The organism is Klebsiella sp. KE9456, assembly GCF_043832615.1.
Taxonomy (GTDB): domain Bacteria; phylum Pseudomonadota; class Gammaproteobacteria; order Enterobacterales; family Enterobacteriaceae; genus Klebsiella; species Klebsiella indica.
This window is the reverse complement of record NZ_JBDYQK010000005.1, coordinates 1-57671: the sequence shown is the minus strand read 5'-3', so window position 1 is coordinate 57671 and position 57671 is coordinate 1. Positions and strand designations below refer to the sequence as shown.

47 protein-coding genes (1 of these 47 running past the window's edge) are annotated in these 57671 nt (G+C 54.1%); 19 read left to right on the top strand and 28 right to left on the bottom strand.

Going from position 1 to position 57671, the window contains the following annotated elements; translation table 11 throughout:
- Both dinG and ybiB read left to right on the top strand, forming a co-directional pair.
- A protein-coding gene (dinG, locus tag ABK821_RS06590; protein ID WP_142501621.1) for an ATP-dependent DNA helicase DinG crosses the window boundary here: on the top strand, positions 1-1858 show its 3' portion. 287 nt of this gene lie to the left of the window's left edge; only the last 1858 of its 2145 coding nucleotides appear in the window; its start codon lies beyond the left edge, outside the window; it ends in the stop codon at positions 1856-1858.
- Positions 1859-1900: 42 nt separating this feature from the next.
- Complete coding sequence (gene ybiB, locus ABK821_RS06585) at positions 1901-2869, top strand: DNA-binding protein YbiB (protein WP_138360579.1); 969 nt, start codon at positions 1901-1903, stop codon at positions 2867-2869.
- A gap of 123 nt (positions 2870-2992) precedes the next feature.
- On the opposite strand, the gene ybiJ is transcribed toward ybiB, so the two are convergent.
- The 5 genes from ybiJ to ABK821_RS06560 form a co-directional block, all read right to left on the bottom strand.
- The gene (ybiJ, locus tag ABK821_RS06580; RefSeq protein ID WP_138360578.1) at positions 2993-3253 is read right to left on the bottom strand and encodes a DUF1471 family protein YbiJ; all 261 of its coding nucleotides are present in this window, start codon (positions 3251-3253) and stop codon (positions 2993-2995) included.
- 285 nt (positions 3254-3538) lie between these two features.
- Entirely contained in the window at positions 3539-3805 is a 267-nt protein-coding gene (locus ABK821_RS06575) for a DksA/TraR family C4-type zinc finger protein (RefSeq protein ID WP_343177871.1), read from the bottom strand.
- A gap of 186 nt (positions 3806-3991) precedes the next feature.
- Complete coding sequence (gene ybiX, locus ABK821_RS06570; protein ID WP_395033890.1) at positions 3992-4669, bottom strand: PKHD-type hydroxylase YbiX; 678 nt, start codon at positions 4667-4669, stop codon at positions 3992-3994.
- 45 nt (positions 4670-4714) lie between these two features.
- Positions 4715-6997 carry a catecholate siderophore receptor Fiu gene (locus ABK821_RS06565; protein ID WP_142501619.1) on the bottom strand — a complete coding sequence of 761 codons (2283 nt, stop codon included), beginning with the start codon at positions 6995-6997 and terminating at the stop codon, positions 4715-4717.
- Between the two features lie 310 nt (positions 6998-7307).
- On the bottom strand, positions 7308-7922 hold the full coding sequence (locus tag ABK821_RS06560) for a flavin reductase family protein (RefSeq protein ID WP_395033889.1): 615 nt from the start codon (positions 7920-7922) through the stop codon (positions 7308-7310).
- Between the two features lie 95 nt (positions 7923-8017).
- On the opposite strand from ABK821_RS06560, the gene rlmF reads away from it, so the two are divergent.
- Positions 8018-8932: a 23S rRNA (adenine(1618)-N(6))-methyltransferase RlmF gene (rlmF, locus tag ABK821_RS06555; RefSeq protein ID WP_395033888.1), complete on the top strand. Its 915-nt coding sequence runs from the start codon at positions 8018-8020 to the stop codon at positions 8930-8932.
- On the opposite strand, the gene ybiO is transcribed toward rlmF, so the two are convergent.
- The 6 genes from ybiO to rhtA all read right to left on the bottom strand — a co-directional run bounded on the left by ybiO (position 8927) and on the right by rhtA (position 15511).
- Positions 8927-11149 carry a mechanosensitive channel protein gene (ybiO, locus tag ABK821_RS06550; protein ID WP_395033887.1) on the bottom strand — a complete coding sequence of 741 codons (2223 nt, stop codon included), beginning with the start codon at positions 11147-11149 and terminating at the stop codon, positions 8927-8929. The two genes, rlmF and ybiO, sit on opposite strands and share 6 nt — an antisense overlap.
- Before the next feature lie 106 nt (positions 11150-11255).
- Positions 11256-11978 (bottom strand): glutamine ABC transporter ATP-binding protein GlnQ, encoded by a 723-nt coding sequence (glnQ, locus tag ABK821_RS06545; protein ID WP_138360571.1) that lies wholly within the window; start codon positions 11976-11978, stop codon positions 11256-11258.
- Positions 11975-12634 (bottom strand): glutamine ABC transporter permease GlnP, encoded by a 660-nt coding sequence (gene glnP, locus ABK821_RS06540; protein WP_138360570.1) that lies wholly within the window; start codon positions 12632-12634, stop codon positions 11975-11977. The genes glnQ and glnP overlap by 4 nt, the downstream gene beginning before the upstream one ends.
- Positions 12635-12765: 131 nt before the next feature.
- A complete protein-coding gene (glnH, locus tag ABK821_RS06535) occupies positions 12766-13512 on the bottom strand; it encodes a glutamine ABC transporter substrate-binding protein GlnH (RefSeq protein ID WP_138360569.1) in 747 nt (248 codons plus the stop codon).
- Between the two features lie 372 nt (positions 13513-13884).
- On the bottom strand, positions 13885-14388 hold the full coding sequence (dps, locus tag ABK821_RS06530) for a DNA starvation/stationary phase protection protein Dps (RefSeq protein ID WP_138360568.1): 504 nt from the start codon (positions 14386-14388) through the stop codon (positions 13885-13887).
- A gap of 217 nt (positions 14389-14605) precedes the next feature.
- A complete protein-coding gene (gene rhtA, locus ABK821_RS06525) occupies positions 14606-15511 on the bottom strand; it encodes a threonine/homoserine exporter RhtA (protein ID WP_138360567.1) in 906 nt (301 codons plus the stop codon).
- A 353-nt stretch (positions 15512-15864) separates the two neighbouring features.
- On the opposite strand from rhtA, the gene ompX reads away from it, so the two are divergent.
- Entirely contained in the window at positions 15865-16377 is a 513-nt protein-coding gene (ompX, locus tag ABK821_RS06520; RefSeq protein WP_138360566.1) for an outer membrane protein OmpX, read from the top strand.
- Between the two features lie 73 nt (positions 16378-16450).
- Here ompX and ABK821_RS06515 read toward each other — a convergent pair whose 3' ends face one another.
- Together ABK821_RS06515 and mntS are read right to left on the bottom strand one after the other, a co-directional pair.
- Entirely contained in the window at positions 16451-18028 is a 1578-nt protein-coding gene (locus tag ABK821_RS06515) for a phosphoethanolamine transferase (RefSeq protein ID WP_142501615.1), read from the bottom strand.
- A 266-nt stretch (positions 18029-18294) separates the two neighbouring features.
- Positions 18295-18420, bottom strand: coding sequence for a manganase accumulation protein MntS (gene mntS, locus ABK821_RS06510; RefSeq protein WP_138360564.1), 126 nt, complete (start codon positions 18418-18420; stop codon positions 18295-18297).
- A gap of 183 nt (positions 18421-18603) precedes the next feature.
- On the opposite strand from mntS, the gene mntR reads away from it, so the two are divergent.
- From mntR to ABK821_RS06480, 6 genes are all read left to right on the top strand, one after another.
- A complete protein-coding gene (gene mntR, locus ABK821_RS06505; RefSeq protein WP_138360563.1) occupies positions 18604-19077 on the top strand; it encodes a manganese-binding transcriptional regulator MntR in 474 nt (157 codons plus the stop codon).
- Positions 19074-20180 (top strand): SLC13 family permease, encoded by a 1107-nt coding sequence (locus ABK821_RS06500; protein WP_138360562.1) that lies wholly within the window; start codon positions 19074-19076, stop codon positions 20178-20180. Before mntR ends, ABK821_RS06500 begins: the two co-directional genes overlap by 4 nt.
- Before the next feature lie 107 nt (positions 20181-20287).
- Complete coding sequence (locus tag ABK821_RS06495) at positions 20288-21328, top strand: aldo/keto reductase (RefSeq protein ID WP_138360561.1); 1041 nt, start codon at positions 20288-20290, stop codon at positions 21326-21328.
- A 153-nt stretch (positions 21329-21481) separates the two neighbouring features.
- The gene (locus ABK821_RS06490) at positions 21482-22858 is read left to right on the top strand and encodes a glycoside hydrolase family 1 protein (protein ID WP_138360560.1); all 1377 of its coding nucleotides are present in this window, start codon (positions 21482-21484) and stop codon (positions 22856-22858) included.
- A 227-nt stretch (positions 22859-23085) separates the two neighbouring features.
- Positions 23086-24408: a PTS transporter subunit EIIC gene (locus tag ABK821_RS06485; RefSeq protein WP_308560870.1), complete on the top strand. Its 1323-nt coding sequence runs from the start codon at positions 23086-23088 to the stop codon at positions 24406-24408.
- Between the two features lie 9 nt (positions 24409-24417).
- Positions 24418-25134, top strand: coding sequence for a GntR family transcriptional regulator (locus tag ABK821_RS06480; protein ID WP_138360558.1), 717 nt, complete (start codon positions 24418-24420; stop codon positions 25132-25134).
- 42 nt (positions 25135-25176) lie between these two features.
- Here ABK821_RS06480 and ldtB read toward each other — a convergent pair whose 3' ends face one another.
- Both ldtB and ABK821_RS06470 read right to left on the bottom strand, forming a co-directional pair.
- Entirely contained in the window at positions 25177-26091 is a 915-nt protein-coding gene (ldtB, locus tag ABK821_RS06475; protein ID WP_138360557.1) for a L,D-transpeptidase, read from the bottom strand.
- 201 nt (positions 26092-26292) lie between these two features.
- Positions 26293-27075 carry a tyrosine-protein phosphatase gene (locus ABK821_RS06470; protein WP_138360556.1) on the bottom strand — a complete coding sequence of 261 codons (783 nt, stop codon included), beginning with the start codon at positions 27073-27075 and terminating at the stop codon, positions 26293-26295.
- Positions 27076-27257: 182 nt separating this feature from the next.
- Here ABK821_RS06470 and ABK821_RS06465 point away from each other — a divergent pair, with 182 nt between their 5' ends.
- Complete coding sequence (locus ABK821_RS06465; protein ID WP_395033883.1) at positions 27258-28850, top strand: ABC-F family ATPase; 1593 nt, start codon at positions 27258-27260, stop codon at positions 28848-28850.
- An 86-nt stretch (positions 28851-28936) separates the two neighbouring features.
- Here the strand turns inward: ABK821_RS06465 and ABK821_RS06460 are convergent, their stop codons facing one another.
- Together ABK821_RS06460 and ABK821_RS06455 are read right to left on the bottom strand one after the other, a co-directional pair.
- Positions 28937-31300, bottom strand: coding sequence for a TIM-barrel domain-containing protein (locus ABK821_RS06460; protein WP_395033882.1), 2364 nt, complete (start codon positions 31298-31300; stop codon positions 28937-28939).
- Positions 31301-31316: 16 nt separating this feature from the next.
- Positions 31317-32618: an MFS transporter gene (locus ABK821_RS06455; protein ID WP_138360553.1), complete on the bottom strand. Its 1302-nt coding sequence runs from the start codon at positions 32616-32618 to the stop codon at positions 31317-31319.
- Between the two features lie 298 nt (positions 32619-32916).
- Here ABK821_RS06455 and ABK821_RS06450 point away from each other — a divergent pair, with 298 nt between their 5' ends.
- The gene (locus ABK821_RS06450; protein WP_138360552.1) at positions 32917-33990 is read left to right on the top strand and encodes a LacI family DNA-binding transcriptional regulator; all 1074 of its coding nucleotides are present in this window, start codon (positions 32917-32919) and stop codon (positions 33988-33990) included.
- Between the two features lie 230 nt (positions 33991-34220).
- Here ABK821_RS06450 and ABK821_RS06445 read toward each other — a convergent pair whose 3' ends face one another.
- The 9 genes from ABK821_RS06445 to moeA form a co-directional block, all read right to left on the bottom strand.
- A complete protein-coding gene (locus tag ABK821_RS06445) occupies positions 34221-35936 on the bottom strand; it encodes a pectate lyase (protein ID WP_395033881.1) in 1716 nt (571 codons plus the stop codon).
- Between the two features lie 9 nt (positions 35937-35945).
- On the bottom strand, positions 35946-37031 hold the full coding sequence (locus ABK821_RS06440; protein ID WP_395033880.1) for a pectinesterase family protein: 1086 nt from the start codon (positions 37029-37031) through the stop codon (positions 35946-35948).
- 10 nt (positions 37032-37041) lie between these two features.
- Positions 37042-38622: a rhamnogalacturonan acetylesterase gene (locus ABK821_RS06435; RefSeq protein WP_395033879.1), complete on the bottom strand. Its 1581-nt coding sequence runs from the start codon at positions 38620-38622 to the stop codon at positions 37042-37044.
- A 25-nt stretch (positions 38623-38647) separates the two neighbouring features.
- Positions 38648-39097 (bottom strand): oligogalacturonate-specific porin KdgM family protein, encoded by a 450-nt coding sequence (locus ABK821_RS06430; protein WP_395033877.1) that lies wholly within the window; start codon positions 39095-39097, stop codon positions 38648-38650.
- A gap of 703 nt (positions 39098-39800) precedes the next feature.
- Positions 39801-40616 (bottom strand): Cof-type HAD-IIB family hydrolase, encoded by an 816-nt coding sequence (locus tag ABK821_RS06425; protein WP_138360547.1) that lies wholly within the window; start codon positions 40614-40616, stop codon positions 39801-39803.
- A gap of 406 nt (positions 40617-41022) precedes the next feature.
- The gene (locus ABK821_RS06420) at positions 41023-43455 is read right to left on the bottom strand and encodes a formate C-acetyltransferase/glycerol dehydratase family glycyl radical enzyme (protein ID WP_395033876.1); all 2433 of its coding nucleotides are present in this window, start codon (positions 43453-43455) and stop codon (positions 41023-41025) included.
- Between the two features lie 4 nt (positions 43456-43459).
- Positions 43460-44359 carry a glycyl-radical enzyme activating protein gene (locus ABK821_RS06415; RefSeq protein WP_395033875.1) on the bottom strand — a complete coding sequence of 300 codons (900 nt, stop codon included), beginning with the start codon at positions 44357-44359 and terminating at the stop codon, positions 43460-43462.
- A gap of 152 nt (positions 44360-44511) precedes the next feature.
- Positions 44512-45267, bottom strand: coding sequence for a molybdopterin-synthase adenylyltransferase MoeB (moeB, locus tag ABK821_RS06410; protein WP_395033874.1), 756 nt, complete (start codon positions 45265-45267; stop codon positions 44512-44514).
- Positions 45267-46502 (bottom strand): molybdopterin molybdotransferase MoeA, encoded by a 1236-nt coding sequence (gene moeA / locus ABK821_RS06405; RefSeq protein WP_395033873.1) that lies wholly within the window; start codon positions 46500-46502, stop codon positions 45267-45269. The genes moeB and moeA overlap by 1 nt, the downstream gene beginning before the upstream one ends.
- A gap of 300 nt (positions 46503-46802) precedes the next feature.
- Here moeA and iaaA point away from each other — a divergent pair, with 300 nt between their 5' ends.
- From iaaA to gsiD, 5 genes are all read left to right on the top strand, one after another.
- Complete coding sequence (iaaA, locus tag ABK821_RS06400; protein ID WP_142501601.1) at positions 46803-47744, top strand: beta-aspartyl-peptidase; 942 nt, start codon at positions 46803-46805, stop codon at positions 47742-47744.
- A 12-nt stretch (positions 47745-47756) separates the two neighbouring features.
- On the top strand, positions 47757-49607 hold the full coding sequence (gene gsiA / locus ABK821_RS06395) for a glutathione ABC transporter ATP-binding protein GsiA (protein WP_395033872.1): 1851 nt from the start codon (positions 47757-47759) through the stop codon (positions 49605-49607).
- A gap of 37 nt (positions 49608-49644) precedes the next feature.
- Positions 49645-51183 carry a glutathione ABC transporter substrate-binding protein GsiB gene (gene gsiB / locus ABK821_RS06390; RefSeq protein WP_395033871.1) on the top strand — a complete coding sequence of 513 codons (1539 nt, stop codon included), beginning with the start codon at positions 49645-49647 and terminating at the stop codon, positions 51181-51183.
- A gap of 239 nt (positions 51184-51422) precedes the next feature.
- Entirely contained in the window at positions 51423-52343 is a 921-nt protein-coding gene (gene gsiC, locus ABK821_RS06385; RefSeq protein WP_142501598.1) for a glutathione ABC transporter permease GsiC, read from the top strand.
- 1 nt (position 52344) lies between these two features.
- Positions 52345-53256 carry a glutathione ABC transporter permease GsiD gene (gsiD, locus tag ABK821_RS06380; protein ID WP_138360538.1) on the top strand — a complete coding sequence of 304 codons (912 nt, stop codon included), beginning with the start codon at positions 52345-52347 and terminating at the stop codon, positions 53254-53256.
- A 180-nt stretch (positions 53257-53436) separates the two neighbouring features.
- Here the strand turns inward: gsiD and rimO are convergent, their stop codons facing one another.
- Positions 53437-54762, bottom strand: a complete 1326-nt coding sequence (rimO, locus tag ABK821_RS06375) for a 30S ribosomal protein S12 methylthiotransferase RimO (RefSeq protein WP_138360537.1) — start codon at positions 54760-54762, stop codon at positions 53437-53439.
- Between the two features lie 361 nt (positions 54763-55123).
- On the opposite strand from rimO, the gene bssR reads away from it, so the two are divergent.
- Positions 55124-55507, top strand: coding sequence for a biofilm formation regulator BssR (bssR, locus tag ABK821_RS06370; protein WP_138360736.1), 384 nt, complete (start codon positions 55124-55126; stop codon positions 55505-55507).
- Between the two features lie 104 nt (positions 55508-55611).
- Positions 55612-56724 carry a PQQ-dependent sugar dehydrogenase gene (locus ABK821_RS06365; protein ID WP_395033870.1) on the top strand — a complete coding sequence of 371 codons (1113 nt, stop codon included), beginning with the start codon at positions 55612-55614 and terminating at the stop codon, positions 56722-56724.
- A 1-nt stretch (position 56725) separates the two neighbouring features.
- Here the strand turns inward: ABK821_RS06365 and ABK821_RS06360 are convergent, their stop codons facing one another.
- The gene (locus tag ABK821_RS06360) at positions 56726-57352 is read right to left on the bottom strand and encodes a glutathione S-transferase family protein (protein ID WP_138360535.1); all 627 of its coding nucleotides are present in this window, start codon (positions 57350-57352) and stop codon (positions 56726-56728) included.
- Positions 57353-57671: the final 319 nt, after the last annotated feature.

The following is a 57671-nucleotide window of genomic DNA, read 5'->3' as shown; positions in this document are numbered from 1 at the left end:
TCTGCCGCTGCTGCGCAAAATTATCCCCGACCTGCGCTTTACCGCCGCTTTTGGCCGCGGCCGCTATGTCTGCCCGCGTAATCTGGCCGCGCTGGCCAGCAGTGAGCCGACGCAGCAGGATCTGCTCGCCTTTCTGGATGACGAACTGACCCCCAATAACCAGGCGGAACAGCAGCTGTGCGCGACCCTGAAAACCGATCTCGATAGCTATAAATGGGACGGCCTGCGCGATCATAGCGATAAAAATATTGATGATTCTTTATGGAGCCGTCTGAGCACCGATAAAGCCAGTTGCCTGAACCGTAACTGCTACTATTACCGGGAATGCCCGTTCTTCGTCGCCCGGCGGGAAATTCAGGAGGCGGAAGTGGTGGTGGCGAACCACGCGCTGGTGATGGCGGCGATGGAGAGTGAAGCGGTGCTGCCGGAGCCGAAGCATTTACTGCTGGTGCTTGATGAAGGCCATCATTTGCCGGACGTCGCCCGCGACGCGCTGGAGATGAGCGCGGAAATTACCGCGCCGTGGTATCGCCTGCAACTGGATCTGTTTACTAAGCTGGTCGCCACCTGCATGGAACAGTTTCGCCCTAAAACCACGCCGCCGCTGGCGAATCCAGAACGTCTGAACGCACATTGCGAAGAGTTGTTTGAGCATATCTCCTCCCTGAATAATATTCTTAATCTGTATATGCCTGCCGGGCAGGCGGCAGAACACCGCTTCCCGATGGGGGAACTGCCTCAGGAAGTGATGGAGATTTGCCAGCGGTTGGCCAAATTGACAGAAATGCTGCGTGGCCTGGCGGAACTGTTCCTCAACGATCTTGCGGATAAAACCGGCAGCCATGACGTGGTGCGCCTGCACCGGGTTCTGTTACAGATGAATCGCGCGTTGGGGATGCTGGAAAGCCAAAGCAAACTGTGGCGGCTGGCATCGCTGGCACACTCTTCCGGCGCGCCGGTGACCAAATGGGCCACCCGCGATCTGCGAGACGGGCAGATACATCTGTGGTTCCACTGCGTGGGGATCCGCGTCAGCGATCAGCTGGAAAAGCTGCTCTGGCGCAGCGTGCCGCATATCGTCGTGACTTCAGCCACGCTACGTTCGCTGAATAGCTTTTCTCGTCTGCAGGAGATGAGCGGGCTCAAAGAGCAGGCCGGGGACCGTTTTGTGGCGCTGGATTCGCCTTTTAACCACGTCGAACAGGGCAAAATCGTCATCCCTAAAATGCATTACGAGCCGCTTATTGAGCATGAAGAGCAGCATATTGCGGAGATGGCGGCTTATTTTCGGCAGCAGGTCGAGAGCAGAAAGCATCTCGGTATGCTGGTGCTATTTGCCAGCGGGAGAGCGATGCAACGATTTCTCGAACAGGTGACTGACCTGCGCCTGCTGCTGCTGGTTCAGGGCGATAAGCCGCGCTACCGGCTGGTCGAACTGCACCGTAAGCGTGTTGCTGCGGGGGAGCGCAGCATACTGGTTGGCCTGCAATCCTTTGCCGAAGGTCTGGATTTAAAAGGCGAGCTGTTAAGTCAGGTGCATATCCATAAAATCGCTTTTCCGCCGATAGACAGCCCGGTGGTGATAACCGAAGGCGAATGGCTTAAAAGCCTCAACCGCTATCCGTTCGACGTCCAGAGTCTCCCCAGCGCATCGTTCAATCTTATTCAGCAGGTTGGTCGCCTGATCCGTAGCCATAGCTGCTGGGGTGAAGTGGTGATTTATGACAAACGTCTGCTGAGCAAAAACTACGGTAAGCGTTTATTGAATGCATTACCTGTATTTCCGATAGAGCAGCCTGACGTCCCTGAAGTTATAGTAAAAACTAAAGCAAAACAGACGCGTCGCAAACGACGTTAACCATGCAATGTCGACGATGTGAGACGTTCAGAGGAACCTGCAATGGACTACAGCAAAATCATTAAAGAAGTCGGCCGCGGAAAAAACCATGCCCGCGACCTGGATGCGGAAACGGCCCGTGCGCTCTACTCGCGGATGCTGAACGGCGAGGTACCTGATCTTGAACTGGGCGGCATTCTTATTGCCCTGCGCATCAAGGGCGAAGGCGAAGCGGAGATGAAGGGTTTCTATGAAGCGATGCAGGCTCATACCATTAAACTGACGCCACCGGTCTCAAGGCCAATGCCGGTTGTGATCCCCAGCTACAACGGCGCGCGCAAACAGGCAAACCTGACGCCTCTGCTTGCGGTTATGCTGCACAAGCTTGGTTTTCCGGTCATTGTTCATGGTGTGAGTCACGATCCAACCCGGGTGCTGACGGAAACTATTTTCGAGCTGATGGGGATGCCAGCGACGCGTCATGCGGGTCAGGCTCAGGCGCGGTTAGATAGCCATCAGCCGGTTTATATGCCGATAAGCGCATTTTGCCCGCCGCTGGAAAAACAACTGGCGATGCGCTGGCGGATGGGGGTGCGCAACAGCGCGCACACGCTGGCCAAGCTGGCAACGCCGTTTGCGGAAGATGCGGCATTGCGTTTGTCGAGCGTTTCGCATCCGGAATACGTCGGGCGGGTGGCGCAATTTTTTGCGGAAATCGGCGGGCGGGCATTGCTGTTGCACGGTACTGAAGGCGAAGTTTACGCCAATCCGCAGCGCTGTCCACAGATTAGCCTGATTTCAGCCGCCGCGACGCGGGTTGTCAATGAGCGCCAGGATAGTGCCACAGCGCAGGCTGTTTTGCTGCCGGAATCAAAAGATCCTGAAGTGACCGCGCGCTGGATTGAGCGTTGCCTTGCGGGTAGCGAGCCGCTACCGCAGTCGCTGAAAATTCAGCTGGCCTGTTGTCTGTTAGCAACCGGAGAAGCGGTGTCGCTGGAACAGGGGCTGGAGAAGGTAGCAGAGATCGTATAGCCGTATTTAGCCGATAAAAAAAAGCCCGTCCACTGGCGTGGGCGGGCAAAACAAGGGTAATAAAGGATCTTTCGGGGTTAAAACAGTGGCATTACAGGGTCTTACTACAATGATTTCAGACGATTATTTGTAGATAACCGCGGTACCGCTAACTTTGTTATTGGTGTTAGCGGAGGTGATGCTGTAAGCGGTCGCGCCAGCGGCATCCGCTTTCGCAGCCAGTTTGGCTTCAAGTCCATCCAGCGTCGTTGCTCTTTCAGCAGAGACAACACCGATTTTGGTCATGCTTGCTGCCTGAGCCGATGTGACTGGCTGGGCGGCAAACGCGCCGAAGGAGAGTGCGGAAAGGGCGATAGCAGCGGCAGTATATTTGATGGTTTTCATAGTTAATCTCTCGCAGGTTGTTCTGTTCAGGGGACGATGTTCCGTCGATGTGATAAGTATCACGACTTTTGGCGAGAGATAAAATCGAAGGAAATTAACAGTCTTCATCGAATTTTTTGAATGAATAATAATTTATTGAATATTAATAAATTATTTTAATCCCCGAAAGCAAAACACGCGGTGGCGAAGTAAGGGCGGCGATAAGGGCACATTTTGCCACTCTGATCGCGGAAAAACGTGCTCGAAAAGATAATGGGATATGCGGTAATGAACGGTAAATATCGGTCAGCGAAGCTGGCTGTCTTTAGATCCACGGCGATTATATCCTGAAAATGTATTTTTATGTAAATCTTTATTCTGCTGGCATTGAAGACAGTATTTAACCCCGGCTACCGCTCGTCGACGCGCTTCCGGGATCGGTTTGCCACATTCTTCACAAAATTTGTTGCTTTTACCCGACGGCAGCGCATTTCTCGCCCGTGCAACCGCATCATCAACCGTGCTGTCAATTTGCTGCTGTACGGCGTCATCATTCGCCCAGCCTGATGCCATGATGGTTCACCCCGCTATTTTTGTTTTTCATCTCATTTGTGCAGGTTATATGGCAAAACCGCAGCGGCATTTTGGTCCCGATGTGGCGAGCCCTGGCCATAAGCGGAATCATCGTGACTCGCTTATTCGCAACCTGAACGCTGTTCAGTATAGAGAATATGGGGCGAAAAATGGCTCAGGCAAGGCTCAGATCTCTGACCATTCGCGGAGCAGATTATGGTACAGGTTTAAAAGGGACAGCACTTCCTCGCTTTCGCCGTGGCGGCTTTTGAGTTTCTGGATATTGCCATCCAGCTCAAACAGCATGCTGCGGCGTTTATCGTCGCGGATCATTGACTGGATCCATAAAAATGAGGCGACCCTGGCGCCCGATGTGACCGGGGTGACGCAATGCAGGCTGCTTGAGGGATAGAGCACCAGGTCTCCGGCCGGGAGCTTAACCGAGTGCTGGCCGTAGGTGTCGTTAACGACCAGTTCACCGCCTTCGTAACTATCGGGGGCGCATAAAAAGAGCGTGGCGGAAAGATCGGTACGCATCCAGCCGCCCTGAGCCTGACTGCGTACCGCGCCGTCAACGTGGAAACCGTATGTTTCACTCTGCTGGTAGCGGTTGAACAGCGGGCTGGAAATCGACTTCGGCAGCGCGGTCGCGAAAAACAGCGAGCTGCGATTCAGCGCCGCCAGCACTTTACCCTGAAGTTCATTGTACAGGCTGCTGCGGGTATCCACCTGCTGGTTGTTTTTGACCTGGGCCCCCTGATCGCCGGTGGTGACGCGTCCGTCAACCCACTCCGCCTGCTGGAGCCGGGTGGCAAAGTAGTCGACTTCCTCAGGGCTGAGAATGGCGGGAATATGGTACATCATGGTTTTGTCTCCTGAGAAAACGGGGCGTTAGCGCCCCGTTGTAGATCAGAAATGCATATTGGCGGTGAGCAGGAAGGTCCGCGGTTCGCCCGGATGATAACGATAGCCGCTTTTGTTGATAGAGGCGACATAGTCGGTATCAAACAGGTTGTAGACGTTCAGCTGCAGGTCGAGATTACGGTTAATGCGATAGCCGACTTTAGCGTCAGCCACCCAGTAGCCTTCGGTATAAGATGGCGTACCGACCGCGCCGTCTTTGCCGCGGTGCATGCTGCCGACGTAACGTGCGCCAGCGCCCACTGAGATCGCATCGGTGGCCTGATACTGGCTCCAGACGGTAAACGCGTGTTCTGGGGTATACGGCAGCGAGCTGGTGCCATCCTGGGCGGTATTCGCGCCTTCGCGGATACTGGCGTGCTGCAGCGTATATCCGCCGATAACCTGCCAGTCAGGCGTGATATTACCGGCCAGAGAAATCTCGTAACCCTGAACGCGCTTCTTACCATACTGTGACCAGGTGCCATCGTCGTTCGCTTCCACCTCGTTCTCAATATCGGTGCGGAACAGGGCGGCGCTCAGCAGCAGGCGTTTGTCCATCAGTTGCCATTTGGTGCCCACTTCGCTGGTTTTCGCTTTTTGCGGTTTAAAGTCAGGGTTGTTGGCGCTGTTGCTGCTTGCTGACAGGGTGAAGTTGCTGCCTCCCGGCGGTTGTTGGGAAACGGCGTAGTTCACGTAGATATTGCCGTTCTCGGTCAGGTGGTACAGCGCCCCGGCTTTCCAGTTCACCAGGTTACCGCTGGTGGAAGTATCGATGGTGGTGACGGGGGTATTCTTCGCCACGCCAGCCGGACAGGCGACAGCGCTGCGTCCACTGCCGCCGCATGCGGTTGCGCTGTTGTATTTAGTCTGATAGCTATCCAGACGAATTCCGCCGTTAAGCTCGAAGTCCTGAGTAATCTGCAGGGTATCGAAAGCATAGATGCCGAAGGTATCCGTCTGCCCGTTAGCGTTGGCCCCGTTGCGGTTCAGGCCGCCGACCGAGATATCGCTATTTGGATGATAAATATTGACCGCCGGGGCCGTGATCGAATTAACCCCATAGTTGGTCTGCGTTTCGCGGGTGAATTCCACCCCGGTGCTGATGTCGTGACCAACAGGTCCGGTATAGAACTTCGAGGTCAGGTTAGTCTGGTTGGTGATGATTTTGTTGCTGGTGTCTTTGGTGTTTGCCAGCCGTGACCAGGTCCAGTCGCCGACGTCGTCGGAGCTATTTGTGGAAATATTTGACGCCCCGCCCATTACCGCCGTCATCAGATAATCCTGTTTCACGCGTGACCAGCGGGTGGTGTTACGAATCGTGGTCGTGTCGTTGAAATCGTGCTCAAAACGCATGGTCACGGTGTCAGTCGTAGAATCATCGTAATCGGAATTGGTGCCGTAGAAGTTGCTGGTGGCGACCTTGCCGGAGTGATTAAGCGCTGAAGTTTTGGCATCAGGCGCGGAATAGCCCGGCAGACCGATGGTCGGAATACCGCCATCTGGCGTGTTGTGCTGAGTCACATGCAGGTAGTTAAGATAAAGGCGATTCTCGGTGCCGAGACCAAAAGCCGCCGACGGCGCTACGCCGTAACGCTCATTTTTCACCTTGTCACGGCCCGCATCATGGGTTTTCTCGCCCATCAGATTCAGGCGAACGGCGCTGGTGTCGCCAATCGCCTGGTTGATATCCAGCGTACCGCGGCGGAACCAGGCGCTGCCGATACTGGCGGAAGCGTCGATACCGGAGTCAAGGCGCGGCTGTTTGCTGATCATATTGATCGAGCCGCTCGGCGCGCTACGCCCATAGTCGGAGCCTGACGGTCCTTTAATGACCTCAACCTGCTCGGTGTTAAAGGTATCGCGACTGACGCTGGCGATATCGCGGATGCCATCGAGATAAATGCTGTTGGATGTATCTACCCCGCGCATATAGACGGCGTCGCCGGTTGTTGAGCTGCCATTTTCACCCGCAAAGAACGCACCCACACCGGGAACGTTTTTCAGCGCATCGGTGAGGTTGGTGACGCCCTGATCTTTCATCACCTGTTCGGGGACGATGGTCACAGTTCGCGTGGTGTCGGCGAGCGGGCGAGAAAACTTAGGATCGGCGGATTGAGTCGGTGCATACAACGATGGAGACTGCGCTTCGACCACCAGCGTTTCGCCGGTATTTTTCTCTGTGCTGTCTGCGGCAAGCAGATGACCCGTTGGAGAGAGGCTCAGACACAAGCCGGTGAAGATAGTCAGCGAGTTGAAGCTACTGAACGGTAAATTGTTATTTTTTTCCATATCAATAAATGACTTATCGTTTTAATTAGGCCAAAACGACCGTAGACGAAGTGAGTTTTCGTCCCGACCACTGCAGGTGATTTTTAACAATAGCAATGCTTTTGATATTGATTGTGATAATCATTATTAAACACCGCGCGATCTTTTATCACTCATTTATAAAAAAATAAATACATTTATTTACATTCACTGCATTTTTTCTACATAAACAGCAGACGACCCCGCGAGGGGAGAGAAGTGGAATGTATTGGGGTCGGTACGTGGTTGTCCCGACCTTGATGTGAAAGAGATGACCGGGCAGGGAAAGCGTTTAGCGGGTGTCGGGACGAACAAGGTCAAAACGTAAACTTTCATCAATGCCGTAATAGGCGCTGGGGCCGCCGGCACGCAGAATTGGCTGGGCTTTGGCGGTCTGGTAAATCCCTTCCTCCAGCAGCGATTCGTCAATATGGACTGCAACCACTTCGCCCAGCACCAGCCAGCTTTCAATCGACACGCCTGCTGCGGTGGTTAACTGGATGCATTGAGAAAGACGACACTCGAAGTTCACCGGGCTTTCGCCAACGCGCGGGGCGTTGATAATACGGCTGGGGGCGGGGGTCAGCCCGGCACGGACAAATTCATCCTCATCACGCGGTATGCTGGCGGACGTTTCGTTCATGGCGACCGCCAGAGGGCGAGTTGCCAGGTTCCAGACGAATTCTTTGGTCTCGATGATATTCTGCACGCTATCTTTCCAGCCGCAGCTGGCAAAACCAATGATCGGCGGCCGATAGTTAAAGCAGTTGAAAAAGCTGTAGGGCGCCAGATTACGTTGGCCGTAGCTATCAAGCGAGGCTATCCATCCGATGGGCCGGGGGCCAATGATAGCGTTAAGCGGGTCGTGCGGCAGACCATGCCCGTGCGAAGGTTGATAGAAGTACATACGCCACCTGCAACAAAAAAGTAGATATCCAGACTCACTTATTTACCGCGTCGCCGTCAACGGGTATCTTACGCGGCTGTCCAAAGGAGATTGCCATGAAAGCCCAGAAACCGGGGTTACATCCGCGTAACCGTCATCACCAACGCTACGATCTGCCCGCGCTGTGCCAGGCTTACCCTGAGCTACAGCGCTTTATCATCCTTAATCCTCTGGGAGAGCAGACCATCGACTTTGCCAGTCCGCTGGCGGTAAAGGCGCTGAATAAAGCGCTGCTGGCGCACTTTTACGCGGTGAAATACTGGGATATCCCCGACGGCTTTCTCTGCCCGCCGGTGCCGGGCAGGGCGGACTACATTCATCATCTTGCCGATCTGCTGGCGCTGGATAGCGCAGCGATCCCAGCGAATGCCAGCATTCTTGATATCGGCGTTGGCGCAAACTGCATCTACCCGTTGATTGGCGCGCACGAATACGGCTGGCGTTTTACCGGTAGCGAAGTGAATGCTGAAGCTTTCGCCAGCGCGCAGGCTATCGTTAACGGTAATCCTGGGCTGACTCGCCAGATTCGCCTGCGTCGCCAAAAAGATGAAAAAGCGATTCTGACGGGGATTATCCATAAAAACGAACGCTACGATGCAACTTTGTGTAACCCGCCATTTCATGATTCTGCTGCCAGCGCGCAGGCGGGCGGCGAGCGTAAACGCCGCAATCTGGGCCTGGGCGCAGATGGCGCGATGAACTTTGGCGGCCAGCAGCAGGAGCTGTGGTGCGAGGGGGGCGAGGTGGCCTTTATTAGCCAGATGATCCGGGAAAGCCAGCAGTTTGGCCGTCAGGTGAAGTGGTTTACTTCGCTGGTTTCCCGCGGCGATAATCTGCCGCCGCTCTACCGCACCCTGACTGAGGTCGGAGCGGTGAAGTTGGTGAAAAAAGAGATGGCGCAGGGCAATAAGCAAAGCCGCTTTATCGCCTGGAGCTTTATGGACGACGCCAGACGTCGGCGGACTTTATAACGTCGGCGCTGTGGGGGCCGGCGGCTCGTCTGGCGTGAGCGCAGGCAGTAGCTGGTAAGTTTGTACCGGTGCCCGCACGCCCGCGCGGTCGAATTGCCTTTTCACCTGGGTATCAAGGGCGAAGCGTACCGTCCACTGCTTCAGCGGCAGGGTGGTAAAGGTGACTCGCAGGGTAAAGGCATTATTGCTCAGGCCAACCAGCCCGGCGAAAGCGGGATCGCCAATGATCAGTCCGCGAATCTCTTCCTGGGCCATCACGCCCGCTACCGCCTCTTTTAATGCCTGACTGGCTTTATCCAGATCTTCCTGTCGGTCGACGTCATAGTTGGCGACCACTGAGCCAATACCGCGAACGAAATTAGCAAAGGTGGTTATCGAAGACCACGGAATAATATGATAAGCGCCAGTATCCTGGCGCACGCCGACGGAGCGAATCGACATCCGTTCCACCGTTCCGGTTAATGGCCCGATCGTCACCAGATCGCCAGTATTCATGCCGTTTTCAAACTGGATAAAAATACCGGTAATAATATCTTTGACCAGGGTTTGCGCGCCGAAAGAGATAGCGAGGCCCAGCGCACCGGCACCCGCCAGCAGCGGGGCGATATTCACGCCCACCTCGGAGAGCAGGATCATCACCGTAATGGTGCTGATCACCACTGCCAGCGCGTTGCGTAAGAGCGTCAGCAGCGTCCGGGAGCGGGCGCTGGGCAGCGGGCGGCCATGAATGTCTGATGCCAGTCGATTTTCAATCAGACTGGCGAGCAGCGTCCAGCCGATCGCCGAGAAGAACAGGATCAGCGCGATGCGAATCAGAACGTCCACTGCCTTTTGCCCGCTGTCGTTATGGAGCCATTGCCAGAAATCGAAGAGTCCCCACGCGCTAAGCAACAGCATAATCGCCACGCAGACCGTCAGAATTCGTGCGGCTTTCAGCGATGCGGATAGCCAGCCGTTAAGCCGTTTTTGCAGTTCCGGATAGTTGCGCTGGGTTTCCGGCGACAAGGTGATGGTTTTTGCAATCCAGCGCGAGAGTACGCCGGAGACCAGCGCGGCGGCGCCGATAATTGCCAGACTGCGCAGCGTCGCGCCCATCATAAATTTCAGGCTGTTGCCGGGGGCGAAGAGAGAAAAGAAAAACAGCACGATAAAATAGGCGCAGGCCAGCCAGTGCCAGACCAGGGCAAAGGCGCGGATAAAGAGACTAAAGAAGGCCAGAGAGCGGTTGGCAAGCTGGATAAGTTCCTGAGCGATCGCTTTTTTATTATGGAATATCAGGTATAGCGCCCACAGGGTAATGCACAGCATGATAATTACGTTGGCCAGCGCGCCAAACTGAACGTTGACCTGATTGGAAATAATCGGCACGGCGACGATCAGCCCGTAGCCAATCAGGCTGCTTAGTGCGCTAAGGCGCAGGTTCCAGTATTTCGCCGTCTCATCGCTGAGAGTAAACGGGCGTAGTTCCGGGACCTGTGGGCAGAAAATTACCCGCAGAAGCGTTTTGAAAAACTCAATCAGGGCAAAGGCGTTGAGAAACAAACTTTGCTGGAAGGCGATGGTAGGATTATTACCATTAAGGCGCTCGCTTATAATCTGACCAATGAACAGCGTTACCGCCAGCAGAAGCAGGTCACAGATAAAAGCGCCGGCGATGGTGGCGGGGAGCTGGAGCCAGTTACGGCGTTCGCGGTTTTTATGTCGTCCCCAGTGGCCGATTTTGCGGTATAGCGGCAGGACGGCGAGGCGCACCAGCCACCAGAAGGCAAAGACCAGTCCGGCCAGCAATAAAAAATGCCAGGCCGCGTTGGTGAAGGTTTGTGAATTGAAAGGTTTGTGCGGAGAGCCGGTGATGTTGCGCCACAACTGCGAGAAGCGTGACGAGATCTCTGCACCGTATTCGCGGCTGATGTGGGTGACGTTTTCCAGCACCGTGGTCTTATCTTCTTCCTCTGGCAGCGTTAGCGTCGGCGCGCTGACCGGAGGCGGCGTGGCGGCGGCTTTACGTAACTGGTCGATAAGCTCCTGTCGGGCGTCGGCATTTTCGAGCACGTCGGCCAGCGCGGCGTAAGCGGCTTTCTTCTGCGCGAGGTCGGGTTCGCTACTGCTGGACTGGTCAGCCGTGTTTGCCGGAACCGCTGGCTGCGTCGCGGCCGATAGCGGCAGGGTGAATAGCAGTGTGAGCAGTAACAGAATCCGCGCCACAATCCCCTCCATTGTGTCTCAAACCGTTAAGTATAGAAGACGATGTCTGGAGAAAAGGGCTGAGATGATTCCGGAAACGGAAAGCGGCTCTCCCCTGACTGGAGAGAGCCATTGAACATCAGGCGACGTGTTGCAAGAACTCGCGCAGACGGGGACTTGGCGGGTTGTTGACCAGCACCTGCGGATCGCCATCTTCCGCAATGCGCCCTTTATCGATAAAGATCAGACGCGAAGCCACTTTTTCGGCAAAGCCGATCTCATGGGTGACGATGACCATGGTCATGCCTTCTTCGGCCAGATCCTGCATCACTTTCAGAACTTCGTGACGCAGTTCAGGGTCCAGCGCGGAAGTCGGTTCATCAAACAGCATCATTTTCGGTTTTACCGCCAGCGCGCGGGCAATGGCGACGCGCTGCTGTTGGCCGCCGGAAAGCTCGGAAGGATAGTGGTGCGCGCGTTCCGCGAGGCCCACTTTCTCCAGCAGGTCTTTCGCCAGTTTTTCTGCCGCCGCTTTATCCGCGCCGCGAACCCGCAGCGGGCCGAACATGACGTTTTCCAATGCCGTCAGGTGAGGGAACAGATAAAACTGCTGGAACACCATCCCCGCCTCCTGGCGGATCAGGCGCTCGTCGACTTTCGGATCGTTGACCTTCAGACCATCGACGATGAGATCCCCGCTGGTAATTTCTTCCAGTTTATTAATGCAGCGTAGCAGGGTCGATTTACCGGAACCGGAAGGCCCGATGATCACCACCACTTCACCCTGGTTGATCTTCAGATCGATATCATGCAGCACTTTAGTTGGGCCAAAATGTTTGGAAACGTTTTTAAATTCAATCACAGGATTTTCATCCTTCTTTCAAGACGACGCAGAACAAAGCTCAGCACCAGAGTGATAATCAGATAGATAACGGCCACCGCGCTCCAGATCTCCAGCGCGCGAAAGTTACCGGCAATGATCTCCTGCCCCTGACGGGTCAGTTCAGCGACGCCGATGACAATAAACAGCGAGGTATCTTTGATGCTGATAATCCACTGGTTGCCCAGCGGCGGCAGCATACGGCGTAGCGCCAGCGGCAGGATCACGTAACGGATGGTTTCCCGACGAGAAAGACCCAGCGCGAGGCCTGCTTCGCGAAAACCTTTATGGATCGACAGTACCGCGCCGCGGGTAATTTCCGCAATATAGGCGCCGGAGTTGATCATGATGGTGACCACTGCTGCGGAGAAGGGATCGATGCGTAGATCGTTAAACGCCATTGGCAGGGCGAAGTAGATAAACATCACCTGCACCACAATCGGGGTACCGCGAATGATTTCGATAAACACCAGGGCGATGTGATTGGCTATCCAGCCGCCGAAACAGCGAGCGAAGCCAGCCACAAGGCCGATTATCAGACCGCCGATCAGGCCGAGGATGGAAATCCACAGCGTCATTTTGGCGCCTTCCAGCAGAATAGGAATAGCGGGCCAGATGGCACTCCAGTCAAACTGCATAATGTGTTCCTGTTACCGTGTTGAAAACAGAAGAAAATCTCTGGGGAAACTATTCAGGCCTGCTGACGGGTAGCGCCGGTAAGTTCCAGGTCTACCCGGCCATAGCAGGCCAGGAAGAGAAATGCTGATTATTATTTAGGTTCAGTACCAAACCATTTTTTATAAATTTCGTTGTAAGTGCCGTTTTCACGCAGCGTTTTCAGCGCGCCGTTCACTTTGTTACGCAGTTCGTCGCTGCCTTTCGGGAAGGCGATACCGTAGCTTTGCGCTTCCAGAGATTCACCTACCGCTTTGAACTTGCCGTTGCCAGCCGTTTTGATGAAATAAAGAATGTTCGGGGTATCGTGGAGGACAGCATCGGCACGACCGGTACCCAGTTCCATATAGGCGTTGTCAATGTTCGGGAACTGACGCAGATCTTTGGTTTTAATATTGGCTTTTGCGTAGTCAACGGAGCCTGTACCGCTCTTCACGGCAACCACTTTACCGTTCAGATCGTTAACGCTTTTAATGTCGTTATTATTAGCGTTAACCATTACCATCAGGCCGCTTTTGTAGTAGCCATCAGAAAAGTCGATCGCTTTTTTACGTGCGTCCGTAATGGTGATCCCCGCCAGCGCGAGGTCGATATTTTTGGTCTGCAGCGCCGGGATGATGCCGCTGAAGTCCATAGGCTTCAGGGTGTAATCCAGTTTCAGTTCTTTGGCGATAGCCGCCCACAGATCAATGTCGAAACCAACGTATTTATCGCCCTGTTTAAATTCGAACGGCACAAATGCCGTATCGGTAGCGACAACCAGTTTTTTATCAGCGGCGTGAGAAGTAACCGCAAAAGCCAGGGTCAGTGCAGCCAGTGAAACTTTTAATACAGACTTCATAGCATTTCCTTTTTTATCCACGGGACGATCCCCTGCGAGAACAAGTACTCTTATATGAAAAAATCATGCCAGTTTTACAACTTATTGTTTTATAACAACCAGGATTAATCCTGTTGCACAGTTTTGATAACCCGTAAGAGTAATTGCACTAAACTGGGGCTCTATTTTGGTGCGTCATAAGAATCTCGCATAATCAGACTATTTTTAACGCAATTCATGGTATTAAAACAATCTTATTATAACGATTGTGTGAGGTTATTATTACAATTGATTTACTTTGACGCCGGTTGCGGTTGTCGGAGAGCACTAAAACAGTGCATTGCGGGGTGGGGGAAATAAAAAAACCGCCAGCGATGCTGACGGCAGTTGGCATTACTCAATATTGGCTTCAATGAACCACAGGAATTTATCCAGGTCACGGGATGCGGCGGTGAAGATGTCAGCCGTATCCTCATCTTTTGCTTCCTCAATGGCTTTGCGCACATCATTGGCAACAATGGCATAGCGGTCGGCCAGTTCTTTCAGATGATCCTGGACGTTATGGATATCGAGCGGATAGCTTTTGAGCGGACTTTTACTGTTGATGACCTGCGTGGTTCCCAGAGCCACGCCGCCAAGCTGTACAGCGCGCTCAGCCATGGTATCAAGGTGATCGACCAGGGCAGTGCGGAAACCATCCAGCATTTCATGAACGGCAATAAAGTTTGCACCGCGCATATTCCAGTGAGCCTGTTTAGTGATCAGCGACAGGTCAATGAACTGGATCACCTGGCGATTCAGCAGCTCAACGGTCGCTTTCTTCTCACTATCAGCGACGTCGTTACGGGTATAGAGCAGATTCGTTGCTTTCGTTTTAACCAGTTTTGCGGTACTCATAGTGTCATATCCTCTTGATATTTGTACTCGTCATACTTCAAATTTGAATTATGCGGAGTGTCTCATCCCAATAACTTACGGGTTTAAGTATAGCAACGGATATGAACTTTGCAGGGGCGGTAGTCTCTATCAGTTCGATAGAGACAGTCTGCAAAATGTAATTTTTTATTTATAAATCAGTTTATTGCATTTATGTGCTCCGCGTTGCTTTCAGCTATTACAGAGGATCTCGTGGCGAGTTGATATCTACCGCCTTGATTTTTGTTTCCCGGCGCATGGTCAGCGTGGAACCCATTGAAGCAAGAATGATCGCGCCCAGCGCCAGCGTCTGGGAAGCCGTCAACGTTTCGCCAAGAAACAGCATCCCGGAAAGCGCGGCGAGAGCGGGCTCCATGCTCATCAGGGTGCCGAACGTCTTGCTGGGCAAACGGGTAAGGGCAATCATCTCCAGCGAGTAAGGAAGCGCGGTAGATAAAATAGCGATCCCGAGTCCGGGCAACAACAACGCCCACTGAAACAGCGTATCACTGGCCTGTATCATTCCCATCGGCACGAAAATGACCGCAGCGATAAGCGACCCCATCGATACCGTGGCGGGCCCGTGCCCTGCACCGGCCCGCTGTCCGGTCAGAATATAAACCGCCCAACAGGCGCCTGCGCTGAGCGCCAGCAGCGCGCCAGGCGGATCTATCTGCGTCACGTTTTGCCCCAGCGGCAGCAGGAACCACAATCCAAGCACTGCCAGAACCACCCACACAAAGTCGAGCGGGCGACGAGAGCCAAAGAGCGCCACCGCCAGCGGCCCGGTAAACTCCAGCGCCACCGCAACGCCCAGCGGGATCCGTTGAATTGACAAATAAAACAGATAGTTCATCGCTCCCAGCGCAATGCCGTACAGAAGCAGCGGCAGACGCTGTTCAGGGGCAAAGCGAAGACGCCAGGGTTTGAAGATCGTCACCAGGATTAAGGTTCCAAGCGCCAGACGTAGGGCGGTGACGCCAGGCGCACCGACGAGCGGAAACAGGGATTTGGCCAGCGATGCGCCACTCTGGATAGAGAGCATGGCGATAAAAATAGCCAGTATCGGCAACCAGGCCGGTACTTTACGAGACGAGCGGGGCATCCTTTCTCCTGTCAGATTTTGTCAAATGGAGTAAAAACCCCAGTGTAATGGAAATACCCGACGGCGGTTGAGCTAATGTTGAAAAATAAGGCGATGAAAGCAGTACAATACGAGGAATTACGAAGATAAATTGACCAAAGGATTAGGAATAATCTGGATGCATGTCCGACGTTTAGCGGGGTTTAATAGCAAAATATCCGCTAAAAAGAGTTAAATTCCAGATTGTTATCGAAACCGGGAAATCTTTAGTTACAGGAAAAAGCGCTTTAGACAATGTAAAGTGAAAAGAGTTTCCCAGAAGTTTTTGTTATATTTAAAGCTTAGGACTTATTGGAAACACATTTGAGGTGGTTATGAATAAAATTGCACGTTTTTCAGCACTGGCCGTTGTTCTGGCTGCGTCCGTAAGCACCACTGCTTACGCTGCAACGTCTACCGTTACCGGTGGTTACGCGCAGAGCGATATGCAGGGTGCAGCGAATAAAGCATCGGGCTTCAACCTGAAATATCGCTACGAGCAAGACAACAACCCGCTGGGCGTTATCGGTTCCTTTACCTACACTGAAAAAGATCGTACCGAAGATGGCGTTTACAAAAAAGGCCAGTACTACGGTATCACCGCAGGTCCGGCTTACCGTCTGAATGACTGGGCAAGCATCTACGGCGTCGTGGGCGTTGGTTACGGTAAATTCCAGGATAACAGCTACCCGAATAAATCTGATATGAGCGACTACGGTTTCTCTTACGGTGCGGGCCTGCAGTTCAACCCGATCGAAAACGTTGCGCTGGACTTCTCCTATGAGCAGTCTCGCATTCGTAGCGTTGATGTTGGCACCTGGATCGCTGGCGTCGGTTACCGCTTCTAATCACCTCACATCGGTGATGAAAAAATCCGCCTCGTTGGGCGGATTTTTTTTGCCTGTTCGCGGCTGAGGCGGCTTAGTTAAGGGTAAACGCATCGGTATCCAGATGGTTATAGTCCACTTTTTGCAACTGGAAGTTGGTGATGTACGTTGGTCCGGCCTGCTGTTCGGAAATAAAACGATAGCGTGGGTTAATTTCCTCTGCGCTAATCCCGGTCCACTGTGAGAAGAAGCTGAGAAAGTCATTGGCGGAACGTCGCGCTTTAATGATCTTGTGGGATTTATCATCACTGGAGAGCACCATAAACGGCACCTGAAAGTTCTGCTGGTACTTATCATCGTGCGCCAGGTACTGCACCTTTTTTCCCCGTTCTTTAAACGCCAGACCATGATCGGAAAAATAGGTCATTGAGAAGGTTTCACCTGAGTTTTGCAACTGGTCGTAGAGTTTGCTGAGCAGCGAATCGGTTTGCGTGATGCTGAAGAGATAGCACGATGTCTCTTTCGACTGCACAAAAGCCGTGTATTTGCCTTTGGTGCGGTCGCAGGCCTGGGGGTGTGAGCCCATCAAATGCAGGACAATCAACTGCGGCTGAGGGCGACGGACGGCAAGCACCTGCGCGGTTAGCTTTAATAACTGCGTATCCTGACTATTTTTATTGGCTTCAAAATCCCCGTTTTTGAGAAACTGTACTTCGTCCGCACGTCTGGCGATACTGGCAATCGCGGTATCGTATTCGCCAATCTGCCCCTGATTGGAAAACCACCAGCTCTGAAAACCCGCGCGGTTGGCAAGGCTGACAAAGTTATTCTGATACTGCGGTTTATCATCAACGACCCGGTTGAGGGTTAAACCGAGAGATTTCTGCGTTGAGCCGCTGGCGGCGATGTAGTCATTGAACAAATAGCCGTTGACTGAACTGGCGAACGGCGTGTTATCCCAGTGGCCGCCGAAAGCGCCGAGCGCATCGCGTCGCGCGCTCTCCCCGATAACCACAACATACAGATGATATTTTGGCTTTACCGCCAGCACGTGCCAGCTATCTTTCATGTTTGCCAGTCGCGCCATCCGCGCCTGTTCATCCAGCACTTCATTATTATTGACCACCACATCTTTAATGAAGCGTATGGCCGGGTAGCCGGTATCAATGACCTTAAAGACGCCGCCCCAGGCAAGATTTTGCACAGGCTGCAGGAAGAAAATACCGATACAAAACAGCAGCCCCAGGGTATCCATTTTACCCCAGCGCGTTGATATTTCCGGTTTACGGCGCACGGCAATGACCCCGAGCGCAAAGATAAACACAGCCAGCAGATAGTTGTACCACGGGAAAATGGTCAGGATCTCGGTGGACTCTTCAATATTGGTGGCATGCAGCGCCAGCAGCGTATTGAAATTCGGCGCGCCGTAGGCCTGACCAAAAGGGTAGTATATGGCCGCCAGCAGCGACCAGAAGCCGATGGCGACTTTTTGCGCGCGCGGAAAGCGTCGCCACAGCAGATGCAGGGCGCAGGTAGAGGCGACGGTATAGAGCAGGCTAAAGTCGTAGCCAAACGCCAGGTTAATCAACAGGGATTGTAAAAAGTAGAATCCTGTCCATGGATTTGGCATCAGCCCGCGAGCGGCCAGCGTTTCTTTTATTGTGACATTCATAATAAACAATCAAAAAGAGCCATGTGCATCTCCTGGCATCAGGGGGAGAAACCTGCTGGACAATGCGTGAAGAGGGTCTCTGCGAGCCGCAGTAGTGGCAGGGCTGACAAAAGATAGGTTCTGCGAATATTAAGATCAACTCTTCATAAGGGATTGTTTTGGGAGGGCGCTTACAAAACTTGAAAAAAGTCGCTGAAGTGCTGAGTAATCAGACAGTTTGACGTGACGGGATGATAAAAAATAAAGCGGCGTACCGCGACGCCGCGTTAGTTACCCGGTTTATCCTGCGGGGCTTTACCGTTGAACAGATCGCACAGCATACCGATAAGCATTAAGCGAACTTGAAAAGGAGAATGAGTAAACACGTTTAAGCACCTCTTGAATTCGTTCATAACAACCTCCTGTGAACTCGCCCTTCACTCCCTGAAGCAATGTGTGTATTACATACAGATATAGCACAGGCTATATCTTATAGCTATGGCTAAAACGTTAATTTTTTGTTCTCTGTGCGCGATCCATTACAATGGGGATCCTTTTATATGATGCTTGATGCGTCACAGGAATGAGGAAGCACAATGAACCGTCGCGCAGGTAAGCCAATAACAAAAAAAGTGACGCAGTTAGTGAATGTCGAAGAACATGTTGAGGGATTTCGCCAGGTGCGTGAGGCGCATCGTCGCGAGCTGATTGATGATTATGTCGAACTGATCTCCGATCTGATTCTGGAGGTGGGGGAAGCCCGCCAGGTGGATATGGCCGCGCGTCTTGGGGTGTCGCAGCCAACGGTTGCAAAGATGTTAAAACGTTTGGCCAGCGTCGGGCTGATCGAACAGATCCCGTGGCGGGGGATCTTTTTAACGCCGGAGGGTGAGAAGCTGGCGCAGGAGAGCCGCGAACGTCACCAGATTGTGGAAAACTTTTTACTGGTGATTGGCGTGAGCCCGGAAATTGCCCGTCGCGATGCGGAAGGGATGGAGCATCACGTTAGCGAAGAGACGCTGGAAATGTTTAAGCAATTTACCCTCAGGCAGGGGCCGCAGGGAGAATGAACCTCGCCTTTGTTCAGTCGCTGCTGCGCGACCGCTTTTTACATCTGCTGCTAATTGTCGGCATTGTTTTAAGCGTCTTTGTCCCGTTTGCTCCCGGGCGTTGGCCGCATGCCATTGACTGGCATACCATTATCACCCTCAGCGGGCTGATGCTACTGACCAAAGGCATTGAACTGAGCGGCTATTTCGATGTGCTTGGCCGTAAAATGGCGCGCCGCTTTGTGACCGAACGCCAACTGGCCATCTTTATGGTGCTGGCCGCCGCGCTGCTTTCCACCTTCTTAACCAACGATGTGGCGCTGTTTATCGTCGTGCCATTGACGTTAACGCTCAAAAAGTGGTGTGCGATTCCGACCAGTCGATTGATTATTTTCGAAGCGCTGGCAGTGAATGCCGGGTCTTTATTAACCCCTATTGGTAACCCGCAAAATATCCTGCTGTGGGGGCGCTCCGGCCTCTCATTTCCGGCTTTTATCGGTCAGATGCTGCCTCTGGCCGCGGCGATGATGATTACCCTGCTGGCGCTGTGCTGGTTCTGTTTTCCCCCTAAGCATCTCAGCTATCAGAGTCGTGACAGGGCGCCTTCATGGCAGCCGACGCTGGTCTGGAGCTGTCTGGCATTGTATCTGGCCTTTTTGGCGGCACTAGAGATCAAGCAGGAACTGTGGGGGCTGGCAATCGTTGCGCTGGGGTTTCTGCTGCTGGCGCGGGCGGTGATTATCCACGTTGACTGGACGCTGCTGCTGGTCTTTATAGTGATGTTTATTGATGTGCACCTGCTGATCCAACTCCCAGTTTTACAGCATACGCTCAATGGCGTTGCGCAACTTCCGACAGGCGGATTGTGGCTGACGACGATTGGCCTGTCGCAGTTTATCAGCAATGTCCCGGCCACCATTTTGCTGCTTCACTATGTTCCCCCGTCGGTACTGCTGGCGTGGGCGGTTAACGTGGGCGGCTTTGGCTTGCTGCCCGGTTCGCTGGCGAATCTGATCGCGCTGCGAATGGCGGGCGATCGCCGTATCTGGTGGCGTTTCCATCTCTACTCTGTACCGATGCTGCTGTGGGCGGCGCTGGTGGGGTATGCTCTGCTGCAGATTTGATTTTCAGAGAATTGGGCAAGAAACAGACAGAAACGCCCCATTCGCGTACTCCGACTCAGGGGTATAACTCTCTTCTGAGGTTAACCATCCTGATTAAGGAGAGTCCTATGCGTTATCAAAAACTGGGCCACACCGGCCTTTTTGTCTCAGAACTGTGCCTGGGAACGATGACCTTCGGGGGTGAAGGTGGTCTGTGGGGGAAAGTGGGCCAGTTGCGTCAGGCGGAAGCAGAGCAACTGGTGGGCAGCGCGCTGGATGCGGGCATTAACTTTATCGACACCGCTAACATCTATTCGGAAGGGCGTTCGGAAGAGATTACCGGCCAGGCGCTGAAAAACCTGAAAGTGCCGCGTGAAAATGTAGTCGTGGCGACCAAAGTCTTTGGCGAAACCGGGACTGCGGGTGTCAATTCGCGCGGCAGTTCGCGCTATCACATTATCGGCAGCGTGAAAGAGAGCCTGCGTCGCCTGCAGCTCGACCATATCGATCTTTACCAGTTGCACGGTTTTGATCCGGCGACGCCCATTGAAGAGACGCTGTATGCGCTGGATAGTCTGGTGCAGCAGGGGCATGTCCGCTATATCGGCGTGTCTAACTGGGCGGCCTGGCAGATCGTTAAAGCTCTGGGGATTTCCGAACGCCTGGGGCTGGCGCGCTTTGCTTCTTTACAGGCCTACTACACCATTGCCGGGCGCGATCTTGAGCGCGAGCTGGCGCCGATGATGCAGAGCGAAGGGCTGGGCCTGATGGTCTGGAGCCCGCTGGCGGGAGGACTGCTCAGCGGGAAGTACGATCGTAACGGGCAGTCGGCAAGCGGCGGTCGTCGTCAGGAATTTGATTTCCCGCCGGTGAATAAAGATCGCGCTTTTGATTGTATCGATGTGATGCGTGACATCGCCGCCGCTAAAGGCGTTTCGGTCGCGCAAATTGCGCTGACCTGGCTGCTGCATCAGCCGGTGGTAAGTAGCGTGATTATTGGCGCGAAGCGTGCGGAGCAACTGGCCGATAACCTTGCGGCGACCACCATTGCGTTGAGTGATGCCGAGCTGGAGCAACTGGACAAGGTTAGCGCGCTGCCGCGAGAGTATCCGGGCTGGATGCTGGAGCGCCAGGGGGAATACCGCCGCAATCAGCTCGCACAACAGTAATCTTCTCTCCGCAAGCCGGATCGTGAATATCGCGATCCGGCTTTTTTTATCTATTGTGCTCACAAAAATCGAACGCAGATTTTGCGTTGCGATCGTTTCTCACCTATATGACTAGTCATTAAATTAAAATGACTAGTCATATAGGTGAGGGTGATGAAGAAAACACTGCCGGCCGATTTTTTATGGGGCAATTCAGTTTCCAGTATGCAAACCGAAGGGGCGTGGAACGAGGGCGGTAAGGGGATGTCGGTCTACGATATCCGCCCGCCTGCAGAGTTTGCTTCCGACTGGAAGGTGGCCACCGACGCTTATCACCGTTACCGGGAAGATTTCGACCTTATGCAGGATTTGGGCATGAACTGCTATCGCTTTCAGATTTCCTGGAGCCGCGTCTGCCCGCAAGGTGATGGCGAGTTCAATGACGAAGGGATCGCCTTTTATCACCAGTTTATTGATGCGCTGATCGCCCGCGATATTGAGCCGATGATCTGCCTGTATCACTTCGATATGCCGCTGTCGCTGGCGGAGCGCGACAACGGTTTCACCGATCGCCGCGTGATGGACGCTTTTATTCGCTACGGGAAGAAGATGATCGACTGCTTTGGCGACAAGGTGAAGTGGTGGCTGACCTTCAATGAGCAGAATCTTTATCATATGCCGGACGCGTTTCAGATCTCAGGCTATATGCGGGGAGAGAAAACGCTCCGCGAGCTGTATCAGATCCAGCATCACGTGATGATGGCCCATGTTCATCTGACGCAATACCTGCATCAGGCTAAGCCACAGTGCCTGATGGGGGGGATGCTGGCCCATGCGCTGGTCTATCCGGCGACCTGCAAACCGCGCGATATGTTTTGCGCCCAACAACTGGATGAATTCTTCAATCAGAATCTGCTGCGGGCTTACGCTGGAGAGGGCTACAGTCCGGAGGTGATGCATTTTGTCGCCCGACAAGGTTTTGATGATATCTACCGTGAGGAGGATCTGGCGCTGATGGCGACGATAAAAGTCGACTATCTGGCTTTTAGTTACTACGCCAGCAAGGTTCTCGATAGCGATCTCATTCCGCCGGACACGCCGGTGAACGATTACATGCGATTTGGCAATAAAAAGAATGCGTATCTGAAGGCCACCGAGTGGGACTGGCAGATCGACCCGCTGGGCTTCAGGACCATTATTACCCGCTACTACAACGACTGGCGACTGCCGGTGTTCCCGATTGAAAACGGCATCGGAGTTATTGAGTCCTGGGATGGCGAAAACCAAATTGCTGACGATTACCGCATCGCCTATCACCGCGATCATCTCAACGCCATGAAAGCGGCGATTTTTGAAGATGGCGCGCAGGTGATCGGCTATCTCGGCTGGGGGCTTATCGACATTCTCAGCTCGCAGGGCGATATGCGTAAACGCTATGGCGTGGTTTACGTCAACCGCGAAAACCATGATTTAAAGGACCTTAAACGGGTACCAAAGAAAAGCTACGCGTGGCTGAAACGGGTGATTCACAGCAACGGCGAAGAGATGTAGCGGCGCAGTCCGCGCCAGGTTATCCCCGTCATATTTCAGGCAGCAGGGGCGTTTATCCATCGTCCTCATCCCGGGGGCTGAAAACAGCGATAAATCTGTTTTCGGCAGACTTATTGCCCCGGTGGTTGGATTTTCGCTAAGCGAGCAGGGATGCATTCGCTGAATCCCTGTCTGCAAACTGAATTATTCAGGGGAGTACGGGTAAGTGATAAAGAGGATTCTGCAAAATGTCTGATAATACAACGTCCAGTATGCAGTCTTTGACCGATCGCTTTGTTGAGTTTTCCGCGCGGATCGCAAATCAGGTACATTTGCGTTCACTGCGCGATGCATTTGCCGGCGTCATGCCCATTTTCATTCTGGCCGGGCTGGCGGTGCTGGTGAATAATGTGGTATTTCCCTGGCTATTACAGGGCGACACGCTGGCGCACTTTAAAGTATGGGGCGAGGCGATTATCAACGGGACCCTGAATATTGCCGCGCTGCTGATTGCGCCGATGATTGCGTGGGCGCTGGCGCGCAACAAAAATTTCGCTAATCCGGTTTCGACTGTCGTCATTGCCCTATGCAGTTTTATTATTATGATGCCCATTCAGGTGGAACTGGTGCCCGTCGGCGGGAAAACGACGGTAAGCCTGACCTCGGTGCTGACCTTCGCCAACATTGGTTCCACCGGGATCTTCGCGGGCGTGCTTATTGGCCTGCTGGCGACTGAAATCTTTATGCGCATCGCCAGTATCAAGCGTCTGACAATCAATCTTGGAGAGAACGTTCCGCCGGCGGTGGGGCAATCGTTCTCCTCGCTGATCCCGGCCATTCTGACGCTGTCGCTGTTCGCGGTGCTTGCCGCCCTGCTGAATAACCTGCTGCATACCGATCTGATTCATCTGATTACCACGCTTATCCAGCAGCCGTTGCGGCTGATTAATACCAGTCTGCCGGGAACCCTTTTTATCTACAGTTTTGGCAACTTCTTGTTTACGCTGGGTATTCATCAGACTGTGGTGAACGGGGTGGTGCTGGAGCCGTTCCTGCTGATTAATACCAATGAGAATATGCTGGCCTACGCCAGCGGCCAGCCGATCCCGCACATTATTAACAATATCTTTGTGCCGACCTTCGGCATGATTGGTGGCACCGGCAGCACCGTTTCCTTGCTGATCGCTATTTTTCTCTTTTCGCGTCAGCGGGCCTCGAAGCAGGTGGCGCGTCTTGCCATTACGCCCGGGCTGTTTAATATCAACGAGCCGGTGATTTTCGGTTTGCCGATCGTGTTTAACGTGCCGCTGATGATCCCGTTTGTGCTGCTACCCGCCATCGGCATCTATTTCGCCTGGCTTTGCACCACGCTGGGACTCATGTCGCGCTGCGTGGTCATGATCCCGTGGACCACGCCGCCGATACTCAGCGCCTGGCTGGCGACGGCGGGAGACTGGCGGGCGGTCGTGGTACAGTTGATCATCATCATCTTTGGTGTATTCTTCTACCTGCCTTTCCTCAAGGTTGCTGAGCGAGTGGCCTTAAAAAACAACGGGATAAACAAACAATAAGGAACGGTAATGGCGGCAAAGTATCTTTTGATTGCGCGGGAAATTAAAAAGCGAATTATCAGTCAGCAGTATCCCGCCAGCGCGCCATTACCGGATCAGTTCGCGTTAGCAGCGGAGTTCAGTACCAGCCGAATGACGATCCAGCAGGCGATGCGCCAGCTTATCGTTGAAGGGCTAATTTATACCCGTAAGGGGCAGGGCACGTTCGTGCGCAAAAATTTCCTGCAGCTTTCGCAGTGGGATTTGCCCGGTAGCGACTATTTTGGCGCGACCAAAACCTGGGAACACCTGGGCGAAGTGGCAAGCCGGGTGATTCGTTTTGAGCTGCGCTTTCCGACAGAAAAAGAGCAAAGTTCGCTGCTGATTGACGCTGATGCGCCAGTCTATGATTTTGTTCGCCTGCGGCTGCTTAATGATGAACCCGTGTCGCTGGATCTGACCGTGATGCCCGTGGCGCTGGTTCCCGGCCTGAATAAAACGCATCTGGAAAGCTCGGTGTTTCGCTACGTGCGGGAGACGCTGGGGCTAAAAATAATGGGTTCATATCGTGTGGTTCGGGCGATGAAACCGCAAGAACTGGATAGAGAATACCTCAACTGCGAGCCCGGCGATCCGGTACTGGAAGTGGAACAGGTCGTCTATCTGGAGGACGGTACGCCGCTGGAGTATGCCCATTGCCACTATCGCTACGATCACGGCGGCATTATTCTGGTTAATAACGGATAAAAAAAGGGCGGGCCCTGGCCCGCCGCTGTGCATTATGTGCCGTTAGTTCAGGCGCACCGGCATGCCGGAACGGTTGTGAATGGCCTGTTCCAGCACGCTCTGGTCAACATCACTCTGACCCGTTACCGCCTGTACCGCCTTGCTCAGGGTAATTGGCACGATTTCATTGCCCTGGAACTGCTCTTCGGTAGTAGACAGCGGGTTGTGCACTTCAATGAAACGGCTGCCGTCAGGCTCGGTGGTGGCTTTCACCGGCTCATCGATAAACTCAACGCGTGTGCCGACCGGCACGTTTTCAAACAGGAATTTGATGTCGTCGTTACGCAGACGCACGCAGCCGTGGCTGACGCGCAGGCCGATACCGAAGTTGGCGTTGGTGCCATGAATGGCGTACAGGCGGCCAATATAGAGCGCATACAGCCCCATCGGATTGTCAGGGCCGGCCGGGACAACGGCTGGCAGCGGTTCGCCTGCGGCAATATATTCCGCGTGCATTTTCGCGGTAGGGGTCCAGGTCGGGCCTGCTTTTTTGCGCTCAACTTTGGTGACCCAGTTGATCGGCGTGTCTTTACCTAACTGGCCGATACCGATAGGCAGCACGATGACGGTGTTGGTGCCTTTCGGATAGTAGTAGAGGCGCATTTCCGCGCTGTTGATAACAATCCCTTCATGAACGGTGTCCGGCAGGATCAGCTGCTGCGGGATATTCAGCACGGTACCGCCTTTCGGCAGAAAGGTATCCACGCCAGGGTTGGCCTCCAGCATGTTGGACAAACCCATCTGGTATTCAGCGGCAAAATATTCCAGCGGCTGCTTGTTATCTTCCGGAACGGTAATGACCTGATTCTGGCCAATCAGACGGCTGCCGTCAGTAGGCAGTGGATAGGTTACAGCAGAAGCTGTGTTGCAAAAGCCCACGATTGCGAAGGCTGCCGCGATGAGAGTTGATAATTTCATATGCTTTATGTCGTGGGCGATGTTAATGCCACACTGGCCTTTGTCAGTTTAAACAGGAAGTCGATGGGAGCGCATTATATGTGCATTCTGGCAAACAGGTAAATGAGATGTGTACGAAATCACATTTTTTTCCTGCTGCTATGCATGCCATGTGCGGTTACTGACCATCAGGACAATTGCCGGTGTGAAAACGGGAGGGGGTTACCCCTCCAGAAGCCGCGACTGAAGGGCTTCGCGCGCCGACGGCGTGAGCTGATACTCTTGCTCAAGCCAGGCGTCAATACTTGCGTAGCGTTCATCAATCTGGGCGAGAGCCGCGGTAAGATATGACTCATGAACCGTCATGATTTCCGCCAGGGTCTGCCGTCCGCGGGCGGTCAATGCGTCGCCGAGCGATTCGAGCATGAATTCTTCAACCTGCATCAGCATGCCCTGGGTGAGCAGGTATTCCTCCATCACCGTATGTCGATCGCAGCCGAGCGCCAACAGCGTCAGCGCACAGCCAATGCCGGTACGGTCTTTACCCACCGCACAATGCTGTAACAGCGCGCCGTCGAATGGCTCCATCAGCCATTTGACCAACTGGCGGTAGGCAGGGTTGTTGAACGGCAACTGACGATACAGCTCCAGCATAAACTGTTGACCGTCAACGGCATTAAGCGTCGCGGCGTTAAACTCGGTCACTTTTGCGTTGACGTGGTGAACGAGTGGGTTAGCGGGAGCATTAAGGTAGTGAGCCAGTTCGTTTAGCTTGTCGGGACTGCGCCTGACTTCTCCCGGGTCGCGATAATCAATCACCCGGCTAAGGGGGATTGCGTCGAGATGGCTTAAGTCATCGGCGGTCATCATATGCAGCGAGCCGGAGCGGAACAGTTTACCTGAGCGCACGCGGCGGCCATCGGCGGTACGCTGGCCGCCCAGATCGCGAAAGTTGATACCGCCCTGTAGCGATAAGAAAGCCGGATGGCTGGAGAGTCTTTTCATAGGTTCCTTCCATGTTTAAGTAGAAAAATCACGCAGTAATAAACAGTGTAACCGCGCAATATGACACTGACCCTAACACAAGCCACATTGATGATTTTATAACGGCCCGTGAAAAGTGAAGCATTTGCTGGCATAATGTCTGGTTTATCACACTTCTCATTCTCATTTGTCAGGATAACCCCGTGCTAGTATCCAGTAACGTCACCATGCAGTTCGGCAGTAAGCCGCTGTTCGAAAATATTTCCGTCAAATTTGGCGGCGGCAACCGCTACGGCTTGATTGGTGCCAACGGTAGCGGTAAGTCCACCTTTATGAAGATCCTCGGCGGCGATCTGGAGCCAACGCTGGGCAACGTTTCCCTCGACCCTAACGAGCGTATCGGTAAACTGCGTCAGGATCAGTTTGCCTTTGAAGAATTCAGCGTGCTGGATACGGTCATTATGGGCCATGCTGAACTGTGGCAAGTAAAGCAGGAGCGCGATCGCATCTACTCTCTGGCAGAGATGAGCGAAGAGGATGGCTATAAAGTCGCCGATCTCGAAGTGCAGTATGGCGAGATGGACGGTTATTCCGCCGAAGCGCGCGCTGGTGAACTGCTGCTCGGCGTCGGTATTCCGATCGAACAGCATTATGGCCCAATGAGCGAAGTTGCCCCCGGCTGGAAGCTGCGTGTGCTGTTGGCTCAGGCGTTGTTCTCCGACCCGGATATTCTGCTGCTTGATGAACCGACGAACAACCTGGATATCGATACCATTCGCTGGCTGGAGCAGGTGCTGAACGAACGTGACAGCACCATGATCATCATTTCGCACGACCGTCACTTCCTGAATATGGTCTGCACCCATATGGCGGATCTCGATTACGGCGAACTGCGTGTCTATCCGGGCAATTATGACGAGTACATGACCGCAGCGACGCAGGCCCGTGAGCGTCTGCTGGCTGATAACGCCAAGAAAAAGGCGCAAATTGCTGAACTGCAATCCTTCGTTAGCCGCTTTAGCGCCAATGCCTCTAAATCTCGCCAGGCCACCTCCCGCGCTCGCCAGATTGACAAAATCAAACTTGATGAGGTGAAGGCCTCCAGCCGGCAGAACCCGTTCATCCGTTTCGAGCAGGATAAAAAGCTGTTCCGTAACGCGCTGGAAGTGGAAGCGCTGGCGAAAGGCTTTGATAACGGTCCATTGTTTAAAGGCGTCAATCTGCTGCTGGAAGTGGGTGAAAAGCTGGCGGTCCTCGGTACCAACGGCGTGGGTAAATCGACGCTGCTGAAAACCCTGGTGGGCGATCTGGCGCCGGATAACGGCACCGTGAAATGGTCAGAAAATGCGCGCGTTGGCTATTACGCGCAGGATCATGAATATGAATTTGAAAATGACCTGACGGTGTTTGACTGGATGAGCCAGTGGAAACAGGAAGGTGACGACGAGCAGGCGGTGCGCAGCATTCTTGGTCGTCTGCTGTTTAGCCAGGACGATATCAAGAAGCCTGCAAAAGTGCTCTCCGGTGGTGAAAAGGGCCGTATGCTGTTCGGTAAACTAATGATGCAAAAACCGAATATTCTGGTGATGGACGAACCGACCAACCACCTGGATATGGAATCGATCGAATCGCTGAACATGGCGCTGGAGATGTATCAGGGCACGCTGATCTTCGTCTCCCATGACCGCGAATTCGTCAGCTCGCTGGCGACCCGGGTGATAGAAATTACGCCTGAGCGCGTGGTGGACTTCAGCGGCAACTACGAAGATTTTCTGCGTAGTAAAGGGATCGAGTAACACGCTGATGCCCGGCGGCGCTACGCTCACCGGGCCTGCGCTACAGTTTGTAGGCCGGGTAAGGCGAAGCCGCCACCCGGCAATTTTCAGAGCACCCACTCACTCCCTTCAACGCCATTCACCCGCAGCGTGCGTTTTTCCCCCGCCGGTAACGATACCTTCAACATGTTCCATGCCGGACGATAGTCGCCACGCGCGTTGATCTTCAGGTTGACGGTCGCCCCATCGCACACCATCTCCCATTCCACCCACAAGGCATTGCCCGTCTGATAACCCCAGCTTTCGCCATCGTCTTCAAACAGCAGACCGGATGTTGTCCCCACGCCTTTGACCGGGAACAGTTTCAGTTCGCGGGTATCGTCGTGCTCAGGGCTGACATGAGCGATCCGTTCGCTCAGCGGCACACCTGCGCCAGCGCGTACCAGCAGCGGCAGTTTTTCCAGCGGCGCGTTCAGGGTGATCCACTGACCGCCAGAGAACCATTCGTGGTTATCGAAATCGTACCAGCCGGTTTCGTTATCCGGCAGCCAGACGCGGCGTTCACGTTGACCGGGCTCCACCACGCTCGCCACCAGAATATCGCGGCCAAGCAGGAAGTCGTCGCACTCTGCGAAGGTTTGCGCGTCGTGTTCGTGGTCGAGGAAAGTGGGGCGCAGCATCGGCTCGTCGTCGGCGTGCGCCTGCCACAGCAGCGTGTAGAGGTACGGCAGCAGACGATAGCGCAGCTCAATCGCGCTACGAATCGCCGACGTCACGCCTGGGTACATCCACGGCTCATTCACCGTATGATCGTCATTCCACGAGTGAATGGTGAACCGTGGATGCATGACGCCGTTCTGTACCCAGCGCACGAACAGTTCCGGATCCGGCTTTTCGCCAGAGAAACCGCCGACATCGTGGCCGATATTAAATAGCCCGGAGAGACTCATTCCCAGTCCCATACGGATGTTGTAGCGCAGAGTGTCCCAGTTGGTACGGTTATCGCCGCTCCAGGTCTGAACGTAGCGCTGCATCCCGGCGCAACCGGAACGAGAGATAAGATACGGGCGTTTGTGCGGCGCAAAGCGCTGCTGCGCTTCCAGCGAAGCGCGCATCATGAGCAGCGGCATGACCGGGCGAATATGTTTGATGGCGATCTCCTGCCCAAATCCGTGACAACGGGCTTCGCCGTCCCACACTTCATACTCGTTATTATCGTTCCAGGTGGCGTCGATCCCCATCTTCAGCAACTGTGTGGTGACGCCTTCCTGCCACCAGGCGACGGTTTGCGGATTGGTGAAATCAAGGTTAGAGCCTTCGTCATCCCAGAAACTTGAACGTTCCGGCGCGTCGGTTTCCGAATCACGGATAAATAACCCTCTTTCCGCGACTTCGTTGTAGCGTGGGTGATCCTGCAACAGACACGGTTTAATGTTTGCCGCAAGCCGCAACCCCGCATCGTGGAATGCCTGGCTCATTACCTTCGGCTGCGGCACCTTGTCATAGTTCCAGTTAAAGACGTACCGTTTGCCGTTAATTGAGGTATAGCCGGATGAGAGCTGGAACGAGTCGCATGGAATGGCGTGTTCATTACACAGACGGATAAAGTTCATCAGCTGGTTTTGCGCATCCGGCGCGTCGGTGTAATGCATGGTTGAGCCGCTGTAACCCAGGCTCCACTTCGGCCCGAACAGCGTTTTCCCCGTCAGGCGCACAAAGGCTTTGGTGACATCCAGCACGCGCTTGCCGGTAAAGATGTAGTAATCGATGTCGCCTGCTTCCGCTTGCCAGCGGCGATAGGCGGTATGATAGTTGTCGATTTCGTTCCCGAGATCCAGCCAGCAGTTGCTCAGGTTATCGTAAAACAGACCGTAGCTAATATCGCTGCGCTGAGCGATGGTAAATGGAATATGTTTGTACAGCGGGTCGGTGCTCACCGCGTTATAACCCATGGCATCAAGGTTACGCATCTCATAGCGTTTGCCGGTACGTTGCAAATTGCCAGCCTTCTCACCAAGACCATAGAAGCGTTCATCTTTACGGCGGCTAAGGTAGTGGGCAACGCCGTCGCCGTGCGCATTCGCCAGATAGGCGCTGGTAGGGCGGTCATTAACGAGCGGCTGCCACTCGCCGACTTCGTCGCGGTAGCACCATTCCAGCCACAGCGGCTGGTGGACGGTGACGCGCAGATGCTCGGTGGCGATGCTCAGCATGCCGTCGCGCTCTGTTAGCTGCCAGGCGGGAAGGCTAAAGCCGCTCAAATCCTCGCGCGGGCGTCCTTCCCACGGCACATCCTGCTGTGGGGCGATACTCCAGGTACGATCCAGCGCCAACTGACCGTGCCGCTTTAGCAACACGCGGAACATATTCTCTTCCAGGACATACAGGCACAGGATGTGCTGGCCATCGACGGTCAACTCAACGTGGTGATCCAGTTGTTGGCGTAAGGTCCAGTTTTTCAACGTCTTCATTTTTACATCCACTCTCTCAGGCGCGCTTTGCGCGACGTTCAGCAATAAATGCCACCAGGAATACCGCGCCGATCAGGTCAAAGAATCCCATGGCGATAAATAGTGGGTTGAAGCCGATTTTGTCGGCGGTGACTCCGATTAACAGCGAGAACAGAAAGCTGGCGATCCATGCGGCGGATCCGCGCATACCGTTAACAGTCGCCATCTGTCCTTTATCGAAAGACTCCACCACCAGTGCGCTAAGCATGCAGGAAATGATCTGGTGGCCGAAACCGCCTATCGAAATCAGCACGATGGTGATATACGGATCGCGGGTAATCGCAACGGTGGCGAGCGAAATCATCAGAAAGGCGCCGGTGACGGAACTGGCGATCACTGAATTCACCCGCGAGCAGCCGAACCAGCGGGTATAAAGTTTGGTCAGATAGCCGCTGGCGACGCTACCGAGGTCGGCTGCCAGAAACGGTAGCCAGGCAAACATGGCGATTTGCTTTAAATCCATACCGTGCTCTTTCGCCAGATAGAGCGGTACCCAGAAACTCAATACCGCCCAGGCGGGTTCAGCCATAAAGGCCGGAATAGCGATACCGTAGAAGCGTTTGTTTTTCGATACGGTTTTTAGCGCGGTAAAAAAGGGCTGTTTGAGCGGTGGCGCTTCATTGTCTTGCTTTATCAGCGCCAGTTCAGATTTGCCCAGATTCGGATGTTTTTCTGGATTATGATAGAACGCCCACCAGAGCACGACCCATAATAGCGCCAGCGCGCCGGTGAACATGAATGCGCCCTGCCAGCCGAATGAGGCGTGCGCGAAATAGATTATCGGCGGTGCCAGCATTGCGCCGATAGAAAAACCGACCCCTGCCCAGCCCGCGGCGATAGGGCGCTCGGATTTTGGAAACCACTCACCCAGGGTTTTGGCATTCGCTGGTGTCGCCGCCGCTTCAGCGCCGCCCATAAAAAAGCGCAGGATCGCCAGGTGCAACCAGCTTCCGGCGCCAGCATGGGCAATACAGGCGATAGCCCACAGCGTGGCGCAAATCATAAAGCCGAGCTTGAGGCCAATGACATCGATAAGCCAACCACAGAGCGGCTGGAAAAGGGTATAGGCGAGTTGAAACGCGCCGACTATCCATGAGTATTGTTCGGTAGAAATGCCCAGAGAGGTTTTTAATTCCGGGGCGATAATCCCCAGTGAATTGCGTGTGATGTAATTGACGGTGACGCCCAGCAAAAACAACACAAGCATCCACCAGCGCAGATTCTTTACTATGCGGCGCGATTTACTGACCGCCATATCATTATTGAGGCCTTGGCTCATAGAACTCTCCACGAGACATGTAGTAGGGAAAATTGACCAACCCATTTCCTGAGTTGTCGCTAAAATTTTGTATTTCATTGTTTGATAAGGTTTATATTCCGCCACTCTTGGTTGACTAATATCAAAGGTGTTGGACCAATTCAGGCTAAGGGAGAAGGGGGGTGCGCAGTAGCGATTTTTCTGCAACTTTTTTCATAAAACGCGCTATATCGCAGTAATTCGCGCGAAATTTACTTAAAAATATTCCTGTTTTTAATATGAAAATTTTTTCATTTACAAATTGGAGCGCGATCACAAAATGGATAAAAAGCTCAGAGTGACTGAAATTGCGCTGCGTACCGGGCTGTCACCCAGTACGGTATCGCGAGTGTTAGCAGGGAAATCCAATACCAGTACAAAGGCTCGTCAGAAAGTACTTGATTGCGCTCACGAGTTGGGGGTGATGGACGGTCTCGCCGCCGGAAGAATGTTGCTCAACAATTTGCTGGTATTTGCTCCTCAACGGGCCTTCGACGAGCGAACGGACATTTACTACTATCGCGTTATTCAAAGCATCAACAATGCACTCAAGCCGCACGATGTCCACTTGCGATACTGCGCGCTGGAGGAGAATGACAGTGATGCGAATTTATTTTTGCAGCGTATGCATGACGCATCTACGCAGGCTGTTATTTTATTGGGTATTGATGATCCGCATATTCACGATCTGGCGGCAGATTTGGGAAAACCCTGTGTGATGATCAACTGCCACGATTCAGGAATGCGTTTATCTTCCGTTGCGCCGGATCACCGATTGATTGGTCAATTTGCCGCCCGTTATCTGTTTGATATGGGGCACCAGTCAGTAATAAACGTGATGTGTCTGCGTCGCTATACCATGGAGTTACGTTTACTGGGTATTAAGCAAGCGTGGCGTGCGCGGAATCTGCGTTTTGTCGATAGTATGGATTTAATCGATGTGGCTAATTTCAGCGCCAGGGAGACAGAAGAAAAGGTCGGAGCCTGGCTGGATCAACGGAACGATCGCGCGCTACCAACGGCTTTTTTGGTGGGTGGCGATTTTATGGCGGCAGGAACGATGGTTGCTTTACAAAAGCGAGGTTTACGTGTTCCACAGGATACTTCTGTCATGAGCATCGATGGTTTTAACCTGTCTGCGATTCAGGATGTGCCTCTAACCGCAGTACATGTGCCGCGTGATGAATTGGGGGATGAGGCGGTACATTTATTACAGCGGCAACTGCTTCGTCCTGATGCGCAGCATGGATCGTTACTCTTGCATGGTACGCTGGCGGTACGAGATTCGGTACGGCGGATACGTTCTGGTAACCGCCGTACCTCTGTCGAACCTAAGGGATTGTATGACGATTAATCTACAATCCTCTGCACGTTTACCGTAGATATTTAAAGTGTGCCGCGTGAAACGACTTTTCCGCGCGGAAATCACGGCTACAACGTGTCGACGCTTCATTCGAAGCATTCTGGCTGTGTCCCGCAATAGTGCGCGCGGTGCTGGCGGTTATTGAGCCTTGACGCGCGGCACAAAGAAACGGTGGGCAACGCAAAAGCGGGACAAGCCAGGAATATCAATTTAGATGAACGCTATTTTTTGCCATTCGGTTTCAGCTGTTCGCCTGTTTTCAAGGCAAAAAGTTCGTTATCTCTCGTCGAAACGCGTACGCTGCCGTCAGGCAGACGATAAGCCCCTTCGGTAAAGCCAGAACCATTCAGAAATGGCGCTACGGCGTCCGCTTTATTTTGTAACGTCGCTTCAAGCGCCAGCAGGGCATAGGGGTCAATATTGTCAATACTGGCGTACTGCACATGTTGATCCTTAACGAAGAAACCATTCAGGCGATGAGTGGCCAGGATGTTGTCCGCCACTTTTTGCGCCACATCGAGATAGGCCTGCTGCTTTGTGGCCTGCCACAGATCGATGAGCGCGAAGATGGCGTAAGCATCACTGTTGCTGGTTTCTAAATTCATCTGACTCTTTTTGCCATTTGGCTCGCCAATATCGCCTAATCCCTGGCCTTTTGCGATACCCCGCGCCACTTTCCACAGTTCATTATCCTGCTCCAGCGTATAAGCGCGGGCATAAGAGAGCAGGAAATCGCTCCCGGCCGGATAAGGTTTGAGTACGGTACCTTTTTTCCCATAGTAACCATCACGCGGGAGCCTGTAGTTGGAAAGGTCGGTACCGTTAGCCAGTAGCGGACGGAATGTATTGTTACTCGGATCATAGGCATAACGGGCAAATGCTTTCAGTCCATCCAGTGTCCACTTCTTAATATCCTGGCCATCCGGCCCGAGATATTTAGCTAACGCCAGCTGCATCAATGCATTTTCTGAATAAATCGTGCTGGTTCGGCCTTTCAGCAGCATATTGCCTTCAAGTGCATCGGTGCCGAATTCCGGGCCAAACTGACGCTGGGCGCGATCGCCGTATTTAGAATTGGTGTCGCTGTCGTCGGTGGTCTGCGCCCGCTTGAGCGGCTGAGTGAACTGATATACGCCGAGGCCGGTTTTCGGATCCCGCGGCAGGACATACTGCTGCGCCAGGCGCTTTGCCCAGACCAGCGCGCCAGTTTCATTATTGTATTTGTATAACAGAGAAGCCGAATAGATCAGATCATTGCCCGCATTGAGGAAACTTAATCCTTTAGTGGCAAAAAAGGGCGGCTGTTGCGTGAAATCGTTCGCCCAGAGTTTGCCTGGCGTTTTGCCATATTGACCATGACGGCTGGTTTCCAGGACTTTCCAGTCATAAACGTGTGCGTTCCAGAAGCCGTGAATAAAGCGCACGGTGGCGGGTTTATCGACGGCGAACATCAGTTCATACCAGGGATAAGCGTTCTTTAATTCATGAACTTGCTCTTTTTCACTGGGTCCCTCCGGCTGCAGAGTCTTCAGATCGACAAAACGATGTCCACCCCAAATCAACAGGCCGCTTTTATCCTGATAGTGGTTAAAGTAATAACGAACGGTCTCTTCCGCGCGTTTTTGGTATTTATCATCGCCGGTCAGGTTGCTGAGGCCCACCAGCACGCGCATCAGATTTTGCTGGGCGGAAAAGTTAGATAACACGGCGGTGCGGCCATCGGGAAAAATCCATTCCATCTGCTTACCAGTACGCGGATCGACGCCGCTGGCAAGTAGCGGAGAGGGCGTGGCGCCATGATATTTATCCCCCGCTTTGTCCAGGACATTGTCGGCGAAGGTTTTAACCGCCTGTAAACGCTGACTGTCGGCGTAGGCGCTATGACAAGCCAGTGCGACCAGGCAGCAGCAGGCGTTAAAAGTGAAACGACGAAACATGATGACTCCTTAATTGAGTAATTCTGGCTGCCAGCCGGAGAAAATGGTTTCGATGGTGTAGTGTGCCGCATCAACGGCGCTTAACTGGTAATGCTCTCCTCCCTGACCTGCGCCCGGGCCGCTGTTTGAGAACTCATAAAAACGACTGTCTTGTGGGTAGAACCAGGTTTTTTCTCCGGCTTTATTTTTACCGGACATTTTGTCCCAGCCGTAGATATGTTCATCGATGTCGCAGTGAATAAATGCCGCCAGCCCAATAGCGTTGGGATCGGCGTAACGACCATCGCTAAACTGGGTTGTTGGATGCCAGGGGCGACCAAGCGCAAAGCTTCTGGCCGGAACCTCTGCTTCCTTGCTGATTTTGCTTTTAATAAAGATCAGCCCATATTTCGCCGTTGATGGCGTCGACGGCGCGGCGATATACCCCAGCAGTGATGAGACATCGGTACGGTTGCGGGCAATAATGTCGCAACGGTCGAAGACGGCGATACCGGACCCAAAAATAAAATCAACATGCCCGGTCACGATGCAGTCCGTAAAATAGCTCCGGCTGCCGCTTTTGCTATAAAACGTATCCTGGTAACCCTCCAGTTTGACGCGACGGAAACGTGCTTGATCCACGTTATCCGCAATCATCAGCGCGACGGCCTGGGTATCTTTCAACTTACGCGGATCGCCTTCGGGCAATGCCCGATTGGCGGGAAAGTCAAAACTGTTGCGAATCGTCAGGTTCTCCATGGTGACGCCGTTGGCCCGAATCTCGACGGTACTGGTGCGCGAGGTGCCGAGTTTGTTGCCGTTACTGTCCAGAGATCCCGCTGGCGTATCGGCTTCGATTATCGTTTTTTCCCGTGACTGGCCGATCAGGGTGACGGGTCTGTCGATAACAAGCCGTTCCTGCCAGCGGCCATCTTTGATCAGGATGCGCCATGGTGTGCCTTGCGTGGGGGCCGCCGATAGCGCCTGCGCGATGGTCGCATATTGACCAGCCTGCGGCGTGGCTGAAACCACCGCATTCCATTGTGTTGCCTGTGTGGATAAAGCGCAGGCGTTAACGCTGGCCAGGAGGGTGCTGGCGAAGAGGATTTTTTTCATTGTTTGCGCCTCAGGGATAGAGTTTGTTGGCTAACTCTTGCAATTGTGGTGTCTGACGAATACGCCGGGCGACAATTTCCGCCACGGCCTCCGCCCCTTTTTGCTGAAAGTGCGTGGTGTCGGGATGGGTGCGGATCCCTGACTTCTGGGTTTTATACCAGGGATAACGCGGATCATTGGCATCCACCGCCAGCCAATAGTCCATCCAGTCATTGGGATGGGCATTTGCGAAGTCGATAGTCGCTTGTTCCAGGTCGATTAACGGCACCTGATTTCGCTCAGCGGTTTGTTTGATAGTGGCGATATAGTCGCCGCTGAATAAATAGCCGGGGTTTGACTGGGTATGGTGGCTGCTGACCACGACATCCTGGGGACCATGCTGGAATGCCGTTTTCCCCGCCGCATTTTTTACCCGCGTCGTGGGAGTGAAAAGGACCGGGATAGCGCCTTTATCACGGGCAATCTTAATGTAACGTTCCAGTGAGTGCTGAAACGACAGCTCCGGATGGCCTTGTGGATATTGTGGTTTACCGTTGGCGTCATTCGGATAGGTACAGAGATTGCGCACATCTGCAGCGCCGCGAATAGGCTTATTGCCATTACAGTTTTGATCGTTGTGACCGTGGGCAATGAAAACATAATCGCCGGGCTGCAAATAGCGCCCCATTTGCTGATACCAGCCCTCATTATAAAAATCCCGGCTGGAGCGTCCGGCCCGTGCGCCATTAAGAACCACAACCCCTGAATCGGCAAGAAATCTGTTCTGAAATACCTGTCCCCATCCCATTCGCGGCAGACGACTCACTTCATACGTGGCGGCCGTAGAGTCACTGACAATCAGAATACGTTTTGTTGCCGTCGCGATACGGGCTTTATCCTGCAATGCCTGGTTGAGATCGAAGGGCTCCCAGGGGCCGCTGTTTTTCAGCCCGACAATCGGCCGGAAAGCGCTGTCGGTCAGTATGGCAGTTCCCGCTTCGCCACTGTTGTTATCGTAGCCGCGATTGTGGTTAATAACCGAGAGCACTGTGGTCATGGCATCGCCGGGGATAATCGGCGTTTTAATGGGATCTATGCGTGCTGATTCAGTCCCAAGGGCAATAAACGCCTTCTCCATACCCCGGCGAAAATTGGCCAGCGGAGCGGTTAACAGTTCAGGCCGGAGATCGGCGGGACGGCCCTGTTCGATCCATTGTTGCGGGCCAATATATCCCAGTTCCCCCGCGACTTCTGAAACTAACCGATCGCTGAATGGAGTGATATTGGCGGTATTGGCGCTGTCTTTTTTTACGCTCAGCAGTAGCGAAGCCATACAACGGGCGCGTAACTTATCATTGTGCAGACAGTCCGTTGCGGTGCCAGCGGCTTTGGCGGATAACGCAAGCGGCGGGCGGAGGCTATCAATTACCAGCGAATAGCGACCAGTATTATCGGTTTGTGTCGACAGCTTCATTCCATTACTGTCGACAATATTTACCTGTGCGCCGCGAAAGGGCGTCTCAGCTAACACGACGCCTTGCAGTAAGGTACTGGCCTGAGCCGTCGTTGCAAAAGTACAGAGCAGCGCCAGTAGTTTCATGGGGGTGTTCATCTATTTCTCCTGAAAAGCGTTGTGGTCAGAAGCGATAAGTGAATCCGGCTTTCAGTAATGCTTCGCGGCCACCGCGGGTTTTGTTTTTGGCGACGTCCTCAAGGCCGAGGTTAATTTGCCAGTCCGGAAGAAAGGTCCAGTCGATATTGACATCCTGCTGATAATCATGTTTTTTGTTGTTCGCCAGAATATAATCGGCGTGGTAATAACAGGCTTTGTATGAAAGGGTCAAGGTATCGACCGGCGTATAACTGATGCCGCCTTCCAGACGGTGGCGATGTTTATTCTGTTCATCATCGCTGGCCAGCGAGCGGGTGATTTTTCGGTAATCATAACGATATTGGGTATATACTCCAAATAGGTCGCTGGCCTGCCAGCTCAATTTTACGCCTGGTGTATAACGGGCACCTGCTTTTTGCGTGTCGCCCGGATCGTTTTCCGTTCCTCGCCACGGGTACCGCCAGAGTAAAAGCATGCTTCGATATTTGGTGTCAGGATTAATGTGTCAGACAAGGCATAATCATAGTCTACGGTCATGGCGTAAGAGTTAGAAACCACATTATCCAGTGCAACATCTTTATTTTTTGAAATATTACCATTATCTTTAATGCAGCTTTTAGTGACTTCTTAAATCACACCAGAGTTTACTTATTGTCAGTAATTATTTAATTACCCCTGGTATATCGTTGTAATATCCACTCTTTATTATTAAGCAATCGTTTTAGTGTGAAAAACTACACCATTCAATGGAATATTATTTTACACAGTTTGAAACGATGTTTTGAGATCTTTGTCAAATAATTATATTTTTGCAATTAATAGCGGGGTTGGAATGGTATTGTCACATTTGTATAACTTTTAAGCGTCCTCCCTATTGCCCTTATTATCATGATAGTCATTTATGTTGTGCCTGCGTTATGTCCGGCTAAGCCGTACAGTCCATCAATATGACGCTGACATAACGTATCTGTACGCCTTATCAGTAAAAAACATTCGATGACACCGGAAGGTCAAAACGTGCATAAAATAATTGCCTTGCCCGTTCAGCTAATAACTATCAATCTCTCATAATCTCTTCATTCGAAGAGGATATGAGTTTCAAGCAATTATTTGGTCGTGGTTGCATGGAGAGACAAAATACAAAAACCGGGGTAGCTTATGCGCCCCCCGGCGCGGGATCAATCGTTGAAGGGGGCGGTGTGGTCGAGTACTGCCTGAATCACATTTAGCGCGCCATTATGGTTATTGTCATCGGTCGCAAAACGGGACACCGCCTTGATGCTTTCGACGGCGTTGGCCATCGCGAAGGAGTATTTCACCAGTTTTAGCATTTCAGTGTCGTTCGCGCTGTCGCCGATAGCGACGCAGGTCTGCGGTGAGAGGTTCCAGCGTTTAAGCAGGCGGCTGATGCCGTTAGCTTTATGCAGGCCGGGGATGATCAAATCGACGAAACCAAAGCCACTGGTGACCGGCTTCATAATACCGTCCAGCGAGACGTGCAGTTTATCGATCAACTGCGGAATATCGCTATCCGGAAGATTAAGCGAGAACTTAAACAGCGTGTCGTCAATATCATGGTAGCTGCTGATGCGCTGCAGGCGATGGTAGTGCTTTGACATTAGCGCGACAAAGGCATCGGGCGCCCGGTCGCTGACGTAAGCGCTTGCGAGGCCACAGGCGACGAAGTTGAGCTGGGGATCTTTAAGCAATTCACCAATCACCACCTGGGATTCGTGACGGGTCAGTTCGCCGTGGAACAGTTGTTGGCCGTGTTCATAAACCAGCGCGCCGTTTTCGGCGACGAAGGAGATCTGCTCGCGGATTTCCGGGAAAAAAGAGATCAACTGGTAGTATTGGTTGCCGCTGGCGACAACGAATTCAATACCCTGTTGCTGGAGTTGCGCAAACTGCGCGAGAAAACGCGGGCGATCATACTGCTTGGCGTCATTGAGAAAAGTTCCGTCCATATCAGTGACGATAACTTTAACGGTCATAACAAGTGCTCCTGGCTTAACTTCGACCAGTAACATTCTAATTACAATGTGATGGAGAGCACAAATTTATTTCGAATGAAAGTTTATCCAGCGCTTTTTGAACCGCAGATGCGCTGCCTTATCCCGTCCGTTTATGGAAGCCCGGCTCCCGAGGATGCATGAGGAACATCCGCGTCCCTCACCAGATTACTGACAACGAGCGTTGTTCAGGAACTGCCCGGCGGCACGCCATTCGCTTGCACAGGTCTAAAAGTGAGGTACAGGAGATGGATATTGCAGGAAATGTAGGCCGGGTAAGGCGTTAGCCGCCACCCGGCGTAAACGGGGCCACTGACTGATACGGATTTGTCAGCAGCCTCTACGGCCTTGGGCTGGTCAATTCCTTGTGACGAATTTATTGTCCACCTTACAGCGTATGCTCGGTACGGGCGATAATATCGTCCTGGGCATCCGGCGACAGGGCGGTAAAGAACGCCGAGTACCCGGCGACCCGGACCACTAAATCGCGATACTGATCCGGGTGTTTCTTCGCCGCCAGCAGCGTTTCGCGCGACACGATGTTGTACTGAATATGCCAGCCTTTGTGCACTTCGAAGAAGGTGCGTAGCAGCATCATCAGTTTTTGTTTATCGGATTCGTTCTCCAGGGTCGCCGGATTCAGCTTCTGATTGAGCAGCACGCCGCCAAGAATGGCACCGGTCGGCAGTTTACCCACTGAGCTGATAACCGCGGTCGGCCCCAGATGGTCGGTGCCGGAAGCCGGGCTTGCTCCTTCCGCCAGCGGCGAATGCGCTTTACGGCCATCCGGCGTCGCCATGGTCTGCGCGCCAAATGGAACATTCGCGGAAATGGACGAGGTGCCAGCATAGTAATTACCGCCAATCGGGCCACGGCCATAGCGCGGGTTGTGATACTGCTTCAGTTCGTCGATATAGGTCTGGTAAGCGCGGGTCAGCAGAATATCGACGCTGTCTTCGTCGTTGCCATATTTCGGCGCACCGTTGATCAAACGCTGGCGCAACTGCTCGTGGGTCAGGCCCGCAAAGTCGTCAGCCAGCGCTTTCGCCAGCTGTTGCTGACCAATCACGCCCTGATCGAATACCAGTTTTTTCACCGCCGCCAGGCTGTTGCCGAGATTGGCGATACCCACCTGCAGACCGGAAACCCAGTCATATTTTGCGCCGCCCTGTTTGATGCTCTTCGCCCGCTCGATGCAGTCATCGACCAGCGCCGAACAGAGAATATCGTGGACGTTCTCTTCCAGCATGGTATCGACCACATATTCAATCTCGATGGATTTGCGCGTGTAGTAGCGGATCTGCGTATCCCAGTCCGCCAGCACCTGATCGAAATTGGCGAAATTGCCTTTTGATAGCGCATGTTCCTGCGCCAGGAAGATCTGACCGCTGGTGGCATCGCGACCGCCTTCCAGCGCCGCCAGCATCACCCGGGCAAAGTTGATAAAGCTCATCCCGGTGCAGCGATAGCCCCATTTGCCGCCGACGGCGGTTTCGATGCAGCCAATTGCGGCATAATCGTAAGCATCCTGCGGCGCAATCCCCAGCCTGATAAATTCCGGAATAACGATTTCGTCGTTATTGAACGCCGGCATACCGAAACCGCAGCGAATCACCTGTACGCAGGCATCGAGGAAGTCATTGCTCATGCCGGCATGGTAACGCACGCTCAGGTTTGGCTGAGTCGAGCGCAGACGACCGCAGGATTCCAGGATTGCGTAAGAGAGCGGGTTCACCGCGTCCTGCGCGTTGCCGTCAACCAGATTCTGGCCGCCGATGGTGACGTTCTGATACAGCGGACTCCCGGCGGAGGCTTTGGAATGCGAGCCGGAGCGAATTTTGTTCACTTCCAGCAGCTTCAGCCAGCAGCAGTGCAGCAGTTCAATGGCGTGCTCACGATCCAGAGACTGTTCGAGTTCGACGTCGCGACGATAGTACGGATAGAGGTACTGATCCATACGGCCAAAAGAGACCGAGTGGCCGTTGGATTCGATTTGCAGAATTAGCTGAATGAAATAGCACAGCTGTAGCGCCTGCCAGAAGGTTTTCGGCGGCTCATGGGCGATGATGTCGCAGTTCTCGGCAATCGCCAGCAGTTCGTCGCGACGGGATTCTCTGGGCTCCTCGGCGGCCATACTGCGCGCCAGTTCGGCAAAACGCTGGATGTGTGCGCTTACCGCTTCCAGCACGATATCAATGGCTTTCAGGAACTGCTCGCCGTGCAGATCTTCCAGCACGGTAAGATTAATGCGCGAACGGCGCTCGGCAACTTTAACGCGCATACCGTCGAGGCCTTTTTCCAGCAGTAGCGGGTAGTTGACCGCAAGGTGAGCATCGCCGGAGGTCATATTGCCTTCCGCTTTGATGATCCCGGTGGCGAGCAGCGCTTTTTGCTCATCGGTAAACATGCCGTAGCAGCGATCCTGCACGGTTTGGCCGCGCCACCACGGGCACACTTCATGCAGCACGCGTTTGTTCTCTTCGCTGACCGCAAAGCCCGCGCCGGGACGATCCGCCAGATCGTCAATTTCTTTTTCTATCCAGCTAACAGTGTATTCCGGGAAGATCGGCGCGGCGCGGACCTCGCTGGCCTGGTTGCCGACAATCAGTTCATCATGCTTGATCCAGATTGTGCGCTCCGCCAGATGATGAGCCAGCGCCAGCGCGCGGCGCACCGGAATCGGTTTATCCAGATGCTGCTGATAGGTTTCGGTATAGTGGCGGGCGCGCTCGGTGCAAACCGGCGGCTTGACGATATGCACCAGCGCCATTTTATGCGCCTGAATGCGTGGACTCAGGGTATCCAGTTTCAATGTTGTCATAAGCTTATCCTCGTAAAGTCGCCGTTAGACCTTTGCTTTGCGCGTAATGCTGCGCGAAAGTGAGCAGTTCAGGGGCGGCAAGGGGTTTATCCGGGGCGGTATAGGGCTGACCAAGTAATTGATATTTGTTCATTCCCAGCGTGTGATAGGGCAGGAAGTGAATTTCCCCGACCTTTAAACGGTCAGCGGCAAAATCGGTAATGGCGGTAATATCGGCTTCGTTAGCGTTAAAACCCTGAATCAGCGGTACGCGAATGATGAGCTTCTTTCCCGCCTGCGTGACCCGTTGCAGGTTTTCCAGCACCCGGCGGGCGCTGCCGTCGGTCCACTGACGGAAAATGGCTTCATTGACATGCTTCAGGTCGGCGAGAAACAGGTCGATAAAAGGCAGGGAAGGTTCAACGTATTTCCACGGTACGTGCAGGCAGGTTTCGACCGCGGTGTGGATCCCCGCGCTGCGGCTGGCGGCAAACAGCTGGCGGGCCAGTTCCGGGTTCATAAATGGCTCGCCGCCGGAAAGGGTGACGCCGCCGCCGCTGCGATCGTAAAAGGGTTTATCCCGCAATACCGTGGTCATAATCTCTTCGACGCTTTTCTCTTCGCCGCAGACCGTTAATGCCGTCGTCGGACAGCAGTCGCGCAGCTTGCCGATATGCGCAGCGGTGAGCTTTTCCCGGTGGATAATCAGGCCATCCAGCGTGCGGGTCATCACATCCGGCGCGGCCTGTTGGCAGAGATCGCAGCCGTCAAGGCAAAGACGAGCGTCATACAACAAATCCTCCGCGCGGGCGCGGCTTTCAGGGTTCTGGCACCAGCGGCAGCCCAGCGAGCAACCTTTGAGGAACACGACGGTGCGGATCCCCGGGCCATCATGGGTTGAGTAACGCTGAATATTGAAGATCATATTTCACCCTTTATTTTGCATATGAAGATTAAATTACTTTCGAATGAAAGTTACATTGATATAAATCAACAAGCCGGGTGAGGGATAAAAGCAGGAAGGAAAAGTCGCGGGCGGTCACAAATAATCCGGCGGAAAGTACCGCCGGAGAGGGGCTAAGGCGTACCGCACACCTCACATTGCGGATTCCGCAGCAGCTTCATTTCGCGAAACTGGCAGCGCATCGCGTCATACATCACGATTTTGCCGACAGCGGGGCTGCCGTAGTGGGTCAGTATCTTAATGGCTTCCATCGCCTGTAACGAACCAATGGTGCCGACCAGCGGCGCCATTACTCCTGCTTCGACGCAGGTAAGGGTGTTTTCGCCAAACAGGCGGCTCAGACAGCGGTAGCAGGGTTCGTTTTCTCCCCAGGTAAAGACGCTGATTTGCCCTTCCATACGAATCGCCGCCCCGGAAACCAGCGGCGTTTTATGGCGGAAACATCCGGCGTTAAGCTGGTTGCGGATAGAAACATTATCGGTACAGTCGAGCACCAGATCGTGGGCGGCGATTTGCGCCGATAGCGCCTCTTCTTCCAGCAATGCGTTTAGCGTCGTGAGCTTAACGTTGGGATTAATTCGCGCCAGCGCCGCGCGGGCTGAGTCAACCTTCGGCTGACCGATGGCGGCATCGCTGTGCAGGATCTGGCGCTGAAGGTTGGAGAGCGACACGGTGTCGAAATCGAGCAGGGTGAGCTGACCGACGCCAGCCGCCGCCAGATATTGCGCGGCAGCGCAGCCGAGCCCGCCCAGGCCAACAACCAGCACGCTGGAGGCTTTCAACTGCTCCTGACCGTCAAAATCGAAATCGCGCAGAATGATTTGTCGGTTATAGCGCAGCATTTCCGCATCGCTCAGCTCTGTGCCCATTACATGCCTCCGAACAGATGATTAAACGGCTCAACTTCCACCCATTCACCGGCTTCAACATGGCCGCGTTCGCGTTCCAGTACGATAAAACAGTTGCCGAGGCTGAATGAACTGAAAATATGCGAGCCCTGGTGGCCGGTGCTGTTCACCACCAGTTCCCCGTCCGGGTTGCGTTGCAGCACGCCGCGCTGAAAATCGAGGCGCCCCGGCGATTTTTTCAGGGGTGAAGCGGCGCGCACGCGCAGACGCATCGCTTGTGACTGCCCGATGTTGCCCGATAGCTTCGCCAGCAGCGGCTGTACCAGTTGATAGAAGGTCAGCGTGGCGGAAACCGGGTTGCCCGGCAGACCGCAGAACCAGCTGTGGCTGAGTTTGCCGAAAGCGAAAGGTTTGCCCGGTTTAATCGCCAGCTTCCAGAAGGCGATTTCACCCAGTTCTTCAAGGATCGTTTTCGTGTAGTCCGCCTCGCCGACAGAAACGCCGCCGGAGCTAATGACCACATCTGCCTGTTGGTCTGCCTGAATAAAGGCTTCGCGCAGTTTGGCCGGATCGTCGGGAATAATGCCGAGGTTAATGACCTCGCAGCCCAGCGCCTGCAGCATCAGATGTACTGCCAGACGGTTGGTATCGTAAATCTGCCCGTCGGCGAGCGGCTGCCCCGGTAGCTGTAGCTCATCGCCGGTGGAGAAAACCGCGACGCGCACTTTACGTATCACGGTAACCTCAGCGATCCCCAGCGAGGCTAATACCGGCAGTTCGGCGACGGTCAGACGGGTTCCGGCAGGGAAAACGACCGCTCCGCAGGCAATATCTTCCCCAAGACGGCGAATGTTCTGCCCGTTTTTCACCGGGGCGATAAAGCGAATGCCGGTATCGGTTTGTTCGGTCTGCTCCTGCATGACCACCGCATCACAGCCCTCCGGCACGGACGCGCCGGTCATAATACGGATACAGGTATTTGCGGGCCAGACGCCGTGAAAAGGCTGACCCGCGAAGGCTTTGCCCGCCACCGGCAGCACCGCGCCGTCGGTGAGTTCCACCAGGCGTACGGCATAACCATCCATCGCCGAGTTATCAAAACCGGGAACGTTAAGTGGTGAAATAATGTCATGGGCGGTCACGCGCGAAAAGGCCTGCAACAGCGGTACGTTTTCCGTCGCATCCAGCGGCGTAATACGATTGAGCATCTGGGTCAGGGCTGTGTCGAGCGGCATCAGTCCGGCGGTAAAATCCATGGTTTTCTCCTGCGGGCAAACATCGAAAACGCCTATTATGGCAGAAAAGAGAGGCGGGCTATATGCCATCTGAGTACAAGCTTTACATCAATGTCTGCTCTTTCTATATTCAAAAATTGTATAGGACTGTCAGCAAGATAATGATATTTATACACGTTATCTTTTAAGCTGCCTCTTTGTCGGCTGAGCTCAGAACTCCCTGTTACATAGTTATCTATGCTTCTGGGGATTTCTTCCTTTGTCGCTTTGATGCATCTCGAATGATTGTGTGTATACACTTTATGGTTAAGGAATGGCGCAATGGGTAAGGCGGTTATAGCAATTCACGGCGGCGCGGGGGCGATTACCCGCGCCCAGATGACGCCGGAACGCGAACAGGAGTATGTGGCGGCGCTGTCGGCGATTGTCGATAGCGGACAAAAAATGCTGGCTGCCGGGGCCAGTGCGCTGGATACGGTGACCGAGGCGGTTCGACTACTGGAGGAGTGCCCATTATTTAACGCCGGTATTGGTTCAGTGTTTACCCGCGATGCCACTCATGAGCTCGATGCCTGCGTGATGGATGGCTACAGTTTACAGGCGGGAGCCGTCGCGGGAGTGAAACATTTACGTAATCCGGTGCTGGCGGCGCGTCTGGTGCTGGAACAAAGCCCGCACGTGTTGCTGATTGGCGAAGGCGCGGAAAACTTTGTCGCTTCCCACGGTATGACGCGAGTGGAAAACGATCTGTTTTCGACGCCCGATCGCCTGTTACAGCTACGGCGGGCGCAGGAGGGCGGCGATATCGTGCTCGATCATCACGCCGCTCCGCTGGATGAGCGGCACAAAATGGGCACCGTCGGCGCGGTGGCGTTGGATCTGGCGGGTAACCTTGCGGCGGCGACCTCAACCGGCGGGATGACCAATAAGCTACCGGGGCGCGTCGGCGATAGCCCGCTGCCGGGAGCGGGCTGTTACGCCAATAACGCCAGCGTTGCCGTTTCCTGTACCGGCACCGGCGAGGTTTTTATACGCGCGCTGGCGGCTTACGATATTTCGGCGCTGATGGGGTACAGCCATCTTAGTCTGCAGGAGGCGTGTGAGCGGGTAGTGATGGAGAAGCTACCCGCGCTGGGCGGTAGCGGCGGCCTGATTGCCATCGACAGAGAAGGCAACGTTGCGCTGCCGTTTAATAGCGAAGGCATGTACCGGGCCTGGTGTTATGCGGGTGATACGCCCACGATTGGTATTTATCGCGAATAAGAGGAAAGGGCGTTGCTGCAGAGTCAAGAAATCGAAGCTAATGATGTTCTGCAGGTGCGCGGTCTGAACGTCGCGTTTAACCAGCAGCAGACTTTTGTCGCCGTTCGCAACCTCTCATTCACTCTGCGGCGAGGCGAGACGCTGGCGATTGTCGGGGAGTCTGGTTCGGGGAAATCGGTCACCGCGCTGGCATTAATGCGCCTGCTCGATCGGACGACCAGCGAAGTACGCAGTGATGCGCTGTTGCTGCGTCGTCGTAACCGACAGGTGATTTCGCTCAGCGAACAGTCTGATGCGGCCATGCGCAGAGTGCGCGGCGCGGATATGGCAATGATCTTTCAGGAGCCGATGACGTCGCTGAATCCGGTGTTCACTATCGGCGAACAGATTGCCGAGTCGATCCGCCTGCATCAAGGCTTAAAGCATGATGAGGCGCTTCGCGAAGCGAAAAAGATGCTCGATCAGGTGCGGATACCAGAAGCGGAAACGATGCTTTCGCGCTATCCGCATCAGCTCTCCGGTGGGATGCGTCAGCGGGTGATGATCGCCATGGCGTTATCGTGCCGTCCGGCGGTGCTGATTGCCGACGAACCTACCACCGCGCTGGACGTGACCATCCAGGCGCAGATTTTACAGCTGATCGCCGTCCTGCAAAAAGAGATGGCGATGGGCGTTATCTTTATAACTCATGATATGGGCGTGGTGGCCGATATCGCCGATCGCGTACTGGTGATGCATCGTGGTGAAGCGGTGGAAACCGGTAGCGTTGAAGCCATTTTTCGCGCGCCGAAGCACCCTTATACTCAGGCGCTGCTGGCGGCTGTGCCGCGACTGGGCGCGATGCATGGCAGCGATCTGCCGCGTCGTTTTCCGTTATCAAACCAAAGTGTGGAGGAAGAGGGGCAGAATACCGTCGTTGCCGGTGAACCGATTCTTTCAGTCCGCGATCTGGTGGCGCGCTTCCCGCTGCGCAGCGGTATTCTTAATCGTATTACCCGTGAGGTGCATGCGGTTGAAAAAGTCAGCTTTGATTTATGGCCTGGCGAAACCTTAAGCCTGGTGGGGGAGTCCGGCTGCGGTAAATCCACGACCGGCCGGGCGCTGCTGCGGCTGGTGGAAACCCAGGGCGGGAGTATTACTTTCAACGGCCAGAAAATCGATCGCCTGACAGGTAGTCAGCTTCAGGCGTTGCGCCGCGATATTCAGTTTATTTTCCAGGATCCTTACGCCTCGCTTGATCCGCGGAAAACGGTGGGTTATTCGATTATGGAGCCGCTACGCGTGCATCGGCTGCTGGCAGGTGATGCAGCCCGTGAACGCGTGGCCTGGCTACTGGAGCGCGTCGGGCTGGAGCCGGAGCACGCGTGGCGCTATCCGCACGAGTTTTCTGGCGGCCAGCGGCAGCGCATCTGTATTGCCCGCGCGCTGGCGCTCAATCCGAAGGTGGTTATCGCCGATGAATCGGTATCGGCGCTGGATGTGTCGATTCGCGCGCAAATTATCAACCTGATGCTCGATTTACAGCGTGAGATGGGCATCGCATTTCTGTTTATTTCCCATGATATGGCGGTGGTTGAGCGAATCAGCCATCGGGTGGCGGTAATGTATCGCGGGCGCATTGTTGAGATTGGCCCGCGCCGCGCCGTGTTTGAACAGCCGCAACACCCTTATACCCGGAAATTGATGGCCGCCGTTCCGGTGGCCGATCCGGCGCATCGTCATCCGCAGCGCATACTGCTCTCCGACGAACTGCCGGGCAATATCTACCAACGAGGGGAAGCGGGGATCGGTACGCCGTTACAGCAGGTCGGGCCAGGGCATTTTGTGGCCAGAGAACCTGTCGCCGACGTACTGGCAAGATAACAACGACACCAATAACGCAGCATTTCAGGAGAACAACATGACTCAACGTGTTTCAGGTAAATGGCTGTTGGCAATAAGCATCGCTTCGGCGCTGGTCGTGACGCCAGCGTTTGCCGCAAAAGATGTGGTGGTGGCGGTCGGTTCTAACTTTACGACCCTCGACCCGTACGACGCCAACGATACGTTATCGCAGGCGGTGGCGAAGTCCTTTTATCAAGGGTTGTTCGGTCTTGATAAAGACATGAAACTGCAAAACGTGCTGGCGGAAAGCTATACCGTTTCCCCGGACGGGCTGGTTTATACCATCAAGCTGCATTCGGGCGTGAAGTTCCAGGACGGTACTGATTTTAATGCCGAAGCGGTTAAGATCAATCTCGATCGCGCCAGCAACCCGGACAATCACCTCAAGCGCTATAATCTGTATAAAGATATCGCCAGCACCGAAGCGGTTGACCCGACAACGGTGAAAATCACCCTCAAACAGCCTTTCTCCGCGTTTATTAATATCCTGGCCCATCCGGCGACGGCGATGATTTCTCCGGCGGCACTGAAGAAATACGGTAAAGAGATTGGTTTTCATCCGGTCGGCACCGGTCCGTATCAGCTCGACACCTGGAATCAGACCGATTTTGTTAAAGTGAAGAAGTTTGCTGGCTACTGGCAGCCGGGATTACCAAAACTGGATTCCATCACCTGGCGTCCGGTGGTGGATAACAACACCCGTGCGGCGATGTTGCAGACCGGCGAAGCGCAGTTTGCTTTCCCGATCCCTTATGAGCAGGCCCCGCTGCTGGCGAAGAACAGTAAGCTGGAGCTGGTGACCAGCCCGTCCATTATGCAGCGCTATATCAGCATGAACGTGACGCAGAAGCCGTTTGATAATCCGAAAGTACGCGAGGCGATTAATTACGCGATCAATCGTCAGGCGCTGGTGAAAGTGGCTTTTGCGGGCTATGCCACCCCGGCGACCGGCGTGGTGCCGCCATCGATTGCGTATGCTGTAAGCTTCCCCGCCTGGCCATACAATCCGGCGAAAGCGCGTGAGCTGCTGAAAGAAGCGGGTTATCCGAATGGTTTTAGCACCACGCTATGGTCGTCGCATAACCACAGTACCGCGCAGAAAGTACTGCAATTCACCCAGCAGCAGCTGGCGCAGGTGGGGATTAAAACGCAACTGACGGCGATGGACGCAGGGCAACGCGCGGCGGAAGTGGAAGACAAAGGGCAGAAAGAGAGCGGTGTACGGATGTTCTATACCGGCTGGTCAGCGTCGACCGGCGAAGCCGACTGGGCGCTGTCGCCGCTGTTTGCTTCGCAAAACTGGCCGCCCACTCTGTTTAATACCGCGTTCTACAGCAATCCTCAGGTTGATAAAGATCTGAAGGAGGCGCTGAAAACCACTGACACGCAGGAAAAAGCGCGGCTTTATAAGGATGCGCAGGACATCATCTGGAAAGCGTCGCCGTGGGTGCCGCTGGTGGTGGAGAAACTGGTCTTGGCGCACAGTAAAAATTTGACCGGGTTCTATATCCAGCCGGATACGGGATTTAGCTTCGATCACGCGGATCTGCAGTAGTCTCCCCGTGATATTTCACATTGCAGATGTATTGGCTACAAATAGACGGTCGATTGATGAGTACGGGCCGCATTCTGGGATGTCTAAACCTGTTTCAGGCCGGTGTGTTGCCCGTCCTGGTCACTTGCTTACGTTGGTGACCAGGATTTACGCATTTACCGCTATTCTGCAGTATGACCTGTTCAGGGATAGCCATCGCTCCCTGACACAGGCTGTGGGTAGGTTGCGCAAGGAGAAGCATGTTCAATTATGTAATTAAACGCCTGCTGGGGCTGATCCCGACGCTACTGATTGTGGCGGTGCTGGTGTTTTTGTTTGTGCATATGCTGCCCGGTGACCCGGCGCGGTTGATTGCCGGACCGGAAGCGGATGCGCAGGTTGTGGGCATGGTGCGCCAGCAACTGGGGCTCGACCAGCCGCTGTATGTTCAGTTCTGGCACTATATCAGCAATATTTTGCAAGGGGATTTTGGCACCTCGATGGCTTCACGCCGTCCGGTGAGCAGCGAAATCGCCAGCCGTTTTATGCCCACGCTCTGGCTGACGCTCGCCAGTATGAGCTGGGCGGTTTTGTTTGGTATGGCGACGGGAATTGTGGCGGCGGTCTGGCGTAATCGCTGGCCGGATCGTCTCGGCATGGCGCTGGCGGTTACCGGGATCTCATTTCCGGCGTTTGCGCTCGGTATGCTGCTGATGCAGGTTTTTTCCGTCGAACTGGGCTGGTTGCCGACCGTGGGGGCCGATAGCTGGCGGCATTATATTTTGCCTTCGTTGACGCTGGGCGCGGCGGTGGCGGCGGTGATGGCGCGCTTTACCCGTGCGTCGTTCGTCGATGTTCTGCATGAAGACTACATGCGTACCGCCAGGGCGAAAGGCGTACGCGAAACGCTGGTGGTGCTTAAACATGGCCTGCGTAATGCGATGATCCCGGTGGTGACCATGATGGGCCTGCAGTTTGGTTTTTTGCTCGGCGGTTCAATCGTGGTGGAGAAGGTCTTTAACTGGCCTGGGCTGGGGCGTTTGCTGGTGGATTCAGTGGAGATGCGCGACTATCCGGTGATCCAGGCGGAAGTACTGCTGTTTTCTCTGGAATTTATTCTTATCAATTTAGTGGTGGATGTACTGTATGCCGCCATTAATCCGGCTATCAGGTATAAGTAAGGTGCGATTGCTCAACTGGAGAAGACAAGCGATTATCGACGCGATGCCGGGGGTGAAACCTGGACAGATACGTACGCCGTGGCATGAGTTCTGGCGGCGTTTCCGCCATCAACCGGTGGCGGTGGGGGCGGGGATATTTGTTCTGCTGCTGATTGCGGTGGCGATCGTTGCGCCGTGGATTGCGCCGTTCGATGCGGAAAACTATTTTGACTACGATCGGCTCAATGATGGACCGTCGATGACGCACTGGTTCGGCGTTGACTCGCTGGGGCGGGATATTTTTAGCCGGGTACTGGTCGGGGCGCGGATCTCGCTGGCCGCTGGCGTGCTGGCGGTACTGATTGGCGCAGCGATCGGCACTGTGCTCGGGCTGCTGGCTGGATATTACGAAGGCTGGTGGGATCGTATCATTATGCGCATCTGCGATGTGCTATTTGCTTTCCCCGGCATTTTGCTGGCCATTGCCGTGGTGGCGGTGATGGGCAGCGGGATGTCAAACGTGATCATTGCGGTGGCGATCTTTTCGATCCCGGCATTCGCGCGCCTGGTGCGCGGCAATACCCTGGTGCTTAAACAGCAGACGTTTATCGAGTCGGCGCGCAGTATTGGCGCCAGCGATGCCAATATTCTGTTTAATCACATCCTGCCCGGTACGGTATCGTCGATTGTGGTCTATTTCACTATGCGCATCGGGGTATCGATTATCTCTGCCGCCAGTCTTTCGTTTCTTGGCCTCGGCGCGCAGCCGCCGACCCCGGAGTGGGGGGCGATGCTCAATGAGGCACGGGCGGATATGGTGATGGCGCCGCACGTAGCGCTGTTCCCGGCGATTGCCATTTTTCTCACCGTGCTGGCGTTTAATCTGCTGGGCGACGGCCTGCGCGATGCGCTGGATCCGAAGATAAAAGGGTAACGGGAAGCTGAGTAGGCGGGCGGTTGTCGTCGGGGTTATTCCCGGCCGGAACCACAGGTCGGATAAGATATAAGCCACCACTGGATGCGGTGGCTTATATGCCCGGCGGCGCTAACTGGCGCTTACCGGGCCTGGGGAGCGGCGTCGTTTTGTCGCCCCGGACAATTTCAGAGAGCGGGATTAAACCCGGCTGCCCCACAGGTCGTATTCGTCGGCGTGTTCCACTTTTACCCGCACAATGTCGCCGGGCCTGAGTTTGTTTTCCCCGTTCAGATACACCGCGCCGTCGATTTCCGGCGCGTCGGCCATACTGCGGCCAATCGCCCCTTCGTCATCGACTTCATCGATCAGTACCAGAATCTCGCGGCCGATTTTTTCCTGCAGGCGCTCGGCGGAGATCTGCTGCTGAAGCTGCATAAAACGGTTCCAGCGCGCTTCTTTGACCTCTTCCGGCACCTGATCCGCCAGTTCGTTGGCGGTCGCGCCTTCTACCGGGCTGTATTTGAAACAGCCAACGCGATCCAGACGGGCTTCTTTCAGGAAGTCGAGTAGCATCTGGAAGTCTTCTTCCGTTTCGCCAGGGAAGCCGACGATAAAGGTGGAGCGCAGGGTCAGCTGCGGGCAGATTTCACGCCACTGTTTGATGCGCGCCAGCTGGCGGTCAACGGCGCCGGGTCGCTTCATCAGCTTCAGAATTCGCGGGCTGGCGTGCTGTAACGGGATGTCCAGATATGGCAGAATCTTGCCTTCCGCCATTAACGGGATGACGTCATCCACGTGCGGGTACGGATAGACGTAGTGCAGGCGCACCCAGATACCCAGTTCTGCCAGCGCTTCGCACAGGCTCACCATGCTGGTTTTTACCGGCATGCCGTTGTGGAAACCGGTGCGATGCTTCACATCGACGCCGTAAGCAGAGGTGTCCTGAGAAATCACCAGCAGCTCTTTTACTCCGGCATCCGCCAGACGTTTGGCTTCAGCCAGCACTTCACCAATCGGACGGCTGACAAGGTCGCCGCGCATTGACGGAATAATACAGAAGGTGCAGCGATGGTTGCAGCCTTCGGAGATTTTCAGGTAGGCGTAATGGCGCGGCGTCAGCTTAACCCCCTGTTCCGGCACCAGGCTCAGGAACGGGTTGTGCTTCGGCTTCGGCGTGTAGTGATGGACATGCTCAAGCACCTGCTCGTAGCTGTGCGGACCCGTGATTTCCAGTACCTTCGGATGCACTTCGCGGATCTGATCTTCTTTCGCGCCCAGGCAGCCGGTGACAATCACTTTGCCGTTTTCTTTCAACGCTTCGCCAATCGCTTCCAGAGACTCCTGCACGGCGCTATCGATAAAGCCGCAGGTATTAACGATAACCATATCGGCGTTTTCGTAGGTCGGAACGACGTCATACCCTTCGGTGCGCAGTTCTGTCAGGATACGTTCTGAGTCCACGAGGTTTTTCGGGCAGCCCAGAGAGACAAAGCCGATTTTCGGCTGATGGGTGACATTGCTCATAGCTTAAAAAGTGTTCAGTTATTGGGATGATGAGGGCAGGGATTCTACCGGGATTGGCAGAAAGTTTATACTAGTTTTCTTGTTCGCGCCGCGCGATAAGTTTTTCTTTTTATGCGGATGATTTTCCTTAATCGGCCCCCGAATAAGAATATCAACTTAATGTTTGCAACGGATAGCGGACCTCCTTGCGAGGCCCGTTTTTTGCGTTGACCGCGACACCGAGCGGGAAAAACACGCTTTATCATCGTTGCAACATTGTAAATGATGTTAATGGCTTGAGGATTATTGATCTCACGCATCCTTTTGTACAAAAAATAGCCATATTATAAACAGGGTAAAGGATGACAGAGGAGGGCCTGTGATGACCGTTGACAGACGATATCGTAACCTGATGAATAAGCTGATTAACGCCAATATTGACATTGATGCTTATCTGCAGTTGCGTAAAGCAAAAGGCTATATGTCAGTCAGCGAAAACGACCATCTGCGTGATAACTTGTTTGAATTGTGTCATGAAATGCGTGAACACGCACCGCTCCTGCAGTACGCCGCCACGCCGGAGGAAAGGGAATCCTTGCGACTTGCGGGTGAGGCCGTTGCTTCTGCGGCCATATGCCTGATGAGTGGGCATCATGACTGCCCGGCTTACATTGCTATCAACGTAGATAAGCTGGAACGCTGTCTGGCGGTATTGACGTTAAATATTCATAAATTGAATGCGTTAGCGCCAGTTACCCATGCCTGAAACCGGGGGGAGCGTGCTCCCCCTTATTAATGTTATGTAAAAATCTATTTCTGTTTCCCCACGCTGGCTACTCTTATCAGCATCGCTGACACGAGGAGTATGCCATGCGCCAGACCGTTACCCTGATTGCTCTTTCCGTGCTGTTGTTTCCCGCCGCTTCCGCTGCTACCGGTGAACGGGTTGACGTGCTGCATAACCAGCTTGAACACCCGTGGTCGCTGGCCTTTCTTCCCGATGACCAGGGAATACTGATTACTCTCCGTGGAGGAGAACTCAGGCACTGGCAGCAGGATAATGGCCTCTCAACTCCGCTATCCGGCGTCCCGCAGGTGTGGGCCCACGGTCAGGGCGGTCTGCTGGATGTGGCGCTGGCGCCTGATTTTCCCCAATCGCGCCGGGTCTGGCTAAGCTATGCCGAAGGCGGTAACGACGGTAAAGCCGGGACTGCCGTGGGCTATGGCCGATTGAGCGAGGATCGCCGGAGCCTTGAAAACTTCAGGGTTGTTTTTCGCCAGCAGCCGAAGCTGTCAACCGGAAATCATTTTGGCGGACGGCTGGTGTTCGACGGTCATGGCCATTTATTTATCGGGTTAGGGGAAAATAATCAGCGTTCGACCGCTCAGGACCTGGACAAGCTACAGGGAAAAGTGGTGCGCCTGACGGAGGAGGGTAATGTTCCGGCGGATAACCCGTTTGTCGGTCAGTCCGGCGTCAGGCCGGAGATCTGGGCTTATGGCATCCGCAATCCGCAAGGAATGGCGATGAATCCGTGGAGCGATACGCTATGGCTGAATGAGCACGGGCCACGCGGCGGCGACGAGATTAATATTCCGCAAAAAGGCAAGAACTACGGCTGGCCGCTGGCGACACATGGCATTAACTATAGCGGCTTGCCGATTCCGGAAGCGAAAGGCAAGGTGGTGGCGGGAACCGAAGCGCCGCTGTTTGTCTGGGAAAAATCTCCGGCGGTGAGCGGTATGGCCTTTTATCATGCGCAGAGGTTCCCGCAGTGGCAACATAAGCTGTTTATCGGCGCGCTGAAGGATGAGTCGTTGATTGTGTTGAATGTTGATGGCGATAAGGTGACTGAACAGGCGAGAATTTTGCGCGATCGCGGTAAACGCATCCGCGATGTGCGCGTTGGACCCGATGGTTATCTGTATGTCTTAACCGACGAATCCAACGGCGAACTGCTGAAGGTGAGCCCGACGGGCTAAATCAGGTCACCGGGATCGCGATCACATCGCGCCAGGACTGACGCGCGCTAATTTGCTGATACCAGCGCTGCAGATGCGGGCGCGGTTGCCAGGTTTTCACCGTTTCCAGCAGGTTATAAACGAACGGTGCGACGGCGATGTCGCCCAGGCCGAAGGCGTCGCCTGAAAGCCATTGATGTTGCGCCAGTTCGCCATCAAGAATAGCGAACAGCGTCTCGCAGTGCGCGATAGCCGCGTCGATTGCGTCAGGATCGCGCTTTTCCGGCGGCGTTCTTACCAGTCCCATTAAAACCGGCCGATGGGCGGGAGAGAGCGAACCATTGGCCCAGTCCATCCATTTTTCGCCCTGCGCGCGCTCGGCTGGCGACTCAAGCCACAGTCGATTCTGACCATATTGCGCGGCCAGGTAGCGAATAATGGTATTCGATTCCCAGAGCACAATGCCGGTAGACGCATCTTTCAGCAGCGGCACCAGACCATTAGGATTCATGGCCAGATATTCAGGATCACGATTCAGGCCGAACTCCAGGCCTGCCAGAATTTGCTGATACGGGAGATCAAGTTCATCCAGTACCCAGCGAACTTTCTTCACATTGGTCGAGTTATTTCTGCCCCACAGCGTAATCATATTGGTACATGCCTTTTATTAAGTCGCCATTACGGCGTTGTGAGCATTCATGTTGCAATAAAGTTAATCTATATACCCATCATACTTCAAGCTGCATCTTTGTTCGCTGCCTGAACAGGCCCTGCCTGCGTCCTGATGCTGGTCAGTTAAGGGGTGTCAGTTGTGTTTATGGCTGGCTGAGCGGTTCTGTCGATCGGTGGTTCTGGCGAGCATGACGCATTTTTCGTTTTCACCCATTCAGATTCCGTGGTCTGTTCCGTTCACGATAAATTCGCGGATATTCGTTATATCCACAGCGTGTGAACGGGCAGGGGGACGT

Bases quoted from the DNA above. Each gene is read 5' to 3' on its own strand.
- ybiB (WP_138360579.1), top strand. From the start codon at position 1,901: ATGGACTACAGCAAAATCATTAAAGAAGTCGGCCGCGGAAAAAACCAT.
- ybiJ (WP_138360578.1), bottom strand. From the start codon at position 3,253: ATGAAAACCATCAAATATACTGCCGCTGCTATCGCCCTTTCCGCACTC.
- ABK821_RS06575 (WP_343177871.1), bottom strand. From the start codon at position 3,805: ATGGCATCAGGCTGGGCGAATGATGACGCCGTACAGCAGCAAATTGAC.
- ybiX (WP_395033890.1), bottom strand. From the start codon at position 4,669: ATGATGTACCATATTCCCGCCATTCTCAGCCCTGAGGAAGTCGACTAC.
- ABK821_RS06565 (WP_142501619.1), bottom strand. From the start codon at position 6,997: ATGGAAAAAAATAACAATTTACCGTTCAGTAGCTTCAACTCGCTGACT.
- ABK821_RS06560 (WP_395033889.1), bottom strand. From the start codon at position 7,922: ATGTACTTCTATCAACCTTCGCACGGGCATGGTCTGCCGCACGACCCG.
- rlmF (WP_395033888.1), top strand. From the start codon at position 8,018: ATGAAAGCCCAGAAACCGGGGTTACATCCGCGTAACCGTCATCACCAA.
- ybiO (WP_395033887.1), bottom strand. From the start codon at position 11,149: ATGGAGGGGATTGTGGCGCGGATTCTGTTACTGCTCACACTGCTATTC.
- glnP (WP_138360570.1), bottom strand. From the start codon at position 12,634: ATGCAGTTTGACTGGAGTGCCATCTGGCCCGCTATTCCTATTCTGCTG.
- glnH (WP_138360569.1), bottom strand. From the start codon at position 13,512: ATGAAGTCTGTATTAAAAGTTTCACTGGCTGCACTGACCCTGGCTTTT.
- dps (WP_138360568.1), bottom strand. From the start codon at position 14,388: ATGAGTACCGCAAAACTGGTTAAAACGAAAGCAACGAATCTGCTCTAT.
- rhtA (WP_138360567.1), bottom strand. From the start codon at position 15,511: ATGCCCCGCTCGTCTCGTAAAGTACCGGCCTGGTTGCCGATACTGGCT.
- ompX (WP_138360566.1), top strand. From the start codon at position 15,865: ATGAATAAAATTGCACGTTTTTCAGCACTGGCCGTTGTTCTGGCTGCG.
- ABK821_RS06515 (WP_142501615.1), bottom strand. From the start codon at position 18,028: ATGAATGTCACAATAAAAGAAACGCTGGCCGCTCGCGGGCTGATGCCA.
- mntS (WP_138360564.1), bottom strand. From the start codon at position 18,420: ATGAACGAATTCAAGAGGTGCTTAAACGTGTTTACTCATTCTCCTTTT.
- mntR (WP_138360563.1), top strand. From the start codon at position 18,604: ATGAACCGTCGCGCAGGTAAGCCAATAACAAAAAAAGTGACGCAGTTA.
- ABK821_RS06500 (WP_138360562.1), top strand. From the start codon at position 19,074: ATGAACCTCGCCTTTGTTCAGTCGCTGCTGCGCGACCGCTTTTTACAT.
- ABK821_RS06495 (WP_138360561.1), top strand. From the start codon at position 20,288: ATGCGTTATCAAAAACTGGGCCACACCGGCCTTTTTGTCTCAGAACTG.
- ABK821_RS06490 (WP_138360560.1), top strand. From the start codon at position 21,482: ATGAAGAAAACACTGCCGGCCGATTTTTTATGGGGCAATTCAGTTTCC.
- ABK821_RS06485 (WP_308560870.1), top strand. From the start codon at position 23,086: ATGTCTGATAATACAACGTCCAGTATGCAGTCTTTGACCGATCGCTTT.
- ABK821_RS06480 (WP_138360558.1), top strand. From the start codon at position 24,418: ATGGCGGCAAAGTATCTTTTGATTGCGCGGGAAATTAAAAAGCGAATT.
- ldtB (WP_138360557.1), bottom strand. From the start codon at position 26,091: ATGAAATTATCAACTCTCATCGCGGCAGCCTTCGCAATCGTGGGCTTT.
- ABK821_RS06470 (WP_138360556.1), bottom strand. From the start codon at position 27,075: ATGAAAAGACTCTCCAGCCATCCGGCTTTCTTATCGCTACAGGGCGGT.
- ABK821_RS06460 (WP_395033882.1), bottom strand. From the start codon at position 31,300: ATGAAGACGTTGAAAAACTGGACCTTACGCCAACAACTGGATCACCAC.
- ABK821_RS06455 (WP_138360553.1), bottom strand. From the start codon at position 32,618: ATGAGCCAAGGCCTCAATAATGATATGGCGGTCAGTAAATCGCGCCGC.
- ABK821_RS06450 (WP_138360552.1), top strand. From the start codon at position 32,917: ATGGATAAAAAGCTCAGAGTGACTGAAATTGCGCTGCGTACCGGGCTG.
- ABK821_RS06445 (WP_395033881.1), bottom strand. From the start codon at position 35,936: ATGTTTCGTCGTTTCACTTTTAACGCCTGCTGCTGCCTGGTCGCACTG.
- ABK821_RS06440 (WP_395033880.1), bottom strand. From the start codon at position 37,031: ATGAAAAAAATCCTCTTCGCCAGCACCCTCCTGGCCAGCGTTAACGCC.
- ABK821_RS06435 (WP_395033879.1), bottom strand. From the start codon at position 38,622: ATGAACACCCCCATGAAACTACTGGCGCTGCTCTGTACTTTTGCAACG.
- ABK821_RS06430 (WP_395033877.1), bottom strand. From the start codon at position 39,097: ATGCTTTTACTCTGGCGGTACCCGTGGCGAGGAACGGAAAACGATCCG.
- ABK821_RS06425 (WP_138360547.1), bottom strand. From the start codon at position 40,616: ATGACCGTTAAAGTTATCGTCACTGATATGGACGGAACTTTTCTCAAT.
- ABK821_RS06420 (WP_395033876.1), bottom strand. From the start codon at position 43,455: ATGACAACATTGAAACTGGATACCCTGAGTCCACGCATTCAGGCGCAT.
- ABK821_RS06415 (WP_395033875.1), bottom strand. From the start codon at position 44,359: ATGATCTTCAATATTCAGCGTTACTCAACCCATGATGGCCCGGGGATC.
- moeB (WP_395033874.1), bottom strand. From the start codon at position 45,267: ATGGGCACAGAGCTGAGCGATGCGGAAATGCTGCGCTATAACCGACAA.
- moeA (WP_395033873.1), bottom strand. From the start codon at position 46,502: ATGGATTTTACCGCCGGACTGATGCCGCTCGACACAGCCCTGACCCAG.
- iaaA (WP_142501601.1), top strand. From the start codon at position 46,803: ATGGGTAAGGCGGTTATAGCAATTCACGGCGGCGCGGGGGCGATTACC.
- gsiB (WP_395033871.1), top strand. From the start codon at position 49,645: ATGACTCAACGTGTTTCAGGTAAATGGCTGTTGGCAATAAGCATCGCT.
- gsiC (WP_142501598.1), top strand. From the start codon at position 51,423: ATGTTCAATTATGTAATTAAACGCCTGCTGGGGCTGATCCCGACGCTA.
- rimO (WP_138360537.1), bottom strand. From the start codon at position 54,762: ATGAGCAATGTCACCCATCAGCCGAAAATCGGCTTTGTCTCTCTGGGC.
- bssR (WP_138360736.1), top strand. From the start codon at position 55,124: ATGACCGTTGACAGACGATATCGTAACCTGATGAATAAGCTGATTAAC.
- ABK821_RS06365 (WP_395033870.1), top strand. From the start codon at position 55,612: ATGCGCCAGACCGTTACCCTGATTGCTCTTTCCGTGCTGTTGTTTCCC.
- ABK821_RS06360 (WP_138360535.1), bottom strand. From the start codon at position 57,352: ATGATTACGCTGTGGGGCAGAAATAACTCGACCAATGTGAAGAAAGTT.